Source organism: Paraeggerthella hongkongensis (assembly GCF_003726035.1).
GTDB lineage: Bacteria > Actinomycetota > Coriobacteriia > Coriobacteriales > Eggerthellaceae > Paraeggerthella > Paraeggerthella hongkongensis.
The window spans coordinates 57,490-115,160 of the sequence record NZ_QICD01000004.1 but is presented as its reverse complement, the minus strand read 5'-3'; the positions used below and the strand labels follow the sequence as shown (position 1 = coordinate 115,160).

The window sequence follows — 57,671 nt, the reverse complement described above, 5'->3', positions numbered from 1 at the left end:
TCCAATACTCGCGGTACTGCGGCAGGTCGAGCGTTGCCTGGCCCTCCTGCAGCTTCGTTTCCTGCAAAGCCACGATGTCGGCGTCAATCTCGGACACGATGTCCTCGAAGCCCTTCTTCTGCACGGCGCGCAAGCCGTTCACGTTCCACGATATAAAGCGCATGGGAATCCTTCCCTCGAATTGATCGCGTCCAGTATAGCGGAAGCGAAACTCAGACTCGATTCCGCATGCGATCACGCAGCGCGGCAGCCTATAATGAAGCCACGATCCAGCCGAATCCTTAGGGGAGCCATATGCGCGATTCCACCCACCTTGCCCCATCAGCCGAATCCACCACGCTCCGAACGCTCAGAGGCATGCTTGCCGCAACGCTGATCGCGCTTGCGCTGACTGCGCTCGCCTTCCCCTCCGTCGCGCTCGCACACGAGACCGGAGGCTCGACATGCATTGTCACCGACGAGCAGCGCGCGGCCTACGAAGCCGACGGGACCCTGGAGGCGCGCATCGCATTCCAGAAAGCCCTCGGCAACGACCAACCTTCGCCGGAACTGATCCAGCAGGCCATTGCTCGGCAAGACGCGGAAAACGGCATGGCGAGCCGATCGGTCCCGGGAAGCTGGGAAAGCGGCATGGCCACGCAAGGGCGCGCGCATGTGCTGGCGCTGCGCGTGTCGTTTCCCGATTACGAAACCTTCAGCGAAGGCGACACGCTTGAGGCGCTGCAAGCGCTCGTTGGACCTCGCGACGTCGGCGGCTCCCCGTCCCCGTTGCAGGGAGCATCGCCCTTCCCTTATGAAAGCCTGAACGCCTACTACATGCGAGCCTCGTACGAAACGTTGATCATAACGGGCGAAGCGCTTGATTATCGGGCAAAGCACGAACGCGACTACTACACCGGAGACATCGGCGAGCTATTCAGAGAAGCATTGGCCGCCCTGGACGAAACCGAGGACCTGGCGCGCTTCGATGCCAACAAGGATGGGCGCCTGGACGCCGTGTACGTGCACTTCGCCGGCCCCGATACCGGCTGGGGCAGCACCTGGTGGAGCAACGAGCAGAACCTGAGCTCGCCCGATGCCGTATACGAAAACGGCACGGTGGGACTATGGAACGCGGTCATGCTGGCAAACCCGGCCAACAGGGACGGCGCCGGGCAAACCATCATCCACGAAACCGGCCACGTGCTAGGGCTTCCTGACTACTACCAATACGTCAGCCAACAGGGCGGATCGACGGAGCGCACAGGCATCCTCACCTTCGATATGATGATGGACAATCAAGGAGATCACAACGGGTTCTCGAAATGGCTCCTCGGGTGGCTGGACGGCAGCGATGTGACGAGGATCATCGCAAACGATCGGGAAACCGTCGTCAAGCGCGGGCGGGACGTCGTAACGCAGGACCCCGCAGGCGCGGTGGTCGAGCAGGAGCTGCACGCCTTCACCGCCGATAGCGCCGCGGATACCGGCGGCATCATCGTGTTGTCGAACCAGGATGAAGGCATGTTCTCGTCCTACTACGTGCTGCAGTACGATCGCTACGCCGGCAACCAAAGCGTGCAGTACGCCGACAGCGAGGGAACGCACGCGCTCCCATCGGGATTCCGGATGTTCCGCGTGCAAGCTGTCCTCACAAGCGACGGACTGGACTACGCAACCACGAATAGCAACGGAACCGTCCACAATCAGCTGATCGAGCTGGTCGACCCCGACATGAACGCCGTGCACTCCCAAACGCAAGACACCGTCCCCGCGGCCACGGAGAACATCGGCTACGGCTGCATGCTGTACAAAGGCGACAGCGTGACCCCGCAAGGCTACCCGTCAACCAACTTCTTCGAGAATGCGAACATCGGCTTCACCGGACTGAGCGTCTCCGTACAGGAAAGCGCAACCGACCGCGGACGGGTGCGAATCTCGCACTCCAACGCCGGCAAGCCGGTCGTGCCGACCGGTCTCGCCCTGAAGCCCCTGTTCGACACGGTACCTAACGTGGGAATGCTTGAGTTCGAAGCTTCAAGCGCCCTCGCATTCCCCGAAACCGCGCACCAAGTTCCCCAGCTCATCGTCGACGGCAAGCATCACGAGCTGTTCAACACCACCGTCGAGGGAACGCGCCTGCGCGTGCCGTGCATGCTTGACGCCGTCGACATTGCGGCGTCGTCCTCATGCGAGATCGTGTTCCCCGCCGGCATGTTCGTGCTGTCTCGAACAGCTACGGAAACCATGCTCTCCCCCGAGGTCCGCCTCACGCTGAGCCCGAATGCGAACATGACGAGCGTGGATAGGGCCGGGCTGTTCACGGGCACGGAATACGAGGACGTGACGACGTTTTTGAGCAACGTGATCGTCTGCGCCGAAGGCGAACGACGATTCTTCCAGGCAGCCGAAGGCACGTTGCGGCTGCATACCCTCGATGCGGACAATCCCGGGCGCGTGGCCAGCATCGACGTCGATGCGCCGAACACGCTGAGCACGACCGCCATCCAATCGCTCGCAGCGATTCCGCTTGAAAACGGCGCCGTGTTTTTGGCGATGGCGGCAAACGAAACGAGCACGGGAAGCTGCTACTGGGTTGACCCGCAAGACGGTCGCGTGCTTGCTTCCTGCGCGCTAGAAAGCGGCGGCACCCGGCGCTACATCGCCGACGGCAACACGGTGATCGCAACCGATTCCTATCACGGCGAAACCGAAGACGGCCGACGCGGTGGCACGCTGCTGACCTCGCTTGCGCCAAAAGACGGCGGCGCGGTGAGCATGCGCTACGGTTGGACGGCCGCTGAAGCAACGGCGACCGCAAACCCAACGACCCTGGCTTGCGGCTTCTTCGACAGCGTTACGGAAAAAACCACTGAAGTCAGGCTTGTGGATGCTGCCAGCATAGCGAGCGCGCTGGCAGAGAGCACCCGAAACCCCTTCGATGCCGCTTTGGGCGGAGAGGTCTGCACGCGGGCGGCCGCAAGAACGACCATCCCCGTGCAAGAGAGCCGTATAGTGCTTGATGCGGCAGAACGGGCCGGCATATGCACGCTGTTGCTAGGCTCGTCGCTCGGCGATGATTCCGCGGGCGCCGACAATCTCGTCATGCGCTTCGACGCTTCCGGCACAGAACAAGCGCGCGCTCCCATCGCGCCGCCAAGCGGCGACGAAACGGCGTACACGCGCATGATCGCGGGCGAGCACGGCGCTGTTGCGCTGCTGGCTCGAGCGCCGCTTCCCTCATGCTCCATAACAAAGAGCAGCGCGCAATTCCTGGATGACGGCTTGCGGCCGCTTTCGCAGCTGACCACCGCATCCAGCACGGACGGAGCATGGCTGGCCGACGGCCGTTGGATCGACATCGGCCGCAGCATTTCCGCCTCATCCGGGCCGAAAGGCTCGCCCATCCAGGAAACCGACGACGCCGAAAGCGACGGCAGGCCGCGCGTGTACTATACGATCACCGCGCACATGGACGCCCCCAAGCCCGTCGACCCCGACGTGCCGCCGGCTCCCGATACGCCCAGCAACCCGGATTCCCCCAAACAGGATGCAAGCGGCGGGCAGCCGTCCGTGCAAGCGAAGGCCCTTGCAGGCACCGGGGACGCAACAGCGACGGCCGCCGCAACGACCGCAGCGATAGCCTTTGCAGCCTTGAGCGGGATCGCGTTGCTGCGCCTACGGCGCAAACAGGCAAAGTAGCCGGACGAAAAGAAAAAAGCCCGTGCATGGGCGAACAACGCTTGGCGCATGCACGGGCCGACGACGCTACGCGGTACTCCCGCATTCGCAGCAGTCGCGCGGGCGCTTCATTTGTGATACGGCTCGCCGCGCGAGATCTTCTGCGCACGGTACAGCTGCTCAAGCAGCACCACGCGCGCCAAGTTGTGCGGCAAGGTGATGGGACCGAACGAAAGCGTCTCGTTCGCCCGTGCGCGAACGGCGTCGCTCACGCCGTCCGAGCCTCCGATGACGAACGCGAAGTCGCTCGTTCCGCTTAGCGCGAGCGAATCAAGGCGCTTCGACAAGCTTTCGCTCGACCGCTCCTTGCCCTCGATAGCCAACAGCAACACATGGGCGCCGGCGGGCAAAGCCGCCACAATGGCCGCGCCCTCTCGATCACGGGCAGCCTCCACGCCTCCCGCTCGAGCAGGGTCGATGTCGGCAACCTCCTTCACGACGGTTTTGGCATACGGTTGCAAACGCTTCAGGTATTCGGCACAGGCATCGGCCCAAAACCGCTCCTTGAGCTTGCCCACCGCCACAATCGTGAACCTCATCGACGCTCCTTTGCTTCCTCGGCCTTCGCGAACCGCGGCACGACGCATGCCCGCGCGCTCCGTCGAACCATGATACCGGATCCCCGTCGGATCGCTTTGGCAACAACCGCGGTCAACGGATCCGACGAATGCCGGATCCGTTGACGCCGCTCGCCTGCAACGTGCTAGTTTGACACGGGGCTGGAATCCGCTTGCTCCGCGTTTTCGACAATGCTCATGCCCTTGGGAATGAGCGTCCATACGACGGCCGCTACCACCAGCGTAACGACTCCGCCGATGATGGCAGTGATGACGATGGATTCGTTGAACGCGGCAACGCCCAGATCGAACAGCTGGTCGATGCCGGTTTCCTTGGCGATCTCCGCGGCAACGGCAAAGGATTGCTTGCAGTAGTCGATGGTTTCGCCATCCAAGCCCATAGCCCTCAGCTTGGCCACGTTCAAGCCCTCGCGGTAGATGATGGACGCCACGCTTCCCAAGATGGCAACGCCCAGCACGTTGCCCATGTCGTACGACACCTCCTGCAAACTGCCCGCGCTCGATGCCTTCTCGGCGGGCGTTTCCTGCATCATGAGCGTCGCGCCAAGCGCCAGCGAGCCCGAGCCAAGGCCAACCAGGCAGGTAGAGGCGATGACGGGCACCAGTTCCAAATCGTCGCGGAAGAACACCAGCATGATCATGCCGAGCGCCGCAATCACCAAGCCGCCCGCAACTACGTTGCGCGGGCCGATCTTCTGCGCGAGCACCGGGGCCAACGTGCAGCCGATCAGGCTGGCAATGGCCATAGGCACCAGCTTGACGCCGGCCTCAAGCGGATTGTCGCCGTTCACCAGCTGGAACCACTGGGCCAGCAAGTACAGCAGCACGGCCATGGCGAAGGTAGAGAACAGCGTAGCCACGACGCCTGCCGAAAACGGCTTGCTGCGAAACAGGGAGAAATCGACAAGGGGGTTTTTCGACTTCACGCAACGCAGCACGAACAGCCCCGTGAAAACCACGCCGATGACGAGCGTAACGATGCCAGCCTGGTCGAACTCAAGCTCGGCTGCCACGTGCTTGATTCCCCACAAAAGCGCCACCATGCCCACCATGAACACGACCGAGCCCACAAGATCGAAACTGCCAGGATTCTTCAGCCTGACTTCGGGAAGAATGAAGACGCCCGCCACGAACGCCACGCCCATCAGCGGCACGTTCATGAGAAACGCCGCGTGCCACGAAAAGCTGTCCAGCAGAAAACCGCCCACCAGCGGGCCGAACGCCATGCCCAGCGCGCTGACGGCCGACCATACCGCGATGGCCGCGGCGCGCTCCTTCGCATCCGTGAAGATGCTGCGGATCATGGCGATGGTAACGGGCATGATGGCCGCGCCTCCTATGCCCAGCAGAGCGCGCAGGGCGATAAGATGCTCAGGCGCGTCCACCAGCAACGCGCCGCCTGAAACGGCGCCGAAGATGAGAAAACCCGCAAGAAGCATGCGCTTTCGACCGAAGCGGTCCGAAAGCGAGCTGGTCGCCACGATAAGACCCGCTAGCACCAGCGAATAGGAATCGGCTATCCACAGCAACTGATCAGAAGTTGGCTTCAGGTCTTTCGTGAGATCGGGAAGCGCGATATTGAGAACGGTGAGGTCGATGGTGACCACGAACTGCCCCAACAAGATGACGGCAAGAGACGCCCATAGCAGGCCTTTCGATATGAAAGGCGGTTTCATGATGACGTTGTTGTCCATACGTGTGCAACCTTTCGCATTCATTATTGTACATTTGTACATTAACAAGATAGCAAAAGGGACTATTTATGTACATTAGTACATTAAAATTTCTTGAGGATTATTTCCCGTCGCCTTCGCCGATCAGGGAAACGATGGCCGCGCGAATGACTTCGGGATTGTGAGGCGTGTCGTAGATGGCCGCCTCGACCACGAGGCCCGTAAGAAAACTCGAGAGCATTTGCAGCCGTTCGGCGTCCATGAAAGGCGCGTAGTCCTGAGCGCATTCCGCAAGCGCACGCCTCCACAACCCTCCCACTTCGGGGTCGCTGATGGCGGCAGCGTAGAACTTGGCGTCGGTATTCACCTGCTGCTTGTCCTCTAAATAAGCGATGGCGAAATCGCACAGCATGTCGGCGCCGGCCTTCCGACCGCTCATCTGCGCGAGCATTTCCTGATTGCGCTGCGCGATCTGTTCGGCAAGCAGCGAAAGTCCGGCACGGAGCAAATCGTCGATGCTTTTGAAATATTGGGTGGTCGAGCCGAGCGGAACGCCCGCCCGTTCGGCAACGCGGCGGTGCGTGAGATGACGCGTGCCTTCCTGGGCGATCAGCTCGGCCGCAGCTTCGACGATCTGGCGCTTGCGGCGTTCGGGGTCGCGCGGCGCACGTTCCTTTTTCTGTCTTGCAGCCTGTTTGGCACAGCCTTCTTCACCCATTGCGCGCTCCCTCAAACCAATGTTCAAATGTACATTAGTCTAGCACGGATGTCCTCCCCAGCAATACCGGCAAAATCGGCAATACGGGGATGCGGCAAAATCCCCCGAAAACCCTCGTTCGTGCTGAAAAATTGCGTTTGCGAATGATCTTTCTTGAGGATAATTAAAACCGCATCGCTTTGACCTGGTATTATATATAATGATCAACTTACTTCTATTAAAATAGGCTCCCAAAATCGTTCGCAAACGCAATTTTTCAGCACGAACGAGGGTTTCCGCTGTTAAGCCAAAATTGACATAGCCCAGATGGGGGGCGTCCCGAGAAAACCGCACCGGCGGGCCGAGAGCGCGCTTCGTCCGCCGGGAGGCCCCTCATTTCGGCTGATCGCGCCCGGCCGTTTGAAAAGATAGCGTACATTAGTACGTGTCAATCCTGGTTTAACAGCGAATGCCCATCTGCGGGTCGATCATCGTCGGGTGACGAAGCCTTCACAGCTAGCTTGACGGACTTCGTAGGGCAGTTCTCCACACAGTCAAGACAAAACGTGCAGTGCTCGAGCGTGCCAGCGTAAGCGCGCGCAACGTCGATGCCCTCGGGGCACACCGTCGAACACGTGCGGCACCCCTCGCGCGAAAGGCACGTTTCGCAGTCGGCAACCGGGCGCACCCCGAACCCCAACTTAGCGCGCAGCTTGCCCATGAGCCCGAACACGAAACCCAGCGGGCATACGGACGAGCACCAACGCTTGAACAAAAACAGCTCGGCCAGCAACATAAGCGGGAATACGATCAGCTCCCAGCCCGGCTGCAACAGCACGAACACGCGATTGAGCGCCCACAGCGTACCGAACACAAGCCCGATCGGGCACAAGAGGCAAAACACCGGGAACCCGACGGCAAACGACACAACCAACAGCACGGCCAGCACAATGCCCTGCGTTTTAAGACCAACCCCCGAAGCCTCCGCACACGACGCGCAGCCTCCGTACGCAGGTGCGATGGCATCGTCGTTCGGCGCGCACGACTCGAGCGCGCGATCGTTCGCCGCCTTCCCGCTGCGGCCCAGAATGCCGCGAGGAGTACGGCCCCCGAACACGTTCTTCAACAGCTGCGAAGGACACAGCCACGAGCAAAACGCCCGGCCGATCAGAAACACGATCGCCAGCACGGCCAGCACGCCGGGCACAAGCCCCCAGGGGATCGAACCCGACGCGGCGGCGATCTGCGCAAAGCCGACCGGGCAAAGCGCGCACAGCGTGCCCGCAGCCGCCACGCCTCCTACATGGGCGAACGCAACGGCAAGCACCAGCACGCCCGATGCCACCGCAATACGAACCATCTTCACGCGCGTCTTCATCGAAGCCCTCCCGCCTCGCGTGTTTTGTCCGGCCCGTCGGGGTGAACGCCCTTCGTGTGCGCGGCAAGCTCCGCACCGCGCGCCACGGCAACGGTTTTACCCGCTTCCAGCGTGGCCGTATCCACCGCGCCCGTCATCCGAGCCGCTTCGCTGGCACGCGAAACCACCACGATGCCCTTGTCCGCAACGCCCGCGTTGTACGCGCGCAACGAAGCCGACGGACACACCTTCTCGCACTTGCCGCAGCCGTCGCAATAATCGGCGTGCACAAGCGGACGGTCGTTTCCGTCCAGCTCGATCGCGCCTTCGACCGGGCATTCGTCAACGCACACCGTGCATCCGGCCCAGTCCCACGCCACGCACGCGTCCTTCACCACCACGGCAACGCCCAAATCCCGCTCGCGCGGACCGCCGAAGGAAAGCGCGCCCGTCGGACACGCTTCCGTGCACTTCATGCAGAAATCGCAGTACCCGTTCTCGAACGCAAGCATCGGCGTGCCGTAGGCCACCAAGCTTTGAGACAGCGGGACCGGGGTCACGATCTCATACGGACATGCCTGCAGACATCGCTGGCAGCGATCGCACGCAGCCACCAGGCCCGAAGGCGACTGCGCGCCAGGCGGGCGCACGAACGCCTCGTCGGCCTGTCGAGTCAAGGTGCCGTATCCTCCCAGCCCCACAAGGCCCGCGCCCACGACGCCAGCCGCCAAGAACCCTCGTCGGGTAATTTGCTCCGTCATCCCTCTCGCCTCCGCGCGCTCTACTCGACAACCTCCGCCACCGCATCAACGTCGCCCTCTAAATACGCCTGCGTAAACGCAGCCAAATCCCCGTAAAACCCGCCGCCGTCAGCCTTCTTCGCATCGACGGCAAACCGGTCTATCCAGTTCAGCAGGTGATCGCGCAAGAACGACAGCTGGGCGGACAGGGCAGCTTCAACCGCAGCGGCGTCATCCGCCCGCAAGGCTTCCACAGCCACGTCGCACAAGCGCGCCATAAACGCCAACTCCACGGCCAGATGGTCTTCGGGCTCCGGGAAGTCGGGGTTTTTCGCAAAGCGCATGGCATGGTACAAAGTCCTCACCTGGGCGTACGCATCCTGCATCATAAGGCCCGACGAGCTGGTGTACACGGATTCGTACGGGAAGGCCTTCTGAGCAGTACGCGGGCCCATGCCGAAAAACACCCGATTGAACGACACGGCAAACCGCTCGAGATCATCCTCACCGCAGTTCGAAAGATCGGACTGCAAAAGAGCGAACCCTTCCGCAAGCGCCTTGTCGTCCGAAAGCAGAGCCGGAGCCGCAGCGAAATCGCTCGCGAATGCAGCATCTAGTTCCTTCTCGTAGCAGCGCGACAGCAAGGCGTACACGCTTCCGCGATTCTCGCAAAACTCGATCAAGTTTTCGGTTAGCTCGCAGGTCAAATTCTCGCTCATGATGCTTCTCCTTCTAGGGCAACCCGGCATGACACCGGGAGATTCGACACCCGTTCGTTGGTCGTCCTTCGTACCGGAACGCGGCATGGGGGGGAGGGGACCTCGATCCGGCACGAGGGACGATCGACAATCCAAGGCGGGGCGCCGGAACGACCCCGAACGGGTCGTTCCGGCCACCTCGGGGGCTTCATCAGTAAATGAACGACTCCACGCTGGTGCCCAGGTCGTACATGATGACGCGCAGCGCTACGGCCCCCACGCCCGAGCAGGCGAAGGCCGCGAACAGCCACCAGGCCAGCTTCTTCGGGTCGGTGGCGCCCGAGCCCTTGTCGCCCTTCGTGGCCTTCATGCAGGCCAAGCCCGTCAAAACCGCCGGAATCACCAAGCCGATCACCACGACCGCGCCCCAGAACAGCAGTGCCAGATCACCCGAGATCAACCGCTCGATCGAACGCGACGGAGCCTGGTAAGGCGCCACGGCAATCCAGATCACGTACGCCAGCGACGTGATGACCATGATGGCCACGCCCGCCAGCGCCAAGCGCAGCGCGAACCCGCCTTCCTGGGCGGCGTTGCCGCGCAGCAGCACCAGCCCGCACATGAGCAGCATGCCCATGCCCAAGCCTGCGCCCAGGTACATGAGGGGCAGCGTGATGCTATCCCATGCGGGACGCGCCGCGATCAGGTACGACATGCCGGCAACCACCGGAAGCGCCAGTCCCAGCACGCCGCCGACCACGCCAAGCGCCTTGCTCGCGCCCGGATAGTCCTTCTTCGCCAGAATCAGGTAAGCGAAGGAAACGATGCCCATGATGGCGACGATGAACAGCTCTTTGGACAAGCCCGAACCCAGGTTGCCCAGCAAATGCGTCGCGCGCTCGGGATGTCCCATGTGCAGCACCGACACGCAGCCGCCAACCGCAAGGCAGACGAACGCGATCAAGGCTCCCAGGAAGCGCACGTCCTTGAACTTGCCCTTGAGCTCGCCCACGCCCAAGAACACGAACGCGCCCGACGTAACGCCCAAACATACGCTGAAGATCAAAAGGGGCCACTGGATCTCCATGCTTACTCACCGCCCTTCCAAGAGAACTTGTCCAAGCCGTAATCCACGCCCGGATGATTCCCTACGTCGGTCAGCTTGTGGGTCTTCTTCGACGCGCGCATCTTCGACGGCGCCGACTCGGGATCGTCCAAGTCACCGAACAAGCGAGCCTGGCCGGGGCAATGCTTGACGCACGCGGGCTTTTCGCCCTTGTCGATAAGGTGCGCGCACATGGTGCACTTCTCGATAACGCCCTTGTCGCGCCCTTCGTCGTACGCGCGCACGCCGTACGGGCACGCCATGACGCAGTACTGGCAGCCGATACACTTGCTGTGGTCCACCAGCACCACGCCGTCTTCGCGCTTGTAGCTTGCGCCGGTAGGGCACACGCTGACGCATTCGGGGTTGTCGCAATGCTGGCAAGACACGGGCAGGTAGTACATCTCCAGGTCAGGATACGCGCCGGACGGGCCCACCGTCAGCACCTTGTTGTAAAACGTTCCCAACCCGACGTTGTTCTCTTGCTTGCACACGACGGCGCAGGAGTGGCAGCCGATGCAGCTGTCCAAGTCGATGTCGATAATATGGCGCGTCATGTTACTTCGCACCCCCCTTCGTCACCTGCGCGACACCGTTTTGCTGGTCGTCGGCAGCCAGCTGGTCGGCAGTCAGCGGCAGGAATATCTTGAGGTCTTCGGAATTCATGCAGATGTTCGCGGGCGCACCGTCTTCAGCCTTGTACACCTTGCACAGGCCGCCGTAGTTGTCCGTGCCCACAGCCGGATCGTAAGGGCCGTTGTTCTCGAACAGCACGTTGCAGTTGCAGTCGTACGCGCCGTGCAGGTCGTCGGTGGCTTCGCGCTCAGGGAACCACCAGTCGTGCTCGACGTGGATAGTCCCGGGCTTGATGGCCTCGGTCAGGTTCGCGCGCTGCTTGATCTTGTCTACGTACGTTTCGATGTATACCCAATCGTCCTGCTCAATGCCGTGCTCGGCGGCCGTCGCGGGGTTAATGTCCATCGTCGGGAACATATGAACCTCGCGCAACCACGGGCTGTTGCGATACTCGGTATGGAAGAACGCATGGCTGCGCCCGCCGGTGATCAGGGTGTAGGGGTACTCGTCCAGCAAGTCGGGTCGAGCCAGCGGCGTGATAGGCGGCTCGATGTACAGCGGCAGCGGGCCGTTGCCGTACAGCAGCAGGTCCTCCGACCACATTTCCATCTTGCCGTTGTCGGACTGCGGATGCGGCGGAATGACCTTGCCGTCCGGCGTCTTCGTGCCGGGGAAGCGGTACACCGACCCCATCTTGTTGCCGCGGTACATGGTGTTGAAGCCGGGGCGGAAGTCGCTCGTCTTGCGCATGAAGCCCGTCGCGTACTTCGGCGCGCCCTTCACATCGGTCATCTGAACGCCAGTCACGCTGATGCGCTCGCGGAAGTCCTCGAAGCTCGAGCAGCTCAACTGCGGGGGCAACGTCTCGGGGCCCTTCACCATGTAATCGAAGAACTCGTACTTGTCCTTCCAGTACATGTCCACGTCCATGTACTTGGCGAACTCGAAGCAAATGTCCATGTCGTCCTTGCATTCGCCCAGCGGCTTATGAAACGGCTGGCGAATAAGGTACGTGTGGCTCGTAGGGTACCCGTGGCCGGAGTGCGCCCACTCCACGCGGTCGACCTCGTTGGGATGCGCAGCCGGCAAGATGATATCGGCCAACTCGCCCGACGGCGTCATGTAGATGTCCACGTTCACGAAGAAGTCCAGGTTCTTGAAGCCCTCGACAATTTCATGGCCGCCTTCAATAGAAAGGATGGGCTCGGACGTCTGCTGCCAATATCCATGGATCTGGAACGGATCGCCCTTGGCCATGGCCTTCGTGGTAGCCGCGCCGAAACCGCCCTGCTGGCCGTAAATGACCTGGCCGCCGGAGTTCTGCGTGGTCTCTTTCAGCTCGCCCGTGGCGTCGTCGGCCACAAGAATCTGCTGGTAGCCGGTGTTCTGGCACACAGACAGCTTCTTGATGTTCCTCGCCGTTTCCAGACGACGCTTGCCCATGCGGCCTTCCTTGTTGGGAACCACGTCGAACATGAACGAGTCGTAACCGGTGGCGGGTTCGCGGCCGATGTTCTGGCCGCCCTTCGTGTCGAAGTTGCCGGCCAGCGCCATCATGATGGTGAACGCCTGCGAGATGCCCGACGTGTTGATGGAGAATTCCACCTTCTGGCCGCGGCAGAAACATGCCGCAGGGCTGGCGTCGATGTAGATCTTGATGGCTTCCCGAATCTTGTCTTCGGGCAGTTCGCAGAACTCGGCGGCGCGCTCGACGGTCCACGGCGTGACATGCTCCACCAGGATGTCCCAGCTGGTGCGGTAGGTCTTCCCGTTGATCTCGCGGCTGCCGGAAAGAGCCGGCTTCGCATCGGGCACGATGTTGCCTTCGGCATCCAGCCACTGGAACGCCTTCGGACCGCCCAGGTTCTGCTTGTTCTGCCAGTCGCCGCTCCAGAAGATCAGCTGGTCGTGCGCCTCGTCCCACGCGGGATACAGCTCGTCGGAGCCGCCTTCCTTGATCATCGATTCGCGCAGCTGGTAGCCCGTGCCCGCCTCGTCGATGAAAAACGGAGCATTGGTGTACGTACGCGCGAAATCAGTGGCGCACTTGTCCGAGTGAATGATCTCGTTGATGAACGCCAACACGAGGGCCATGTCGGACCCGGGGCGGATGGGCAGCCACAGGTCGGCCTTGCTGGCCGTGCACGTGTAGCGCGGATCCACGCAAACGACCTTCGCGCCGCGCTCCTGCGCGCGCTTGACGGTCAGCCAGTCGTAATACCCGCGGCTGCGTTCCTGGCGGCACCAGATAAGGATGCACTTGGTGTTGTTGCCGTCCCAACCGGTGTACTGCGTCTCGTCGCCGTACAAACGCTGGCTGGTGAAGTACGACCCCACCCAGCACAGGTTGCCTACGCCGAACGTGGCCGTGGAGCCCAGTTCAAGCCACAGTTTGTTAATAGCCTGGAACTGCAGCATGTCGCGGCCGGTGCCGTACTGGTGGGCGATGGTGTGCCACCCGTATTCCTCGCCGATCTTGGTGAACCGGTCGGCTGCTTCCTGGTACGCCTCTTCCCAGGTGATGCGCTTCCACTGGCCGGAGCCCTTCTCGCCCACGCGCTTCTGCGGGTAGCGCACGCGCAGCGGGTTGTACAGCTCTTGCGGAATCGCGAAAGCGCGCGAGCACAGCGTACCCTCGCTGAACAGGTCGGGGTTGCCTTCGATCTTCACAACACGACCGTCTTTGACGTGCCCGAACAGCGCGCAACGGCCATAGCACTGACGGCAGGCGCTGGGGATCTTCTTCACGTCGTCGGATCGCGCCGCGTCCGACGCGCTTTGCGCGCTGTCCGCGAGGGCGGTGCCGCTTTGCGACCCAAGCAAAAGCGTGGATGCAGTGGCGACTGCCGAAGCTTTCACGAAGCCGCGGCGGCTCATTTTTAATGCCATTCCTCCTCCTTTTCCCGTTTCTCCCTGTTTCGATGAGGCTCCGAGAAGCATCAGGTCATAAAGGAAGCTTTGCGCGACTGTCTCGAAAACCCTCAAGACGGCGCTTCGCGCTCAGGCGAATACCCCAACCCTCTTTGCCGGTTCCCATCCGCGCGCAGCCCCCGCAACCGCTGCCGCACGATTCCCTTCGGCAGCCCCTCGGTCCTCACCATTTACTTGCATACCTAATTATATTAGGTGATATTATTAGTGCAACAATTTATGTGCTTCTTTTTTGAGGATAATGTTTCACCTGGAACAGCCGAGCTGGCGACAATGCCCCCGCCCCCGGTAATACCGGTAAAATCGGCAATATGGGGATGCGGCAAAATCGCCGAAATCGGCAAAATCGTCCGGAAACCTTGGTTCGTGCTGAAAAATTGCGTTTGCGAATGATCTTTTTTGAGAATAATTAAAACCGCATCGCTTTGACCTGGCCTTATATATAATAATCAACTTACTTTTATTAAAATAGGCTCCCAAAATCGTTCGCAAACGCAATTTTTCAGCACGAACGAGGGTTTCCGGGCAAATTCCGCATCGCGAGCGGGCATGGCGACATTCGTCCAGCGCGCCGCGCCCGCTCGCGTACATTACAACCTAAAGCGCGCGTTGTCCTTGACGGACGCGCGGCGCTATGGTTTCGTATATCATGACCTCGCAAGACAAGCCTCTGTCGCCTTTCGCTCAAAGAAGGATCCCCATGGCAAACGAGCACAATCAACTCATCGGCTTCAAAGTGTACGACGCCCAACGCTCCATCTATAAGTCTTTGGAAACGGCACTCGCTCCACTTGGTATCACGCCCGGACAGTTCAACCTGCTCAACCAACTCGACCGAGCCGGAGAGCTTTCCCAGAAAGCGCTCGCCGAGCGAACCCGCAAAGAGCAGGCGACCATCACGCGCTACCTCGACCTGCTTGAGCGCAAGGGTCTTGTTGTTCGCACGCGCGACAAAAACGACCGGCGCGCTCATGCAGTCAGCATCACCGACGAAGCGCGCTCGCTGCTGAAAGCAGCCGAACCAGTCACGTTCGACCGAGCAAAGCGCCTGGTCGAAGGCGTTGATCAAGAAGATCTTGACACCTTCGTTGCCGTATTGGCCAAGCTCAAGGAAAACGCCGAATCCGTTTCTGGCAAGTAGCGGCAACCCATGAGACGAAGGGACGGGGTCAATGACTCATTTTCTGGCCTGCGGCCGAAAATGAGTCATTGACCCCGTCCCTTCGTCTCATGTCCCGTTGCTTCGGGTTGCCGATTGTCGGTTTTTCGCGGGTTCGATTGCACCGGCTGGACCCTATTCCTATACTGGACCATATTTTCAACCCACCTTTTCAAGGACGCGCACATGAACCAGTATCAAAACGCCCCGCGCGGCTTTCACGTTGAACACCGCCGCGCCAACCCCCTTAAAGTCATCGGCATCATGCTGGCCTGCGCCTTGGCCCTGCTGCTAGTGGTATACGTCAGCGTTGCCTTGTATTTTTCCGGACGCTTCATGCCGAACACAACGGCAGGAGGCATGAGCCTGTCTCTTATGTCCTCGTCAGAAGCCGAGCAATCCCTAAAAAACAAGCTGGACGACTATGCGCTTTCTGTCAGCGGACAAGGCCTCGACCTCAAGTTGACCGCCTCCGAAGCCGGTCTGGCGATCAATACGTCGGCGGTCATCAACGACATGCTCTCGGACGTGAATCCCTGGCTCTGGCCGTTTCAGATTGGAGCGCCGCACGACGAGTCCGCCAAACTGGTAGCAGGGTCCAGCGGCACCGCCCTTGAAGATGCCGTGAAAGCCGCCGTCGAACAGGTCAACGCAAACGCCACGCCGCCGAAAAACGCGACGCTTGTGTTCAACAAGGCAACGAAGACCTTCACTATTGAACCGGAATCGGTGGGTACGGCCCTCGATGCAGATGCCGTGGTCAAAGTGGCGGAAGATGCTCTTTCCGCGCTCAATCGCCGCGCCGCCATCACGGCGGACCAGTTGCAGCAGCCAACCATCCTGAAAACAGACGAGCGCCTGAAATCGGCCATCGAAACCGCCAACGTAATGATCGCCGCGAACATCCCTCTAACCATGGACGACTACCCCCTTGCAACGGTCGACGCCGACCTAATTGCTCAGTGGATCACCGTGGATGACGAAGCTCAGGCTACACTAGACGAAGCCGCACTTGGCAGCTGGGTTGATCAGCTGGTTCAGGCAAACAACACCGTCGGCAGCGCGCGCACGTACACGCGAGCAGACGGCAAGCAGATCACCGTGAAGGGCGGCGTGTACGGTTGGGAGATCGACCGCGATGCGCTGCTGGCCGCCGTGAAAGAAGGCGTGGGCGCGGGCAGCACGCAGGCGATCGCCGTCCCCACGGTCACGCACGGAGAAACATTCAAGGATCCTGGCGTGCAGGACTGGGGCAAACGATACTTGGACATCGACCTGTCCGAGCAGCACGCGCGCTTCTATGACGAATCCGGTGCGCTGGTTTGGGAATCCGACGTGATCACGGGCATCCCCGACGGCAGGCACGACACCCCCGACGGCGTGTATTGGATGAACCGCAAAGAAAGCCCCTCGACCCTGAAGGGCTATGACGGCGACACGCAAATATACGAAACCCCTGTGGAATACTGGATGCCGTTCGTAGGCGGAGCCATCGGCTTGCACGACGCCCCCTGGCAAACCTCAGGCTTCGGCGGCACGAAATACGCCGACGGCCTGGGCAGTCACGGATGCGTCAACCTACCGCCCGACAAGGCAGGAGAGCTGTACGGCATTGTCAAAGGCGGCGACGCCGTGGTTTGCCACTGGTAAAATCCAAAGCCGCCCGCCACGCACCCAACCGGCGGGCGGCGAGCTGTTTGCGCCCCTCAGCTCGGCAGCAGCGCGCAGTCCCAAAGCCTGCCCTCGACACGCGGCGCGATCGCGTTCTGTCAAAACAAGCGAGTTTTGCGGCGATTTTCCGCTCTCGAAGGAACCTTCCCCCAAGTACGTTTTGCATTGCGCCAGCTCAGAAGGCTGTCAGTGCTTTTTATCCTGGTTTGAGGACCAGCAAAACTCGTCCGTTTTGACAGGGTGGCCCAAAGGCATTCCAAGAACGCCCAAAAGGCTCGGGCTAGCCGCGCGGCACAAAATTTCAGGTCGCGAGCCTTTCTTTTCGTTCACAACCAAACTGTTACCTGCTACAATGTGCCCACAATTTCATAGCGTACCCCGTTGATACGTCCTGAATCTCACGAGACAGGGCGCGGAAGGGGCCTCTGGAGAATCCCGGTTATCGGGTGCCGAAGGGGCAAGACGGATGCAGAGCGCGCATGGACACGAACCGAGCGCCGCGCCGTTGAAACTCTCAGGCAAAAGGACAGAGCTAAGCTACGAGTTCGTCGCGTTAGGCGGCGCTCGCTTTCCTTGGTTTCCCCTTGCATATCCTCCTGTTCGGCCTCGCTCCGTATCGTTGCGAGGTTACAGAAGTTGCACGTATGTACATGCATAAAGGAGGAAACTGGTGGAAGGGTTTTTCAGCACGATCAACGATATGTTGGTCGCAATCGATGACTTCATATGGGGCGTTCCCCTCATGGTGCTCATCCTGTTCGGCGGCATTCTGCTGACGGTGCGCCTGCGTGGCGTGCAGTTCAGCCAGCTGCCGCGCGCATTGCGCTACATGGTGAAGAACGAGAAGGACGGCGCCGGCGAAGTGACCAGCTTCGGCGCGCTCTGCACCGCGCTTTCGGCCACCATCGGCACGGGCAACATCGTGGGCGTGGCGACGGCCATCGTGGCCGGCGGCCCGGGAGCCATGTTCTGGATGTGGCTCGCGGCGTTGTTCGGCATGGCGACGAAGTACTCGGAGGGCCTGCTTGCCGTCAAGTACCGCAGCGTCGACAAGAAGACGGGGCACGTGCTGGGCGGCCCGTTCTACTACATCGAGCGCGGCATGGGTCGGAACTGGCGCTGGCTCGCTAAGATGTTCGCCTTCTTCGGCATGTGCGTGGGCTTGTTCGGCATTGGTACGTTCACGCAGGTGAACTCCATCTCCACGGCCATTACCGGCTTCTTCGATCCCGAAAAAGCCGCCACGGTCAGCATCCTGGGCATGGATTACTCCATCTTCACCGTCATCGGCTCCCTTGTGCTGGCCGTACTGGTGGGCCTGGTGGTCATCGGCGGCCTCAAGCGCATCGCCAAGGTTTCCGAACGCGTCATCCCCGCCATGGTGGTGCTGTACGTCGGGTTCTCGCTGCTGCTGATCTTCACGAACCTCGACAAAGTACCCGGCGCGTTCGTCACTATTTTCGAAAGCGCCTTCGGTCTGCAGGCTGCTGCCGGCGGTGCGCTGGGCGCTATCATCATCGCCATGCAGAAGGGCATCGCGCGCGGCATCTTCTCGAACGAGGCGGGTCTTGGTTCCGCCCCCATCGCCGCCGCTGCCGCGCAAACGAAAGAGCCTGTTCGCCAGGGCCTCGTGTCCATGACGGGTACGTTCCTGGACACCATCGTAGTGTGCTCCATGACGGGCCTTGCGCTGGTCATGACGGGCGCGTATCAAATCCCCGGCCTTGAAGGCGCTGCCGTGACCACGGCGGCATTCCAGGCGGGCTTGCCGTTCATTCCCGGCGAGATCGTTTCGTTCGTGCTGATGGCGTGCCTGGTGCTGTTCGGCTTCACCACCATCCTGGGATGGGACTACTACGGCGAGCGTTGCCTGGAGTACTTCAGCAACGGCAACATGAAAGCCGTGAAGGCGTACCGCTGGCTGTACATCTTCTGCGTGTTCATCGGCCCCTACATGACGGTGGCCGCCGTATGGACCATCGCCGACATCTTCAACGGCTTGATGGCTCTGCCGAACATGATCGCCCTCATCGCGCTGTCCGGCGTGGTGGCGAAGGAAACGAAGGATTACTTCGCGCGGCTGAAAGCCGCAGGCGACGAAGACGGCATGGAGCCGCATCTGACCGGCGACAACTGGGACATCCCGCCCCTGGACGCTCTGACCGATCGCCTGGGCGCGAAGAACTAGCTCGCTAGAATTTTCCGTACTGCATGTAAAAGACCCGCTCGAGCGGGTCTTTTACATGCAAGGCGCCCCGCGGCGCTAGCGCCTTGCCGGCTTTTCGGGACTGTCAAGCAAACCGAACAATTCAGCTTTACTGTGAATGCCCAGCTTCCGGTAAATATGGTTGACATGAGCTTTCACCGTACCCTGGGACACGTACAGCGCTTCTTCGATCTCCGCGACGGTGGCGCGCTGGGCCAACAGCTGCAGCACCTCTTCTTCGCGAGGACTCAAGCTGTACACGCGAGAAAGGTCCGACACGCGCATAGCCGTGCGACCTTCGGCGGGTCCGCTTTCCATCTGGTCGTCGTTCAGGGCGACGCCCCATTTCGCCGAAAGCCCCCGCTCGGTGAAGAAGATCACCAAAAACGCGACCACAACGGCCACCACGATCCCGTTGTACACCATGCTCGTGTCGGTGCTGCCCAGATACGCCGAAGCGCCCGCAAACGTCAGCCACCCCAAAAGCTCAACAAGGTAGCGAATGCCGCGCTCGATGCCGTTGATCCACACCGCATTCACGCCAAAACGGTACGTGATGTTGCTCATGACGATCATGATGTACATGGACAGCATTGTGTACCCGGCATCGTAACACAGCGCCATAATTTGAGCGCTCCCGGCAAACGAGGGCATAACAAACAAAAACCCTACAATGAACAGCGGAAACGCCAATTGATAAATGGTGTCGAAGTTGAACCAGCGCGAAGCGGACAGCACGCCGAAGAACACAAGCCCCGTCACGAATAGCGCGCCCACGACATTGCCGGGAACCAGCGGCTGCATGGGCAGCGCGCCGAAAGCCGCTGCGAACGTGCAGGTGGCCATAAGGAAGATAGGCTTCCAAGGTATAGTTTTCACATCGCCTTCACGCACGGCGCGCGGAAGATCGCGATCGGGCAGCCTCCGCATGCTCGAACGGACGCACGCCAGGCAAATCGGCGGCAAGACCACGGCAAAAAACGCCAGGTACGGAACGGACATCCCCAGAAACAGCCACTTCACCACCTCCCCTACGAAAATGGCGATAGCGTGGTACAACGCCACGCGAAGCGGATTGAGCGACCCGTAGAATTCCGCCCACATAAGAATCAGGGATCCCAAACCGCCACCGGCAAGCAGCAATCCGACCACCTTCAAAGGCTCGAACGGCACGAAGAAGCAGGCGATCACGACAAGAGCCGACCCGCCCGTCATGCTGGCGCCCGTTGCGATCACGGCAGGCCTGTTCGCCCAGAGGGGCGCCACGCGCCGAGCAGCGAAAGCAAGCGCCAACGACACCACGCCAATAGCTGCTTCGAACAAAAAGTAGTCGAACACGGTAATGGTGGGAAACGCCTCGTAACGGAAAAGCGTCGCAATCCACGCGCGGTACAGGCCAACCCCGAAGAACACGAACGGGATGATCGCCACGCGCCCGAATATGGCTTTCCACCGCTGGGCGAACCCCTGCTTCTCAACGCTTTCCACGGTTTCCTCCCCAAACAAGTGGAACGTCGGTGTAATGCAACACCAACCGGTGAAACGTCCAGGAGCTTCGGCACCCCTGCGCCCGGGCACCGAGGCGATGCAGCTCCAACTCCCTAGCCGCGGTTCATCATAGCCAAAAGAGCCTGATGGCGAAAGAGGGTTATAGCAAGGGTTACGTATTTAACCTACGCGGACAATTGCACGGCGCGGCGCATCGCGGCATTTTGGAGAGGCATTGCGGGACAGCTGCGAACGTCCGCCAAGCTGAGGCGAGCGCGTGCGGCCAACACTCGGCAGCATCCGACGAACCCGCATGCAAAAGGAGCAGCCCGCGAAGCAGCGGGACGGGATTTGTAGGGAGGACTATACACATGGAACGATTCTCGCGTAGGCAGTTCATTGCAGGCGGCGCCGTAGCGGCGCTCGGCGGCACCCTGGCACTCGCCGGGTGCGCGCCCAGCGGCACAGCAGGCTCCAAGAATGCATCGGGCGGCGACAGCGCAACCAGCACGGCAATCGGGTCGGGCATGGGCAAGCATGGCGAGTTCAACGTAGAGGTGTCGGTAACCGACGGAACCATCGACCGCATCACCGTGCTCGACTCACGCGAAACGCCGGGCATGGGCGACGTCGCCATGCAGAAGCTCACCAAGCTGATCATCGACAATCAAACGCTCAACGTTGACGCCGTGTCAGGAGCCACGCTGTCCAGCATGGCGTTCACCGGCGCTGTGGCAAGCGCCCTGGACGACCTGGGGCAGAAGTCGAGCGAATGGCAGAAACGAGACAAGGCCGAATACGCGAACGAGACGACGCTTCCCGAATCCACCGACGTGGTGGTCATCGGAGCAGGCGGCGCAGGATTCGCAGCGGCTATTTCCGCAGCGAACGCCGGCAAGAAGGTCGTTTTGATGGAAAAGATGGGCGTGCTGGGCGGCGACACCGCGCTTTCAGGCGGCGAAATGGCTGTTCCGGGCAACTGGATCCAAGTGAAGGAAGGCATCGTCGACAGCCCCGAAGCCCTGGCGAAGGACATGCTTGAAGGCGGCGACAACGCAGGCGATCCGGCGTTGGTGCAGGTGATCGCTGACGGCGCGCTGGAAAGCTCGCAATGGCTCACCTTCGAAGGCGGCGTGTCGTGGAAGCACGACCTCATGCAGTTCGGCGGGCACAACACGAAGCGCTCCATCATCCCCATCACGCACTCGGGGTCCGAGATGACTACCAAGCTGACCAAGCGCGTGAACGAGATCGACGACATTACGCTGGTCGACTGCACGCGTGCCGTTGAACTGGTAAAAGACGGCAACGCTATCAGCGGCGTCAAGGTGCAGAACACCGTGACCGGCGAAGAGAACACGATCGCCTGCAAAGCCGTGGTCATGGCAAGCGGCGGGTTCGGCTCTAACGTCGATATGCGCGTGAAGTACAACCCGGCCATGGATGACAAGATCCTCTCCACCGACTCCGTAGGCGTAACGGGCGACGGCATCACCATGGGCGAGGCAGCCGGAGCAAACCTGATCGACATGGAGTACATCCAGACGTATCCCGTATGCGATCCCTCAACCGGCGCGCTGCTGTACGTCGGCGACGTGCGTCTGGAATACCAGGCGATCATGGTGAACAAGGAAGGCGATCGCTTCGTGGAAGAACTCGATCGCCGCGACGTCATTTCCAACGCCATCACGAAGCAAAGCGACGGCAAGGGCTACCTGCTGTTCAACCAGAAGGGCGCCGACGAAACGGGGCTGCTGGTCACGCACGCAGACGAGTACGAGAACATCCTGGCTCGCAACGTCATCGCAAAGGGAGACACGCTCGACGACGTGTGCAGCCAGATGGGCGTTGACGCTGCCGAACTGCAGAAGACCATCGACACCTGGAACCAGTACTGCAAGGATGGCAAGGATCCCGAATTCAACTACCGCGGCAAGATGAACCCCATCGAAGAGGGGCCGTACTACCTGATGGCCTGCAAGCCCGCGGTCCATTACACGATGGGCGGCTTGCACATCAACACCGACGCGCAAGTGCTCGACCAAACGGGCGCGCCCATTCCGGGCTTCTATGCAGCAGGCGAGGTGGCGGGTCACAAAATGGGCACGAACCGCCTGGGTTCCTGTTCGATGACCGACATCTACACGTTCGGACGCATTGCCGGAGCGAACGCAGCAGCCCACTCGGCCTAGTACCGTCGGGTCCATCCGGCTTGGCTGCAGTTCTCCCGCAGCAGCCAAGCATTATTCCCTCCCTTGGTTCGGGCCCGCAGCACGCGGGCCCGAACTGGTACAATGAGCGGCATACCGCAGATATCCGCGCTCGAAACGCAAGAGGGGGATTGCATGGACCAGCATCTGATATTCGCAATCAGCAGAGAATACGGCAGCGGAGGGCGCGAGATAGGCGAGCACCTTGCAAACGAGCTGGGCATCGCCTACTACGACAAGCTCCTGCTCAAGCGCATAGCCGAAGAATGCGGCCTCGACGGGAACGTTATCGCGGACTTCGACGAAAAACCCTTGCGGCCGCTGCTGCTGAACCCGAACAACTTTTTTTGCGGAACGGACATCGAACACCCCGTTGCGGCGCGCATTTACAAAGCAGAAGTGGGCATTCTCAAATCCATAGCGGACGAGGGACCATGCGTTATCGTAGGCCGCTGCGCCGATTACGTGCTTTCAAAGCACCCGGGCTTGGTCAGCCTATTCGTCAGCGCCCCGATGGACGCACGAGTCAAGCGAGTCATGCGCCGCAACAACCTGTCGGAACAAGAAGCTCGTGCGCGCATCGCCAAAGTAGACAAAGCGCGCGCCAGCTACTACCGCTACTTCACTGACGAGCAATGGGGTCAAGCCTCCAATTACGACTTGTGCCTCAACTCCGGACAGCTTGATGCACAAGGAGCCGTTTCGGTGATTCGTGCGTTCGTCGAAGCGCAACAACCCCGGTAGACCAGGGAACTCCAGCGGGGACGGAGCCAGCAATTTGCGCGCTCCGCCCCCGTTTCGCACTTAGCCGAGACGCACGCCGTTCGGTACGTCGCATTCGGGAACGGCAAGAACCGGAAGGATGCCGTCTTCGTATCCAATATCGTAGATCATGCCCTCGGACACTTCGCCGCCATCGTTTCGGCCATGGAGGCTCCTTCGCTACGCTTGCGCCTGCTTGATCACATCGGCAACCTTGCGAGCCGCTGCGGTAATGGTCAAATCGTTCACGTCAACCGTGATTTCGGCGTACTGCTCGTACAGCGGCTTGCGCTCGTCGAACAACTCGCGTAGGCTCATGCCGATGCCGCCCTTGAGAACCACGCCGCGTTCCTGTAAATCGTGCAAGCGATTCACCAGCTCGTCGTAGGAAATCTGCAGATACACAACCGTACCTATTTCGGTTAGATGCCGCATAGCCTCATCCGAATAAACCGCGGAACCGCCTGTGGAGATAATGCTCTTGGACGCTTCGATGTCGCGCAGGATCTCGTTTTCAACCTCGATAAACCCTTCGGGTCCGCATGCATCAATAAGCTTCTGAAGCGTTTTATCGCACTGGTTCTGGATGACCAGGTCTGCGTCTATAAAGTGATAGTTCATGATCTTAGCCAACACAATGCCCAGCGTCGACTTACCCGCACCGGGCATGCCGATCAGAACGATATTGTCTTTTTCCGCCATACTGGCTCCTCCCTAGCTGACAACTTCATCCGCATTGTAGCACGGCCTTTCTAGCGCGCGCCGCCACCTCCGCCGAAGCCGCCGCCTCCGCCGCCCGAGAACCCTCCTCCGAATCCGCCGCCGCTTGAGAAGTCCCCGCTTGCAGCAGACAAGGCGGCTTGAGCTGACGACAAGGTGTTAGCCATGGACGACTGGAACAGATCGCCCACCGCAGGCATGGCAACGCCGGTCGACGTATGCCCGCCCGTGTACCAGAACCACCACGGCATGTAGGAGACGCCCAAAGATCCATCGTACTCGAACAATTGCGGCATAGTGGTCTGCAGCTGCTTGATAGCCTGGTCGGCAACGCCGAACAAGTACGCATACACCATGAACTCGCCCCACACCTTAACGTCGGTAGGCGGACGCTCGTCAAGCGACGAGAAATCGCGCAACCAGTTGCGCAGCGCCTTGCAACGCGCGATCAGATTGTTTCCGCGCACGCTTCGCCGCGGCATGTAGTTGGCGATAATGCCCAGGGCAATAGCTACGGGAAGCATGAAGATGAGAGGTATGAAGTTCTCCATCATCAGCCAGATCGCCACGCCGCCAACAGCCAACACTACGGCAAGGGCAATCAAATACCCCTGGTAGCGCTTACCCTTTGCTTCGAAGAAATCCTGGCTGTTCGTTGCGGCGGACAACGTTCCTTGCCACGACTGCATGGCATCGAGCAGCTCTTGAGGATGGTCTTTGCCATACGTCTCGATCGTGCCGAACCACAGCGAGTCTCGGCCTTCGGCAACCCTGCCGAACAGAAGGTCGAGCGCCGCACGGTCGATAGGATCGGCTACCGTATCAGCAGCGGGCAGTTTGGTTATATAGTAGTCGCTCTTCGTTTTGGACGATCCGAACAAACCCGGCTCGTCATAACTGCCAGCATCGATGCGCACGGCCCCGATATGAGCCAGATGCATGAGCGTTGCCGAGAAATCATCTTGGCTTTCACGATCCCAACGCCACAGGCGGCCGATCACCGCAGGGTGCACGGCGGGATCGGGAACGTCGCGCCAATACTCGTCCTTGAAGTCAGGTTCATGCTCGCGCCCGTACCGACGATACGACCACAAGCCCCAAAGCAGCAGCAAAACGCTTATCACGCCGCAGCCGACGATAAACGCAAGCGACATAGTGCGCCGAACGTTTGCCTGGTCAGACCACGACTGTTCTTCTTTCAACACCGTATCAAGACGCATGGCGCCACCGTGCGCAGCGGCATCTTTCGCCGAAAGGTTCGTGAGCCACTTCACGGGAAACACAACGCGCGCTTCGGCAAACTGCCCGGCCGACACATGGGGGACCTTGTACGTAACGGATCCATCCGCATTGACCAACACCGATCCGTCAAGCGGACCGTGGCCCCAAGCGCGCACGTTATCCCCCGCTTTCACCTCGGTCCCCTGAGGCACCGGCAGCGCAAGGGTCATCGTCACGTTGTCGGACGCTTCGGCCCATTGGGACCCTATGTACTTCCAGTACACCTCTCCCACGTCTCCGTAGGCCTGCGCGCCGTTGACCACCGTGTAGTCAAGCTCTATCATCGCCTGCGTATCGGATTGGTTGAAGAACGCGTACACGGTGTTCTTCGGCTCGTCGAACGAGTACGCATCCGTGCCAGGCCCGCCCGATTCGCGCCAACCCAGCACGAACGGCACGTCTTTGAGCGTTGTCCATGAGCCCGAAATGGATCCGTCAGCGCCAAGTTGGCCCATGCGCATGCCGTTGATCTTGATGGACGCATTCGACGGAAGACCGTTGCCGAGCTCCCACCACACAGCAGTGAAATCGCCGCTGAAGTCGAATGCGCGCTGTTCAACCACATGCAAGGACCCATCGGTTTCAACCTGCGCCTGAATATCAACCTTAGGCATGGTGTACGACTTCGCGTCGGCATAATCTGGCGAGCACACCAGAACGCCCACAGCTAAGACGATCAAGCAGGCGAATGCAAGCACGAATCGCCTACGCTGCATAGCGAAGGAAATGTGGAGTTGCGTACCGCTCATGTTTTGCACAATCATGCTCCTTGCAACTTGGAGGTGGTCACGGTATCATAGCAAACCGCACCTATTATATTGTGGAGAGCTGACCGAGAGGCCGAAGGTGCTCGCCTGCTAAGCGAGTACACCCCAAAAGGGTGTCTGGGGTTCGAATCCCCAGCTCTCCGCCACCGATTTCAAAAGCCCGACAGTTTTCCAACTGCCGGGCTTCATTATATCGTCCAACCGGTTTCCCTATGGCAACGGATAGGTACCAGTGCACCGCTCCTCAGGCAAAACCGACCCACGATGCTTAGTCCAAGCAAAGCCGCGCAACAAGCAACGCAGCGTGCGCCAAAACGCTTACGCCAAATGGCTTTTCTTGAGAATATCGCCAATATAGGTGTCCTCGGTCTTTTTGACGAACGAATCGACAATTCGCTGCTCCACAAAGGGAAGATCCATGTCGACAAGCTTCTTGCAATCCGACAGATAGTACAGAGAGCTCGCAAGGGCGCGCACATCATATGCAGACGCGAACGTCTCAGGCACGCCGCGCTCCACGTCGAGCAATTGGTACACTGCCTCCATGGCGGTGCGCACGGAATACTCGGTCGTGAAAACCGTGTCGCGCTCGGTTTCAGCGAAATTGCCGATGAACGCAAGATTCTTCGAGCCTTGGGGGACCACCAAAGGACGATCTCCCGGCTTGCGCAGCATGAAGTAGGACGTGATGAACGGCATGTACACGGGTATCACCGTGCAATCATCATGCGCCATGGCCTCGATTTGAGATTCGGGAACGCCCAAATGGTACAGCAGCTCTTGCGCGATCTCTTGGCCGCTGCACGCCTCGATGGGCTTCTTGACGTAGTTGCCGGGAACGCCCGACAGCAGGCCGTATATCCACATGACCGTCTGGTCGGGACGCTGCTCCTTGAAATGAGGCTGACGATGTATCGTGAAACTCATGAGCCAGTTGGAGTCCTTCACGGTAACGATGCCGCCGGTCACAACCTTTCCGGTCCTGAGGCCTCGGTTCGTCAACCGCTCTATATAGGGGTCGATCTTGCTGTTCTGCCAGGTAGCCGTTGCGGAAACGAACCAGCTTTCCTTGGGTAAGTTCTCGCAGAACGCATCGGGGTTACCGAACTCGGGCGATTGCTCGGCCAATCGCTTCCACAACGTCCAACTGCCGCCCAGCTCATGGGTAATGGGAGCCGGATCAAAGTGGCTGCCTTGCGTGGAGCTTTCCGTTATGGACCCGTTCGTGATCAGCACCAGATCGTTTTCCGTCAGCCCTATGCGATCGATGCGGCCGCTCCGGTCCACCACCAACTCGCGGGCAACCTTCGCGTCGTCGGAAACATCAACGCGAACATCAACAACCCGCGCATTGCACTCAAACTGCACTCCGTTCTTCTTCAAGTACGAAACCAGCGGCTTGACCAGCGATTCGTATTGATTGAAGCGCGTGAACTTAAGAGCGGTGAAATCAGGAAGCCCCTTGATATGGTGAATGAAGCGCATGATATAGCGACGCATTTCTATAGCGGAGTGCCAACGCTCGAACGCGAACATCGTGCACCAGTACAGCCAGAAGTTCGATTTGAAGAACTCTTCGGTAAAAACGTCTTCTATGCGCTTGCCTTCAAGCGAATCCTCAGAAGCCATCCATAGCTCGATCAGCTCTTTTTTCGCCTTCTTGGAAAGCGTGAAGTCGCCATCATCTTCAACCCGGCACCCGCGATCGTGAATGATGCGGCAGTTGGAGGAGTTCGGATCGTCGTGATCAAGCCAGTAGAATTCATCGAGAACTGACGCATTCTCCACCTCAAGCGAGGGAACGGAGCGAAACAAATCCCATAAGCACTCGAAGTGGTTCTCCATCTCGCGCCCACCGCGCGTCACAAATCCATCAAGCGGAGCCGCCTTGCCATCTAAAGACCCTCCCGGAACAGCCGTTTCTTCAAACACGTGGATACGCTCGCCCTGCATGTGACCGTCGCGCAGCAAAAACACCGCAGCTGCCAAACCGGCAAGGCCGCCGCCTACCAAATACGCCGATTTGTCATCGACTCCCTTGGGTTTTCTAGGCCGAGCAAACGCTTCGTAGTTACCGTTGGTGTACCTCATGCAAATCCTTCCTCTCCAATCGCCGGCGCTGGCAAGCGTCGAAACCATACGTTGCACGAATGCCATCGTATGACTGGTCTTGGTCGAGACAAGGGCCAGTGCAGAAAGGAAGGCAGATCGAAAAGGAGCAGTTACGAATAGGTTGGAAAAGCAAGCGGACCCGCTGTTGCGCAGGTCCGCTCGAACACCGACGAGTGAAGCCGATCAGCCTTTGCCGCCTCTGAAGCGCGACCCTATCCGTTTCGCCTTCATCGGCTTTTTACGGTACGCCGGATGATGCTTGAGGAAAACAGCGCGGCATATCTGCGTCACGCCAAGCGCAACCAAAGCAGTAAGCAAAAAACTAAATGCCAGATCAAACACGCCCACGTTGCGCTCGAACCACGCATACAGGCTGAATAATCCAAAGAACGAGGAAAGAGCTCCGGTGATAACCGTGAACAGCTTAATGAGGATTTCCTTTGCACGGGTTGGCGAGTAGCGATACGTGGCAACCAGATAGACCACTAACGCGACCACCGCCAAAACAACCAACAGCACAGCGATGCGCGATAAGCGGGCGATCATGACGGAACTCCTCTCTCGGCACAGCAAGCGTCTTGCTTGCACGAACTCCTTGATTTCGCATCATACCAGACTCGCAAGAGGCCGCGCGAAGGCTCATCGATTCTAACGAGCGCTCGGCGGCTTCACATGCGTTTCAAGCAGCCGAACGATTTCGTCTTTTCCAATTGGCTTGACCGCATAGCCATCCATCCCCGCCTCGGAAGCACGTTTTCTGTCTTCGACGTACGCATTGGCCGTCATGGCGATAATCGGCGGATGCGAACGATGAACGCAAGAGCTCTCTTCCACGATAGTGCGAGCGGCCTCCAAACCGTCCATGCGCGGCATTTGTATATCCATGAACACCAGGTCGTAATAGTTTTCCGGCACCGACCTCAATGTCTCGACCGCTTCAAGACCGTCCCAAGCGCGATCAACTGAAGCGCCTGTGCTCTTGATGAACTCCTCGGCTATCTCTCCCACGATGTCGTTATCCTCAACAAGCAGAACCCGCACGCTCGCCCAATCAGCCGAACAGTCGCAATCAGGAAGCTCTACGTCGTCTGGCGCCGTCGAAAGATCTTCGTCGTCCGCCGAAGCTTCCTCCTGCATCTCAAAAGGAAGATCCACCGTGAACTTCGAGCCCCTGCCTTGAGCGCTCTCCACTTTGATGGACCCGTTCATAACATCGATCAGGTTCTTCACGATAGACATTCCCAAACCCGTTCCCTCCACCGCAAGACGCGATGGGCGCTCCTCCCGCTCGAACGGGTCGAACATACGCTCAACGAAATCCGATGACATCCCTATGCCGTCGTCCTCGATTACAAAGCGAACTACACAGGTTTTTTGAGCATCCTGCTCGCTCAGCCTCAGCTCTTCCGCCACTTCGCCGAACGGCATGCGGGCCGCCGAAAACCACACGTGACCACCCGGCTCCGTGTACTTCACCGCATTGCCCAGCAAGTTGACCAAAATCTGACTCACGCGCATCTCGTCGCCAACCACCATCGTGCGTCCAAGCGAGCAATTAACCGCCTCGAACGAAAGTTGTTTCGTATCGGCCTGTGGACGAACAATGGAAACCATCATCTCCACCAAACTGCACACATTGAACGGCGCGTGCGTTAGATCGATTTGCCCGCTTTCTATTTTGCTCATATCCAGCACGTCGTTAACCAGGTTCAAAAGGTGATGCGAAGAGAGTTTTATCTTGCTGATAGATTCCCCCACGCGCTCGCGGTCATCCTCGTGCTCGCTGGCTATGTTCGCCAGCCCGATGATCGCGGTCAGCGGCGTGCGAATGTCGTGGGATACGTTCGATAGGAACCTCGACTTCGCCTCGTTGGCTTCCTGCGCAGCTTCAAGCGCACAACGCAGGCTTTCCTGAAGCGCGCGTTGCTGATTGTTTTTCCTCATGATCACAACGATGAACAGGATGAGCGCAACAATGAACACGCTCAAGAGAACCGTTGCCGTATCTATAGCCTCTTTCCGGGCATCGGCTATCTGAGCGTACGTCCTGTCAAACGATTCGGAGGCAACGTCAATGATCTCGGTGTTGATCGTTAGCATGTGGTTGATGCGCGGGTCGATATTATCGGAAAGAAAGCGAGCTACATCATGATCGCTCGCATCGCCCAAGCTCATGTCGATGAGCTCTTGCTGTTGAAGACGGAACTCTTCGTACCGATTTGCGAGCTCGACGGCAAGCTCGGGAGCAGCAACGAACCGATCGGAAACCTGCTCGAGCTCTTTGATCATCTGCTGATCGATTTCCTCGAACTCGACCCGAACGCTTTCCACGGTTTCAGGAGTGCGCGCGAAACCCAGGCGATCGTCGAGCGTTCTCATAGACATCAAATACGTCTCAGCCCGACCAGCGGCCAGCGTCACCGCGTAGGGGTGGTCTTTCAACCGCTCGGTTCGCTGATCTACCTCATTCATGTTCATAGACAGAACAACGTAGAAACCAACCAGAAACGCCACTAGAATCAACGCGACAACGGCAAAGACGCCCGAGGAATCCAGAAGGCGGTCAAACGTTTTCGATTGTCGATCTTCGCGCTTGCCCATAAACCGCTCCGTCTGACAAACCAGGGAAGGGAAGCAGGACGTATCAAACCGGGTCACTGTACCAGCCCCCGTCAATCGTCAAAACTCAGCAGCACGATCCCGGTATAGAACAAAACCCCTCGTCCCAAACATGAAACGAGGGGCTGTACCTTGCTAGAATTGAACTTGGGGAGCCACTTCCGCACCCGATGCGGCATCGAAGCTCTGGCGTTCCTTGAAACCCATCATACCGGCAATAAGCACGGCGGGAAACGTCTGGATAGCGGTGTTGAACTTCATGACCGTGTCGTTATAGCTTTGGCGCATGTAGCTGATCTTGTCTTCCGTGTTGGAAAGCTCTGCCTGCAGCTGCTGAAAGTTCACGTTCGCCTTCAGGTCGGGATACGCCTCCGCAACGGCGAACAGGCTTTTCAGAGCACCGGTCAAAATACCATCGGCCTGCATTTTCCCTTCAGGAGTACCGGCGTTCATGACGGCCGCGCGGGCCTGCGTGACTTCGTCGAGCGTACCGCGCTCATGCGAAGCATAACCCTTGACGGTCTCAACAAGATTGGGGATAAGATCCAAACGACGCTGCAGCTGAACGTCGATCTGTGCCCAGGCGTTGTCCACCATGTTGCGCAGCTTGACCAGGTTGTTGTACAACCCGATAACAGCCAAAGCAAGCACAACGACAATGACAAGCACGACGATCCATACGATGTCCATAGCTCTCCTTTGTTAATGCGTACGGCTCATTCTACCATCGCCGGGAACGAGACTATCGTACGCCACTATTCTGTAACCGTTCCCTTACGGTAAGACTCGTCGATCAACCGCCGCCGTCTCGTACCAAGCAGGCCGGGAACTATCTCACCGGCACGGAAGCCGCACGCGAAGGACCGAAGGTTGTCGAGCGAGCCCACCAACCCCGACTTCGAGCCTGCGCCGCCACGCGTGTTGCGGCATCAATCGACTTGCACATCGCGAACACGGCTGATCCGCTTCCGGACATGAGCGACGCATCCACATCCTCATGAGAGCTTGCCCATGTTCGAATATCCGCAAGAGCCGGAAGCATGCCCTCGGAGACCGGGACCAAGTTATTGATCAAAGGGACATCTTGCGCGCGCGTAGCACGTAATGCAATAGCACGTTGATCGGCTGAAACGAACGAAGGACTCTTGTCGAAGGCGCGATAAGCAGCAGCCGTCGAAACGCCCCCTTCAGGCTTGATCAACACCACCGGCCCGTTCATAGGCGTCAGCTTATGGTCGAGCACATCCCCTACGCCGGTCAAGCACGCGCAGCCGCCGTGCAGGAAAAACGCCACATCGGCACCGAGGGACCGAGCGGTTTCCTCAATCAAAGCATCGTCGGCTGGAACACCCCACAAGAGTGCCGCCCCCACTAAAGCGGCGGCAGCATCGGAAGACCCGCCCCCAAGACCGGCTTCTGCGGGAATGTGCTTCTCGATGCTTACCATGATCGTTTCATCCTGCTGCCGTCCAAGCGCGGCGGCGAAACGGCGAACAGCCTTGCTCACGATATTGTCCGAAGGGGCAACGTCGAGCGGCGCGAGCCCCTCGCATGAGCGTGAAACCAGATCAACTGCCAATCCCGCACCCGGCGCCGCCGGGGCGGTTTTCATGCGCAAGACGTCATGCAGCAGCAGCGCATGCATGACCGTAGTGACCTCGTGGTATCCGTCCGAGCGTTGTTCGCCTATGTCGAGGTACAGGTTCACCTTCGCAGGAGCAACCAGCTTAACGGAGCCGAAAGCATTGAACGCGGCGACATCCACCCCCTGAGCGATGCGCGCAACCTCGAACATATCAACAGCATGCGGGTCGTTTGCACGAGAGGAGAGCCCCTCCGCACCTGAAGAAACGGGCCTGGATTCCGGAAGCTCGGTCGTATTCGTCATAAAGGTTTCGTTCGCCTCTTTCTTTTGCTTGCGAAGAAGTCGCGTAGTATCTGGGCGCATTCATCGGCAAGAACGCCGGAAGTCGCCTCGAAAGTATGATTAAGCCGTTCGTCAGCGTTAACGGAGTACAAAGTGCCCGTCGCGCCAGCTTTCGGATCAGGTGCGCCAAAAACGCACCGATCAATGCGCGCTTGGTGCATGAGCCCAGCGCACATAATACAGGGTTCGAGCGTCACGTACACCGTGCAACCCGTCAGACGCCATGCGTCTAAATACTCAGCAGCCTGCTTCATAGCCAAAAACTCCGCATGCCCAGCTGGATCTTTCGTCGTTTCCCTCATATTGCAAGCTCGAGAAACAACCAGCGGATCAGCTAGCGCCCTCCGAGTAGCAGGGTCGATAGGCTGGTATACGACAACGGCACCGATAGGAACTTCGCCCAACTGTTCGGCACGGCGCGCTTCAGCAAGAGCCATGCGCATGTAGTCTTCATCAGTCATGTCGCATATTATATGGTATCCTACCAATCGTTCAGGGATTCAACGCGATTTCCGCATGGTCAGAATGACGGAACGGCTCAAATATCTGTTTCACGTGAAACAAGAGGGCCCAAACACGTTCGCCAGACTAGTCGCGCAAAGCCCTGGGGTCAAAAATGCGGAGGCGTGGCCGAGTGGTTGAAGGCGGCAGTCTTGAAAACTGTTAACGTTCACGCGTTCGTGGGTTCAAATCCTACCGCCTCCGCCAGAAACTCTTCCAGATCCTTGCCGGATCGTCTATCGCGAAGGCTCGCTTCCCATCAACCGCGCCAGCGAAACCCTTAGATCGGGCACGCATAGGTACACGTTCGCCATGGCCTTCGTCGTTCGGAGAAGAAGGCCCCGTGCAACAAGAACCTCGAAATCCGTACGCGCGGTCGAATAGGCTATCCCGTTCGCAGCCTTATGCTCGGAAATGGAGAACTCCGTTTCCGGGGAGAGCACGGCACGGCGAAGTATGACTTTCTGTCGATGATTGAGATCTTCGACAGAAGCTATCCAGTCCAAGATAAGATCATCGGACTCTTTAAGGCTGGCAAGCGACTCTTCCATAAGCTGGAGCATATGCAGCATTATGGACATGAACGAATCGTAGTAAGCGGTCCAATCCGTTTCGCACCCATCCGCCACGATGGATTCCTCCAACGAATAGCGCGCGCTCCCAGAGAAGAAACTGCCGGCTTTCCAATCTTCCAGGATCTTCGTTTTCGGAAGAAACCGAAAAGCCGGAAGCCCTTTCTTGAGCAAATAGAACCTGCTTGCTATGCATCCCATAAGGTTGTTGCAGAAGGGAAGCGGGGACAGCCTCCAAAAATGACAATTGACCAGCATGGAAACCATAAGGGGATCTTGAACGGGCTCGGTATTCAAATCGTTTCCCGTGGCCACGATGACGTCCACTACATGATCGTCGCGAAAAGAAACGGCATGCTGGTCTAGGAGAGGGACCGTCTCGGGGCCGGAAAGCTCCCTGTCTGACAGGCCTTCCGTGAGCTCCTGGTAAAAACGAAGCAGGACCGACCGGTCGAAAGGAAACTCTTCGTAGGAATCCAAGTTCCTCATGATCCCATGGAAATTGACCGCAAGACGCTCCGCCCGCGTCATGCACGGGCGCTCCCCGGAAAAAGCCGCCCGAATGCTCTCGTAATCAGTCTCGAAACCATCCTGCTTGAGATTGGCCACGGCTTCCTCGATGTAATACTGCGTGACGAAACGAGAACCAGACCGCTCCCTGATCAGCACATCGAGAAACGAGCCCTTTTGCGTTTTGCGGGTTATCTGTCGCAAATAGTACCGAAGGGAGGCCGGCATCGTATGCCAGTTTTTCCGTACGCCCTCCGGCACGAACTCGACGATGGGGCCGTAAAACGCCTGCCCCTTGCGAACGGCTGCGAGAACGTCCCAAACTTCGTCCGCAGTAAAACCGCGAGGGACGAACCGAGCATCGAGTTCCCGTCTAAGCAGGGGCGCTCGCTCCGTCCTCCAGAGAAGAAGTTGAAACTCAGGGCTTTTCAGCAGCTCCAGAGACACGGGAACCTCCTTCGTCTTCGGGCCGGCGCAGGAAAACCGCTCCCGCGCCGGTTCCCTTTCCTAAGACCAGGGATCAAGCCCGGGTAGTTGCGACGCGATAACCTCGCCGAACGCAAGCGAGGGGCCGAGAGTGCCGCCGCCTCCTGTGTAGAATGCGCCGCCGCAACCCACACCCGAACAGTTTCCATGAGCGAACAAACGCTCGACCTCGTTGCCTTCGGCATCCAAAGCACGCGCGGCGGGAGTGGTTTTCACGCCGCCCATCGTGCCCAAAACAACGGGAACCACTTCCGCTGCCCAAAAAGGACCCTGTTCCAAGGGAGCCAGCGTACGAGCCGCGCCCTCGAAGTTGGAGTCTCCTCCCGTATAGTTCTGGCCGTAATAGTCTTGTCCGCGGCCAAAATCAGGATCGGCTCCGTTTCGGGCATGTTCATTGTACCGGGAAACCTCTTCTTTGAGGCCGTCGGCGTCTATTCCGCAGTCTTGGGCAAGCTCGTCAAGCGAAGCATACTGCTTGAAGGCAGCACCGGGCTCCCCGGGCTTACCCCCATTCAACCCATACGCGTCAACGGCAGCTTGGTCGGCTATCGCGAACGCAGGAAGATTCTTCCAGCCGCGCGGCTCCGCGCCGTTCTCAAGGGCGCAGAACGATCTTCCCACAGAATCATAGTTCGAGCATTCGTTCGTGAATCGCCGCCCATGCTTGTTGACGTAGATTACGCCGCGCTTGCAATCATCGCGAATCGCCGTCGAAAGCTTGCTGGCACCCAGAGAGCGGGCCTCTTCATACTCTACTTTGTAACCCGGCGACAACCATGCCTCGTTCATCAAGCTGAAATCGCAGCCAGCTTTCATGGCCATCTTGTGCCCGTCGCCGGTGCCGTCCGGCGTACCCCAGCTGTATCGAGCGGGAACGCGCAGATAGGTCTTCATCATGGACTCATTCCAATCGAACCCGCCTGAGGACAGAACCACGGCCCGCTTTGCACGGATTCGGATGTCTTTTTTCCCATCGTTGGCAAGCACGCCGATCACTTCCAAGCCACCGGCTTCGGTTTCGCGCGTGATCAGCTGGCGAGCAGGGGTTTTCGCCATGATCTCCACTCCCGCATCTTGCGCATGCGAAACCAGCGCGCCGCCGAGCACTCCCGCTATAGCCTGTCCCTTCTCAACCTTCGGGCACAGGGATCGTCCGATGGTTTTGCCTCCGGGCAAATCGGAACGATAGTCGATCCCGGACGCCCAGTACACCCACTCGACACCTGCAAGACGCGTTACGTTCTCCAAAGCGACGTTCACGTTGTCCACGAACGCTTCGGCATGCTCGGGAAGATACGTCTCCGCGGATCCCGCCTCTATATAGGCAAGGGCGTCGGCTTTCGAATCTTTGTCCCCGTTCTGCTCCATCAATTTGTTTGCAGGAGCCCAAACAACCGAAGAAGAGTACAGCGTAGAGCCACCTGGCTTGGCGCCCTTCTCCAGGACGATCGCGCTCAACCCGTCTTCACGAGCGCGCAGCGCGGTGTACAAACCCGTGCCTGCGCCGATGACGACCACATCGGCTTCCTTGTCCCAAGATTCCGCAGAAGCGGTGCTCGCTCCCTGAGAGCAGCCGGAAAGCAAGCCGCTCGCCAAAGCTCCGACGGTTACCACTCCACCCGCGAACAAAGCTTCTCGACGTGTGAATTTTTTCCCATTGCGAACTTCGAGGTTTTGTCCCATATCTCCCATGACCGATCCTTTCCGAAGCAAGGCTATGCCCATTGTCATACATGAAGGATCTGCAGATCTCCCCTACCGGTTTCGCCAGTATACGAAACCGGTAGGAAGAGCGTCAAGATGGCAATATTCGTTAGTGAATACTGGGCGTTTTGCCTGTTCAAACTAATGGAAGATAAAAAATGACAACAGGTGGCGATTTTCGATACCAACAAAAAACGACGATGAGCATTCTGGAAGACGTCTTCTTCGACGGCCCCATGCCAAAATACCCGGGGCGGCCACGTGCCATGAAACAAAGAAGCCGGCCGACCGTTTGGCCTACCGGCTTCTTTGCGCGGATCGTTTCGAACGCGTCTACGAAACTTCGAACAGCAACGTGGCCGCAAGGGGAGAAACCATGCCGTCGGCGGTCTTCGCACGGACGGTCATACGGTAGTCGCCCGCTTCATCGAACGAGGTGGAGAACTGCCAATTCACCCATTTGTCCGCCGTGGCGCCTTCCGTGGCGCACGACGTCCACGTACGGCCCCCGTCGAAGGAAAATTCCACCGCTTCGATGGGGCTGCCCAGATCGTCGGCTACGCCTTCGAACGTTATCTCATGACCAACGGGGAACACGCAGCCGTCGGCGTAGTTCAGCAGGTTGATCTTGTTGCGATAGCAAGGATCGACGCGCTGCACTTCGGGCTCGGAATCTTGGCGCGTCAGCTCGATATCGGTGATGTTGCGCGTGAAATAGCTGGCAACCGTCTCGGGCATCCACAACTGCAGGCTGCTGCCTTCGGCAGAAGACAATTCCTCGCCGTTGACCTGGTACACCAGCATCGCATTGTGATCGATTGCGTAACGCAGGGGCAACGGCTGGCCGTATCCGTCGGCGCCATATGCCGTCACCGTGTTCACGCCGTCTTCCAGATCGGCCATCTCGACGACCGAGGCAAGGGGCACGCCCATGATTCTTGCCTGCCCGAACGGCGAGCCGGTTGCGCAGGAGCAGCCCATCAAGGTCTCCTTGCCTTTTTCCTCGGCGAGATCCTGAACGTTGATGGAAAAGCTCTTCTTCACGTTGCCGCCCACGTTCACGTAGAAATTGGCAACGCCGTCCTTGGATGAAACCAGTTCGTCGGAAGGCTTCGAGCACATCGAAGTCAAAGCCGTGCCGAAGACGTTGAACAGCTCATCGTTCGGGGTAACCCCCTCCTGGTTGAACGCAAACAAACCCTGTACGTTTGCCACCTGCGTGTATTGGTCTGCTTCGGGATCGAAAACATGGGACGACAACGCGCCGCCGCTGACCTCATGCGTAGCGCCGGTTGCATCCGGGCCCTTCTTGTCGGAACCATCTACCTGTGCGCCGAACGCGGCGGTCGCTCCGAACATGAGCAATGCAGAGCCAACCACGCCCGAGGCGATTTTGATCGGTGTTCTATGAGACATGGCTTCCTCCTTACTTCTCTGCCTTATCGGATGCAGCTTCAACCTTCGGAGGAACAAGCGAGGTGCTCGTCAACACCGTGGTGTCTTCCGGATTCGGCATTTTGTCTTTCGCATTGAACATGACGGTTTGCGTTTCATAGCTCGTAAGGCCGCTTTCCGTAGTCGCGCGGACGGTCAGGCAATACGCACCCTCGATTTGGGGCGTGTACGTGTACTTCCACCACACCATCTTGTTGCGATCCATGTCGGCGATGTCGTACTTCGTCCAGGTCTCTCCATTGTCCATGGAGAATTCGACGCTCGTCACCTTCTCGTCGTAAGCATCGACGTACCCGTTGAAGGTGTACGGCTGGCCGTTCTGCACCAGCAAGCCATCGGGAACGCCCAGAATGGTCGCATTCGGCTTGTTCATCATATCGCCGGCTTCGTTCTGCCAAGCATTGGGATTTCCAGCCCACTTGTCGGTGTAATCGATATCTTCGTTCGTCACACGGTACGTGCCGACCTGCTTCGAGTTGATCTGCGCATCCACGCCCTCGACCCAGTTCGTGCACGGGTAGCCGCGCGTGGCGTCCAGGTACTCTCCGCCGATCTTGTACACCAGCAAAGCCTCGTTGGAATCAACCTTGTTCATCGGGAAGGCGCGCTTCGAACTGCCATCCGCACGCAAGGCGCGAACACCCGTGGTGTCGTCCTTGTACCCGCCTGCGCGTTCGATAAGCCAGCTCACGGGAATGCCGGTCACTTCGGTGTTCGTTACTCCGCCACCGCCGACCGGATTCCAGTTGCAAACCATTTTGGAGGTTTTGGTCACAACGGCCCCTGCAGCCTCAGCCTCTTTGATGAGGTCGGGAAGCTTTGCCGTGTATTCGGAATTGACGTTGCCGTCCACCGTGATAGTCCACTCATCGAACAAGGACTGGGGCATCTCGAGGTTCAAGCCGTTCACGCCTGCGCCGTGGCGCATATTGTCATAGTAGGCATGCATCCAGTCGTACGAGAACACGCCGCTCTGATACTGGGTCATCTCCTGGTCGATCGCGAATTCGCCTTCGACGTTCTCCACCTTGTTGATGCCCCACAGGCGATCGTATTTCGTGAGATCCCACATCTCCAGGCCAGCGCCGTTTTCGGTGGCGTTATGGCAGGACATGCAGTTGCCGCCGTATTCGTTCGCGAACTTCTCCTTGCCAAGCGCGCCAAAATGGATGCCGTGCATGAGCGTTCCGAACTCGTACTGCTTGGCAAGGTAGCCCGGCGCGTACGAGTGGCAGAACAAGCACTGCTGCAGCGTTGTCTTGTTGTCGAGCTCGTCGTTCCAAGCAACGGGATGCTCGTAGGGAAGGTGCTTCAAAAGCGAGTTCATATCCGCATGGCAGGACTCGCAGCCACGGTTGTCGGAATCCAGCCAATACGTGTTGTACGAGTTGCTCCCAGCCTGGATCTGCCATGCGTCGGGGTTCACTTCGTATTCCGTTGGCGTGCGCTGGACCATCTGCCCGTTGGGAAGCGTCCTGATTTCAGGCGCCACCTCGGACGCTATGGAATCCCAACGATCCCATAGCCCGTCAAGGTACTCTTTGCCGGGGTACTGGTCCTCGTTGATATCTTCGTTCGTTATGCCCTCGCGGCCTTCGATGACCGCTTTCTGCTCATCCGTGAGAGGGGACTGCGGCTTCGCGGCCCCCTCGTTCGCCTTGTTCGCAGCCTGCTCCGACTGCTGAGGCGCGCAGCCGGCGACCAAGCTCAAGCCGCATACCAAACATATCGTCGTTGTTACAATCGTCTTCTTGAGATGCATAAGGCCCCCTTTCCTCTTGGTTCATCTACGGTTTCTTATCGCATGCGCAATTCGCGCCTCACCGAATCAGCCACCCCTTTCCCCTTTCCCCAGGCGAGCGGAATCGCGAGCCCCTATAGTAGATTCCCGATGAAAATCCCACTATCACCCAGAAGTCCGAATCACGTTTTGCCTGATGACCGCCTATCGGCCAAAGTGGCCGATAGGGGTTCGAGAAAAGGCTGGCTATATTTAGCTTGGCAATGCGATGCGCTCCGCATGCCGACATGAGATAATGAGAAGCGGCTATATCAGGGGAAACGCTCGTGCAGACGGCTATATCTAGAGGGGTTCAGAAAAAAGGGTATGAATATACGGAAGAACTGCAGGAAGGGGATGCCCTGTCCTGGAATCATGCTTGCTTCGCTTGGTTTGGGTTTGAACCTGGTATGGTGCACCCTCATGGGCCATACGCTTGGATTTTTCTCATCAGCGTCGGGCATCGACTCCTGGGCGAATCCTCGACTGTTCTTTTTAGCAGGCATCCTTGCGTTTTCCCTTGCCTATATCGCCATCCCGCGGGCGCTCAAACACGCCGACGCAACGCTGCGCTTCATACTTCCGCTTGCTGCGGCTTTCGGAACCGGATGCTTCGGAATGTCGTACCATCAAACGTTCTTCGACCCGGTGTTCATGGCTATAGGTGGGCTTTTCGTATCAGGTGCCTGCTATTTCTGGCTTGTGGCGCGCTACAACCTCATGCTGGCGCGAACTCAGGGATTCATCACGATAGTCCTTTGCATCTCGGGCGGGCTCATCATAAAGCTGCCCCTTCTGCTTTGCCTGAGCGCCCTGGTCGGCCCGGAAACGCAAATGCTCATCGCCATGGCGGTCCCCATAGCTTCAGCGCTCGCATTCGAAGCCTCGTGCGCTAAGGTGCGAAAATTCAGCCAAGCTGAAGAGGCGGCGAACGGTAGTGCAGGAAGCGATTCCCGCACGGTGTTCGGAATCCCCATCAAGCAGCATGAATCCGGGAAAGCGCCCGAGGCGGATCGTCGCAGCGTTTTCGTCCTGCTAGGGGTTTCCGCTGTCGTTTTGGCAGTTATACGGTCGGTGAGCTTTTTGGGGATGTGGGGCGACACGAACGCCACCATCTCCACGGACATCCCTTGGCTCAGCGGTTTTTTGATCCCGGCTGCATGCGTGATGGCTTTTGCCTACTTTGCACTCATTGCATTAGCCGGATATTCGCTTTCGACGCGATTCCAACCAGCCTTGCTGCTCATTCTTTTCGGGCTTTTAGTCGTAGCCGTACAAGCAAGCCCTGATGGAGCAACGCTCACCATGCTCACCAGCGTTATCCAAATAGATGAGCTATTTGCTCATTTATTATTTTGGGTCATCGCCATTACAGCGCTCGACGTGCTGGACATTCCATCGTATCGTGTAATAGGGCTGGCAGGAGCTTTGTATGCCGGCGTTTCAATAGCATGGGTAATCCTCTTGAGCAAAGCGCCCATCATCATCACCTTGATAACCATGCTCGCAACCTACGCTTTGGTTATCGTTTCCCTCTATGTCATTTCAACGCTTCGTCGTGATAAGCAAAGCTTCGATGAAAAAAGAAGCCTATCTAACAGCGAGAAAAACCCATCGAATCAGAAAGAGGAAGCGGATCTCACTCAAACTGTCACCGATACCTGTATGGATATGGCTAAGAAATATGGCTTGTCTCCTCGCGAAACTGAAGTATTCATACTGCTCGCGCAGGGAAGGACTCGCTCCTTTATCCAGGAAGAACTTGTTTTGTCCGGCAGCACCGTGAAAACCCATGTAACTCATATCTACACGAAGATGAACGTTCACGATAGGCAGGAAATGATCGATTTGATTTGGAACTAGGGATTATCCCAGTGTTTCACGTGAAACATCTTAAACTCCCAGATATTTGGACATGAACGGCGCATCAGATGCAAACCAATCTAGCACCCGTCCTTTATAGATCAGGTAGCGATATGCTCTAAAATGGAAAAGCCGATGTTTCACGTGAAACATCGGCTTTTCCTGAATAATACTGTGCTCTTTAACGATTCGTCATGGGAACGTAATCGCGCTTTCCTTTGCGAACGGATTTATAAGCCGGTCGAATAATACGTTTGCCTGAAACAATTTCCTCGAAACGGTGCGCAGCCCATCCTGACATACGAGCACACGCGAACAGGGGAGTAAACAGGTCTTCGGGAATGCCCATCATCGAATACACGAAGCCTGAATACATATCGACGTTGGCGCACATATCCTTGCGCGTGCCCTTTTCTTTCAAGATAACCTCAGGGGCAAGACGCTCGATATTCTCAAGCAGCTGGAATTCCGCCTCGTATTCCGTTCCCCGCGCAAGCTTTTCCGCAAACCTCTTGCAGATCACCGCACGTGGATCCGACTTCGTGTATACGGCATGACCCATACCGTATACCAAGCCCGTCTTGTCGTACGCTTCCTTGTTGACGATCTTCGCCAGATAATCTGCAACCTGGCCTTCATCAGACCAATCTGAAACGTGATCTTTGATTTCCTTCTGCATAGCCAGCACCTGATGGTTTGCGCCGCCGTGCTTACGGCCTTTCAGCGACCCGATCGCGCCTGCGTAGGTGGAATATGCATCTGTATCCGACGAGGTCAAAACACGCGTCGTGAACGTAGAGTTGTTGCCTCCACCATGCTCAGCGTGCAGGCACAGCATAATATCGAGCATCCGCGCTTCTTCGGGCGTAAATGCACGATCCGGGCGCAGCATAGACAGAATAGTCTCTGCGGTAGACTGCCCCGGCAGGAACCGGTGCATGATCATCGACTCATTGTTGTAACGCGCGCGCTTCGCGTAATACGTAAGGACCATGATGCGAGGCAGACGCGATATAAGCGAGATAGCCGTATGTATCTCATGATGAGCACTGCGGTCTTCAGCATCGGGATCGTATGCATACAGCAAAAGAATGGTACGCGCAAGAACGTTCATGATGTCAGGGGGAGTGTCGCGCATGATCATCGATGCAGTGAACCCATCGGGAAGCTCGCGCTCGGCATCCAGAACAGAAACGAAGCGATCCAGCTGATCCTGCGTAGGCAGTTCTCCCATTAAAAGAAGATAGGCAACTTCTTCATAGTTGAAACGACGATCAATAGCATCGGTATCAAGCAAATCGTAGATATCGTAACCGCGATATCGAAGCATCCCGTCATCAGCTATCTTTTCGTTATCCGAAATTACATAGCCATGAACGTTCGCAATATTAGTCAATCCCGCTACGACACCCGTGCCATCGGCATTGCGCAAGCCGCGCTTAACGTCGTATAGATCGTAGTTGTCGACATCGATCGAGTTAATGGTTTTGAAACTTTCGTATAGCGCGAGTTTTCTCTCGTCTCCCATAGCGCATCCTTCCTGCCGCAGTAACGGCTTTTCGATAAAGCGGATACGGCCAATCTGAAACGACGGCCTTGCGTACCTGTAGAGTGGAGAATGAAATCTTTACCATGATAAAGCGCAACAACCTCCCGTACAACGAGTCAAAGGGAGTTATCGGTGAAAACCATGGTGAAGGAGTATTATACGAGACCTTCGGTATATATAAAAATGCCCGTCGTAGGACGGGCATTCAATAATCTTAAAAGAGATGGTGGCTATTTTGCAGCACCGATGCGGCAGATCGTGGTGCCGCAATCCGGGCACTTGCCCTTCGTGATAGGCTTGCCGTTCTTCGTCGTGCTCTCAACGGGATCCTTCATGATCTTCTTTGCCTTGCACTTCACGCAATATGCCTCAATAGCCATGGCTGAAAAACACCTCTCTGTTCTTTACTCTCACGAACCGCAAAGCGGCCCGTCTCTTAAATCAAGGTTGTGAACTTGCATCCCAAGATGCGCAATTGCCCATTATAGGTCACCTGGAACATGCTTGAAGAGTATATCCGCAGGTGACTATATATTCTTCAACAACTCCATAACAAAGTCTGCATTCGACGACAGTGTTTCCTCATCGATATTTTCCAAAACGTCATCGCTTTGGGCGAAGTAAGCAGGCTTAGACCCCGCCATACCCACCAAATGCATCGCCTGATGGCCGTGCTTGATAGCGAACGAGGCAGCACTATCCTGCCACAGAATACGTCCGCTCGACACGCTGACTCCGGTTGCCTGAGAAGCCTTCTTTACGTACCGCTTCATACGAGAAGAAGTTTTTACGGTTTTGAACTGGCCTTCCTGCTCAATCATGCTTAAATCGCCTGCGCCTAAAGCTTCAAGATCAATAATGATCGCACCGCGTAAATCCTGCTGATGCTCTGCCAAGAAAGACTTCATACCGCTGTTTTGAGCAAGCTCGGATCCCAGCGAAACGAACCATACTTCCGTATTGATATCAGGGTTGCGGAACTGGTATATCTGCTGAAGCTCGTCAGAAATCTCGATCTCGGACGCAGCGGCTTGCGCCGATTCTTCCGCAAGGCTTTCGGAATCGAAATCCGCGTTCTCCACGCGACGAGCCGAGAACGCCCCGCCGTTCCACGGGCGAGAAGCGTTGCCCCTGTAGTCGTCGAATTCATCGTCCTCGACATCAAGATCCTCGTCATGGAATCCTTCGGATTCAAAACGATCGTCCTGACCGACAAAAGCGTTCTCATCAAAAGCATCGAACGACTCGTCAAGATAATCGCCCTCGTACGCATCCATACGCGTAGTTGCAGAAGGGTCGATATCGCCCGCGGACTCATCTTCCTCGCGGAAGCTTTCCCATCCGCCACGCTCGGCACCTACAGTGCGAGCATCGAACGTATCATCTACGTTTAACCACTCCCGAGCGCTCGGCGCTTCTTCCTTATCTTTGCGACGAAAACGGTCGAACAAGCGACGGACGCGCGATTTCGGCATTTCCACGTACCCAGGTCCCGCAAAAGCACCCGTTTCGGTAAAGTTAGCGTCGTACGCCGAGTCGTCAGCATCGTCGACGTAAATGTCGTCAGGGTCCACGTTATCAAGCAGTTCATCGCCAACAGGAGCGAAGGCGCCGGTGGCTCCAGCAGGCGCGAACGATCCCGCAGCATTTACGTTAGAGCTTTTCGCATCGGACGCATTGGCGCGTGCAATAGCCCCCGACAAAGACGGAAGCATAGCGCGAAGGGAAGCGCCTTTTTCGGATGGGGAACCTTCGGCAGACGTCGAATCCAATCCGTCGTTTCCGTCGGAAGAACCCAAGCTGATGGAAGGAAGCATGGTCAGCAGGCTCTTCGCAGCGGTTTTGCCAGCGCTTTCAACGTCCGCCAAAGGAGCACGCTGTTTCGGCAGCTCGGTGATAGGAGCAGGATTCGCCGCAGAAACGCCGATATCGGGCAGAACGATGGGTTTGCGCGCCGCCTCGTCGAACGGGGTATCCTGAACAAGCCCGAACACCGTTTCTTCCTCTTCAGAAACGCCGTCGGTCACGTTTACACGGTTATCCGTACGGTGCTCGTCTTGACGCGTTGCCAAAGCCTCTTCCTGGACCTTGCGAGGATCCAAAAACGACGGCATGGAGAGTTCGGGCATGGAAGGCAGATCACCCGGTCGAAGGCCGCTGACATCGATAGGGGCCATCGCAGTGGTGGACAGCGGATCGTTCTCTGAGTTCTGTGAAGCAGAAGTCGCAGATCCATCGAAAGAATCCGACGAATGCACGTTCTCAGCGCCATGCTCGGCGGCGGAAACAGCGTTGTCGACCGCTTCTCCGTCTTTCAAAGCACTGTCAGGAGCTTCGGCATGGTCGGTGGAAACGTTCCACTGGGGAGCCTTGATCTCGCGAATGCCATCACGGCTTGCGTCCATCTGCTGTTCGAAGCGGCGCTCAACAGCCATATTCGCCTCAGTAAAATGACCAGCGCTTTCGCTTACTGCCGCGTCGAGCGCACTCGCATAACGAGAACGCTGTACGGGCTTTTCAACGGTTCGGGGCTTTTTTGCCTTTTCCTGTGCCTTCGTGAACCAATCGGGAACCCCACCCGTCAATGCGGTGGAATACGGGGTCGGCTCGACCGACGAAACCACGTTCAGGGCAGCATCGCCCACTGCAACGATTCCTTCAGCATCCTGAGCGGCGGCTTCAGCCTTAGCGAGCGCTTCCTGCATGGTATCGGGAGGAATAGTGGAAAACGCTTCCAAAACCTCTCCGCGCACCTCGTGATAATCGTCGTCGGAAGGACGAGGCAGGGGAGGCTCTTTGATCTGGACAAGATTCTGCGCTATATCAGCGGCAGCGGCGCCCGCCACAGGTTTTCCGGTTAAAGCCGCAACAGCCGCTTTTGCAGCTGCCAAACGAGCTTCGGGCGTCTGAGGGGCCATCGCGGGAGGCTTCAAGTTCTCAGCCTCGTATACCAGCTCGACTCCCTCGGGGACCAATCCGGCAGCTCGGGCCGCATCTTCACCATGAATGGCAGCTTCCCCACGTTCGACCAGCTCAGCTTCGCTTACGCGGCCGCGACCCACACGGCGCGCCACTTCAAGCAGCACCGCCGTACCCGCAGCGTTGCTGTTCGCGCCCTCATTGTAAGCAGCGAATTTATGAAGAGCGCCGGTCGCCAAAGGAATGCAGGCAAGAACCAGCAGGATGACAACGATCACATTAAGAACCGTGGAAACCATTCCACCATCGTTCAAGAACACCACGTTACGCAGCAGCAAAATAACGGGCAGCAAGGCCATAGCCCCAAACGTCGTCCATTGAATGGCAGGAAGCGCCTGGGTAAGCGGACCGTTCAGCTCGGCGCGAACCTTGCCGCTGTCATAACGAGCCACCAGCACGACTTTACGTCGACGAGATCCGCCCGCTTCAGCAGAATAACCCGGATCGTACTTCGCAACCACGTTTTGACTGACGCCGCGCGCTAAAACCTTAGACAGAACCGGTCGATCGAATGCCTCCGCTGCGAACAAAAGCGCTGCTATCAATGTAACGACTACCGAGGCGATGCCCAGAACAGGCACGAACAAAGCCGCAACCGTGACAACCAGCGAGCAACCGCAGCAAATCATGCGGGGAATATCGGCGTCCGGAGAACCGTTAAAATCCTCGATCACTGCGGAAAGGCCAGCTTCTTTCTGCATTTGCTCGGTTATGTACAGCGCCGCCTGCTGCTCCTCTTCGGTTCCCGCTGGGCGCGGGCCGATTTCCTGGGACAGATACGCAACGTGATCTACTATTTCCGGCATTAGCTTTGCCTTTCGTTCCCTGGTGTTTCTACAAGGCACATATAACGCAAGTATACGCTATTTGCTTTCCGCGCCCAAATAATCGCGAATAAAAGCATCGGCCGTCCCCGCTTGTAAACGAGCTGTTGAGTACGACCCTTCCATGCTGGACACAACTTGTTCGTATGCTTCATACACAAGCGTTTCGGGTTTTTCAGGAATTGCCTTCGCAAGAGCGACCGCCTCTGCGTCGGCAACGTTGTACGCCTCGTTCTGGGCAGACGCTTCTTCTTTATTCTTAGCTAGGAACGCGTCATCCGAAGCTATCGCATAGCCAAGGGACTCTATTCTTTTTTCCACATAAGAGAACAATGCGCTCATATCGGCCTCACCGTAAGCACGTTGCACCTCGGAAAGAGCGCTATAGGCGGTATTGAACGCAGCAAGAGCCTCGTTGGTCTTATCTTTTGAAGCCTGGACATTCTCAGCTGTCGTATTTTTCACCAGTTTAGCTGCGTCGCGCGCGAGGCTATCGGCCCTCAGAACCTCGTTCCAAGCATTTCGAAGGTTGATAGCGGCAGTTTCAGCCTTGGAAGACTCTTTGAGCAGCTCCGCACCCGACTCAATAAGCGACCGACGAGCGGCAATAGCAGCCACAGTCTGATTAGCCGCTTCCTTGTCACGCGATTCGTTCAGATTCAGAGATGAAGCGCGGGCTTTTTCGTCAGCTTGATTCAATTGAAGAGACGCGCTTTCAAGCTGCGAGTACACGTCTTTGCGCCGTTGAGCCATTCCCTCGTCAAAAGGATGCGAGATCACATCGTCAAGCTCCACGATCACCTCGTCAGCCTGATTCACCAAATCAAGCGCCTCGTCCAATTGCGCGACGTTGCTCTGATGACTCTTGAGATCGTTGTACAGATACATCCCACCAAGCGACAGCAACACCACCATCGTAAGCGATATGACAACAGCGGCCACCACTTTACTCAATTTGCGGCGAGCTTTGCGCAGGGCTATTTCCTCTTCAGGAGATCGAACAGGTTTAGAAGGAATCGATGCTTTCCTCGATGCCGCAGAGGCTGACGAAGACGACCTCGAACGCCTTGCCTTATCCGAGGAAGCAACCTGAGCGCCCCCCATCGTTGGAGCTGCAAAATCAAATGCGTCGAAGCGCGAAGAAACCTCTTTGTCGTCCACCGACACAAAGTCACCCGTCGAAAGAGGAAGTCCTTTTTCTTTAGTGGGGGTTCCCGAGGGTTTTTTTCTACGAGCGGGCAACGTAAACAAGGACACATGACCGAACGGGCCGCGCTTTTCCTTCTCTGCGCGACCACCGTCAAGAGCCTCTCGAGCGGCATCGAGCACGCTGAACGAAATCTCGTTCGACGTGCCCTTCGTATGCCTCTTAATATGTGCAGCTCGCGTTAGCTTGTCGTCTCTCCTGGCCATACAACCCCGTCGCAGCCTAGATCACGCACGACCGCGCCGCACATCGTCCGCTATTTCGCACGCGGACATGATTTTAATAGTTCGGCTTGGTAGGGAATTCAAAAAAGCCTTGCCATAGCTCTTAGTGAGCAATCGCTTATCAGCAAGAATGAGCACGCCTTCGTCTTCGGCCTTGCGAATAAGCCTTCCTGCCGCTTGCTTCGTTTCAAGGACAGCAGCGGGAAGCACGTATCGACGCCATGCTTGATCATCGCGTGCCGCACGCTCACACGACAGGGGATCAGTAGGTTTGGAGAACGGCAACTTGGGAATAATCACGCCCTTCAACGTAGCCCCAGGAGCATCGAACCCCTCCCAAAAGCTTTTGAGGGCAAACAGCGATAAATGCTCGTCGGCAAGGAAATCATCACGAAGCCCCTTTACCGACACGCCCCATTTCTGGCAAACAACGCGAAGATCGTCTTCTTTAAGCTGCGGACTCACTTCGTCGAAGCACTTCTCCATTTCTCGACGATTTGTGAACAGCGTCAGCATGGACCCCTGCTGCGCACGATGAACGTCCACCAGAAGGCGCTGCAGCGAAGAGAGGTAGGCTGCGTCGCTCGGCTCGGGCATATCGTCAACAACGTACACCGTCATGTGGCCGTCGTAGTCGTAGCTTGAATCAAGCTTGCAGGTTCTAGATTGAGAGAATTCGGTTTCGTTCAATCCGAGAGAATTCTCAAATGCGGTGAATCTCCCATCAACCGACAGCGTAGCCGAAGCAAATACTACGGAATGAGTCTTTGCGAACAATGTCTCGTTCATAATCGCGCCCATGTTGACCATCAGCGCTTCGAGTTTTTCAGCAACGCGATCTTTTTTGCGATTGATCGTAGCGGAGTACGCGCAAGATTCGGGTGCCTTGGTCAATATGATGTCAACAGAATCGATCTGTTCCTTCAGTTCGATAGCCATCGACGCGATCTCGCGCTGAATTTCAGCCGCCCCATCAACCTCTTCCAAGTACGCAACCAGATTCTGACACGCTGCCACCAACTTCTCCGCAGCGTCCGCCATAGTCCGCCCCAACAATGCAACCTGACCGAATGTTGCGCTGTTGCGAATATCTCCATTGATCCAGAGCTCTACCGTTTCGTATCCTCGGCCTCGCTTGTTTTGATCGAAGAACAGCAGATCTTTCATATGGGAAGCAAATTCCTGTGCGGCTTCGGCATACGTTTTCCCGGCAGCTCGAGCTTTGCTGGTCAACGCATAGAACAGAGAGCTTCCTTCTTCGCTTCCCGAAACCACCACGCGGCGCTCGGCTCGGACGAACACGTTACGGGAAGCTTCGTCAGCACCGGCGCGATGAGCAAGACGCGTAATATCCTCAGCGGCCAGAGAGACCGAAAAAGCCCTGCGCGCTTCCGATTCGGCCCCGTGAGCCTCGTCCACCACCCAGTATCGAATAGAAGGGAGCAATCCGCCATCAGCTACTAAATCGCAAAAGAGAAGACTGTGATTGGTCACAACGATGTCGGCAGCCTCGGCGCGACGGCGAGAGCCGTGCACAAAGCAGGACGTTCCGAAGTAAGGGCATTTACGGCGAAGGCAATCATGACTCGTCGTGGTTACCGCTCGACGGGGCAGTACTCGATAATCGATTTTCAACCCATCCATGTCATCGTACGAGGTCTGTTCCACGTAAGAAAGAAGAGCGGCCAGCGCCGGAGCCTGAGTTTGCTCTTTGCCATTCACAAGCCTCATCTGAGGGCCGTCAGAAACAATGCGGTCTATGCGCCGCAGGCACGGGTAATGAGAAAATCCCTTCAATGGGGCATACGTCAACAGCGGTCGCTCAGGATTGACTGCATGGAGTTCTTCAGCGAGCGCAGGAAGCTCATGGTACACCAACTGATCAAGCAGCGCGTTGGTTTTTGTCGCAACGCCTACCGTAATGTTGTTCGCCTGCGCCGTAAGCGCAGCCGGCACCAGATAAGCCATCGACTTCCCAACGCCCGTACCTGCTTCGACGATAAGATTCTCAGAACTAGCGAACGCATCGCGCACCGCTTCGGCCATAATGCGCTGCTCTTTGCGCGGCTCGAAGTCGCCGTACAAAGCTCCCACAAGTCCCTTCTCGGAAAATGCTTGGTCGATAGCTTCTTGAGAAGGAAACACAAGCTCTCGTTGGGGATTAGAAGCTATATCGTCTGCATCCATCTTGGGGGCATGCTCTTTTTTGCCCAGTCGATCTCTTCTCAAAGCACGAAGGGAGAAGTGGTGCTTTGTATCAACCGGTGATGTTTCACGTGAAACATCACCCGCTTCAACGGCAGCATTCGACGATGTTTCACGTGAAACATCGTTCCAAAAACTGGAAAAGACCTCGTTGTACGCTTCACTCGATTGAAGATCGGCAATACGATCGAACACAACTTGCGTAGACCACTGATCGGGAGTTGCCATGCGAGCGATCTCTTTCACCAGCGTGGGAGGCATAGATGCCACGCCGGCAAGAAGGATGCGATAGATGGCGCATGTGGCTGCTACATCGGCGTCGGCACGATGCGTGGAAAGCGGTGCGCCGAAAGCGCGCACGAGGTCCAGAAGCCGATGAGACTTCAAACGTGGTAAAGCTATGCGAGCAAGATCGAGAGAATCGATCCAAGTGTTCTCTAAAAGTGGATACCCGCTGGGGTGGCGTGTCGTGAACGTGCGATCGAAATCGACGTTATGAGCAACCACGCTCGCATCGCCGACAAACGCCGCCAAAGCCGCAAGCGCTTCCTCAGGAGACGGAGCATCGGCAACGTCACCGTCGTGAATATCGGTCAACCGAGCAACTTCCTCCGGAATAGGCTTTCCCGGATTCACGAACGTGATGAACCAATCCACAATCTCACCTTGCTCGAAGCGAGCAGCAGCAATTTGGGTCAACTCATCGTGGTTGTACGAGAAACCCGTGGTTTCCGTATCGAGCACAACCACGTTGCGGTCAAGCTCGCCGAAATCAAGGGAGTCCGCCCATGAAGGAAGCGATGCATAGCGGTCGCATACGGACTGAAGTGTTCCATCGCTTATGAAACTTTGCAGGGTATCCTGCTTGAGCATACTTTGATTATCCATAGCTATCAGCCTATCATCTATCATAGGATCGCACAAACCTAAAACACGGTGATTACACGCCCGACACACCCTGAGATACACCATGGTAGAGGAGAAAAGATGCAGGCGGAACGCTATTTCGGAACATACGCTCGATTCGAGACAAAATCCAAGAAGGATGCGGCGGCTCTTCTTGGCGCCGACAACCTGGTTGGCGATGTGTTCGAACTAGAGTTCATCGTGCAAGACAAGAAGAGCGTTGCCTGGCTGAAAAACCGTTTCGGCGGGCTTATCGGGTACCTTGACGACGAAACTTCTCGCACGCTCAGCATTCTTGTTGCCCGCGGATGGAACCTCAAGGCAATCCTGTCGTTCATAGCGTTCACCGACGCACCCGATCCGGGTCATTACTGGGGGCAAGTCGCGCTCGTCTGCTATGAGAAAGAACTTGAGCATCCTATGAGTTCCTTTATACAAGGAATTTCAGCGCGCTTGGCGGATGGAGTTCGTCCCGATGTCTCGTTCGGCGATCAAGCGGTTCAGCAGATCGTCGAAAGCGAGGGATCGTGGCAACCGAAAGACACCGTGCCTCTTCCTGAAAAAAAGCCTGGAACCGTCATTATGAAAAGCCGCCGCAAAATGAGCGAGAAACTGATCGAACAAGGGCGTAAGGGAAACAAGGGATGTTATGCGATAAGCTGGATATTCCTTCTTGCAATCGTTGCCTTGGCGTTGTTCGGATTGAAGTCCTGCGGAATACTGTAAACGCTAGCAAAAAAATGGAGCGAGGTTCATGACCGCGCTCCATTTTATCCCATCGTTGAAAATTTAGACGCGAAGTGCGTACTGCACCAACTTCGTGCACAGGTCAGGGAAGGAAATTCCCGCCGCCCTGCCAGCATCCGGCAAAAGCGAGGTGCCGGTCATGCCGGGAATCGTATTGGTTTCCAGAATCCAGCACGACCCATCTTCTTCTAAAATGAAATCGGAGCGCGAAACCCCGTCGCATCCAAGGGCCTTATGCGCTTTGATAGCCAACTCCTGCACCATGTTCGTTGTTTCGTCAGAAAGTGGAGCAGGGCAGATATGCTGCGACCCACCGGGAGCGTATTTCGACTCGAAATCATAAAAGTCGCTTTTAGGAACAATTTCGATAATGGGAAGAGCCTGTAGATCGTTCCCTCCGATAACCGCAACAGTCAGCTCGGTGCCTTTGATGTATCGTTCGATAAGAACCTCGTCGTCTATCTCAAGTGCCTTTTCCACCGCATCCAGAATAGCCTGTTCTCCCTCGACGATGAACACGCCGAGCGCGCTGCCTTCCGTACCAGGCTTCACCACGCAGTGATCCCCAAGAAGAGCGATAACCCGATGAGCGTCAACGGAATCGCCTGCGCGAACAGCCACCGAAGGAGGCGTAGGAATATCATGCTGCTGATAGTATAATTTCGCTTTCGCCTTATCCATAGCCAAGGCACTCGACCACACCCCTGAACCAATATAAGGGAGCCCGATCACTTCCAAAAAGCCCTGCACCGTGCCATCTTCGCCAAGTTTTCCGTGCAAGCATAGGAACGCAACATCGAAAGGTTCGTCGATCAGACGCTTCAAATCCTCTTTCTCAGCAGGATCAAGGACGGTCACGTTAAATCCCGCTTCCTTCAGAGCTTGAGAAGCCCCTTCTCCAGAAGCCAACGATATCTCTCGCTCCCCGCTTTTTCCCCCGGCAAGCAACGCCACGCGACACTCGCGCGGATCGAAGCATTCAGACATGCGTCCTTCTTTCACCCTATGGATACGAACGTCAGCAGTATAGCAAAACGAACAACACCGAGCTAAAACCATGACGCGAGAAGAGCAATGTTTCACGTGAAACATGTATAATGACCGGCATGAATACTTCAATTAAAGCTTATACACTTGACGGTCTTGCTCAGATCGCGAAAGATCTGGGACAGCCGGCATTCCGCGCAAAGCAACTCTACGAATGGCTCTATACACACAACGTGCAGTCGTTTGATGAAATGTCGAATCTCCCTGCATCGTTCAGATCGTCTCTTGCAGAGAAGTTCTCGATAGATGCTCCTTCAGTAGTTGATCGTCAAATATCGAGCGACGGCACTAGAAAGTACCTTATATCGTACGAAGACAGCGTGTGCGTCGAAACGGTTGCCATACCCTCAAGAAGCGGAGATCGTTTGACGGTATGCTTCTCTACGCAAGCTGGGTGCGGCATGGCGTGCGCTTTTTGCGCGACGGGAAGGGAAGGGTTCACCAGGAACCTCCTTCCAGGTGAAATAGTGGACCAAGTACTCTTAATCCAGAAGGATATGGGAACGCGGGTTACAAACGCTGTCGGCATGGGCCAGGGCGAACCGTTCCTCAACTACGACAATACGCTCGCCGCACTGCGCATACTCAACGATCCGAAGGCAGTCGGGATCGGTGCGCGCCATATCAGCATTTCAACCTGCGGCATACTTCCCGGTATAGAAAAGTTCACCGCAGAACCCGAACAGTTCACACTTGCAATATCGCTCCACTCCGCCGCACAAGGGACCCGCGATCTACTTATGCCAAAAGTCGATCGTTACAAGCTTAAAAATCTCAAACAGGCGCTGCAGTCGTATGTCGAAAAAACCAACCGTCGCGTGACGTTGGAATACATCATGATAGAAGGCGTGAACGACTCGAACGCAGAGCTTTCCAAACTGAGGGAGTTCTGCTCCGGTCTTCACTGCCATGTTAACCTGATTCCCATCAATGCTGTACCTGGCTCCGTTTTTCAACCGAGCGATCGGGAAACCATTGAAACCTGGCTCCGTGAAATTCAGAAGCATGGCACCGAAGCTACCTTGCGCGATTCTCGCGGCTCCGATATCGACGGAGCGTGCGGACAGTTGAAAAACACGTATCGTAAAAACCAGGGGTAGATAACCTATTGAAAGCACTATGACGTCAGAAGGGCTCTTCTAAGCCCTTCTGACGTCATATATTGGTGTTTCTGGAGTACAAACTCGTCTAAATCATTACGAGGTCTTAGAAAGAAGCTCCTCGAACAATCTTTCAAGATCCTGTTCGTCTTTGAATTCGATCTCTATCTTATTCTTCCCTTTGACCGATTTAACCCTTACGTTCGTATGCAGAGCATCTTTCAAAGCGCGAGCGACGGTTTTGTAAGTTTTGGGCAGCGGAGCTTTCGGTTGAGTAGATTCGTTCTTCTTGCCCGACATCAAGCGCGCGATTGCTTCAGCTTCCCGCACCGTCAACTTATCCGCAATAATCTTATCGGTGAGCTTTTGACGGCCTTCTTTGGTCGGAATGGATAGAATTGCACGGGCATGGCCTGCTGTAATCTTCTCCTCAAATAAAAGCTGCTGCGCTTCTTCAGGAAGTTCAAGCAACCTCAACGCGTTCGCAACGGTCGAACGACCCTTCGACATAGCTTGCGCAACTTCAGACTGAGTGAAGTTACAACGCTCCATCAAGCGACGATACCCGTACGCCTCCTCGATAGGGTTTAAGTCGGAGCGCTGAATATTCTCAACGAGCGCAAGCTCTAAAGATCGATCATCGTCCGCTTCTTTGATTCGAATAGGAACTTTCTTCAAACCAGCAAGCTTACACGCTTGCCAACGGCGCTCTCCAGCTATGATTTGATACGTTTGCTGACCAAGCGGTCGTACCAAGATAGGCTGCAACAACCCGTCTTTCTCAATGGAAGCAGCAAGCTCTTCCAATTCCTCCCGTTTGAAATTCGTGCGAGGCTGATCGGGGTTCGGGCTAATGGACTCAATAGCAACTTCGTCCGTATTACGCTGAACCACACTTTTAATGGTTACTTGACTTCCTTCCTCGACGATAGATTCGCCTTCAGCAGGAAAAGAGGTGATTCTCACGCTTGCATCGTCAAGAGGACGCACCGGGTCGCTCGGTGCCGAGCGAGGAGGACGAGGTGCTTCCTCTTGCTCGTTTTCCACCAGCACCCGCTTCGGGGCTGCCTCGATAGGAGCCGCCTCTTCGAAAGCACCTCCCAGCAGCGAGTTCAGACCTCGTCCCAAACCACTTTTCGTCGACTTAGCCACGCTGAATCACTTCCTTTGCAAGCTCCACATACGACTGAGCACCTTTTCCCGACGGGTCGTACTGCGTAATAGGCTGTCCGAAGCTTGGTGCCTCAGACAGCTTAACGGTACGAGGGATCAATGTCGTAAAGACGGTTTTTCCAAAATAACCGCGCACCTCGCTTACCACTTGCCGCGAGAGCGTAGTACGTCCATCGTACATAGTCAAAAGCACGCCGAAGATATCCAGGGTGGGATTAAGGCGAGTTTTGACACGTTTCATCGAATCAAGAAGTTTTGTCACACCTTCCAGTGCATAGAACTCGCATTGGATGGGAATAAGCAGCTTATCAGCAGCTACCAACGCGTTCACGGTAAGAAGACCGAGGGAAGGCGGACAATCTATGAAAACGTAGTCGTACTTTCCGCGCAGGCTTCCAACGGAGTCCTTTAAACGGTTCTCTCTTGCCATCTCGGAGACAAGCTCGACTTCAGCGCCAGCAAGGTTAATGGTAGCCGGGATAACGTCAAGACCTTCGCACACATCGGGGATAATCACGTTTTCGATAGGCACATCGTTAAGCAGGACATCGTAAATACAATTAGAAACCTGACTCTTCTCAATGCCTAAACCGCTTGAAGAATTCCCTTGAGGGTCTAAATCAACGAGCAAAACCTGTTTGCCGAGCTCTCCTAAAGCAGCCGAAAGGTTTATCGCCGTCGTAGATTTACCAACGCCGCCTTTCTGGTTGATAATGGCCATAACCTTGGTTTGACCAACCACATGTTTTACCGGAGCCTTATCCTTGAACGACTTGATAGGCTTCGGCGGAGCAGGTTCCTCCACTTTAGCGGGAACCTCTCTCTCAACCACTTCTATATGATCGATCGACAAATCATCCTCAACAAGTATGGTTTCGTCACGCTTGACAGTCTCGGCTGGCTTTTTGTCTCGTTTAAGACTATCGAATAGTCCCACAGGGACCCCCTTTCTTAACCGCAACGACAGTATACCTTGTTTGCATCTTATATAAAGTGAGCCCCTTTAAACGGAGCATTTCTAAAACCGCTCTACTCTGTCTATGTTTCACGTGAAACACCCTTAGAGAGGACGTTTTTGGGCAAAACTTGTTTTACGGGGAAGTTTTATCCTTGGCTTCGCCGTTTTCTCGAAACATATGATCCTACGACACCGATCTTCCAATTCAAGCGTTCGATCAGATACAAGGGTCATCCCTAGCGTTTCCTGCAACGATAACGCGTGCTCAAATTCATCATCTTCCATACGAGCTTTATAGCAGATCAAGCGCCCGCCTCTTCGTAGAAGAGGTGAAGCGAACTCCATAAGCACGGAAACTCGAGATAATGCACGAGCAGTGACTACAGCGAATTCACCCGGATGCTCTCGCGCGAGGTCCTCTATTCGCCCCGTGTAGGTTTCTACCGAGCTAAGACCAAGTTGAGTAATAATATCGTCAAGTATAGCGGTTTTCTTGCCTACAGAATCGGCAAGGAGCGTCTTTCTCCCGCTTTCTATTGCCAACGGTATCCCTGGGTACCCTGCACCCGACCCTATATCCACATACCAACCTTCAGGAGCATCGTTCAACTCCGGCAGACCTATGAGAGAATCCTGCACATGCAGAAGCATGCCTTCGTCCCATGTTGAAATTCGCGTGATGTTCGTTGTTTTATTCGCCTCTATAACAAGCTCGAGGTGTCGCTTCAGTAGATCTTCGTGCATGCATGCTCCTTTATAAGATGTTCTCTGTAGTATAAAGGAATGTTTCACGTGAAACTTTCAAACATGAAAAAGCCCGCATCCGAAGATACGGGCTTTCGATCGAAATAAGGAACGTACCGCTATCGAGGAAGAATCACCAC

42 protein-coding genes, 2 tRNA genes and 1 riboswitch (2 of these 45 only partly in view) are annotated in these 57,671 nt (G+C 57.0%); of the genes, 11 read left to right on the top strand and 33 right to left on the bottom strand.

All coding sequences use genetic code 11. The annotated features are described in order from the left end of the window. Window positions 1–163: the 5' end (the start) of an exodeoxyribonuclease III gene (locus tag DMP08_RS03845; RefSeq protein ID WP_123191653.1), read on the bottom strand. It extends 698 nt beyond the left edge of the window; 163 of the gene's 861 nt are visible here — the first part of the coding sequence; its start codon is at window positions 161–163; the stop codon falls past the left edge of the window. Between the two features lie 131 nt (window positions 164–294). On the opposite strand from DMP08_RS03845, the gene DMP08_RS03840 reads away from it, so the two are divergent. Beyond that, window positions 295–3,681, top strand: coding sequence for a metallopeptidase domain-containing protein (locus DMP08_RS03840; protein WP_148042322.1), 3,387 nt, complete (start codon window positions 295–297; stop codon window positions 3,679–3,681). Between the two features lie 107 nt (window positions 3,682–3,788). Here the strand turns inward: DMP08_RS03840 and rlmH are convergent, their stop codons facing one another. The 9 genes from rlmH to DMP08_RS03795 form a co-directional block, all read right to left on the bottom strand. Next, window positions 3,789–4,259 (bottom strand): 23S rRNA (pseudouridine(1915)-N(3))-methyltransferase RlmH, encoded by a 471-nt coding sequence (rlmH, locus tag DMP08_RS03835; protein ID WP_123191651.1) that lies wholly within the window; start codon window positions 4,257–4,259, stop codon window positions 3,789–3,791. Window positions 4,260–4,423: 164 nt separating this feature from the next. Further along, window positions 4,424–5,992, bottom strand: coding sequence for an MFS transporter (locus tag DMP08_RS03830; protein ID WP_123191650.1), 1,569 nt, complete (start codon window positions 5,990–5,992; stop codon window positions 4,424–4,426). Between the two features lie 100 nt (window positions 5,993–6,092). Beyond that, window positions 6,093–6,689 (bottom strand): TetR/AcrR family transcriptional regulator, encoded by a 597-nt coding sequence (locus tag DMP08_RS03825; RefSeq protein ID WP_123191649.1) that lies wholly within the window; start codon window positions 6,687–6,689, stop codon window positions 6,093–6,095. 427 nt (window positions 6,690–7,116) lie between these two features. Next, on the bottom strand, window positions 7,117–8,028 hold the full coding sequence (locus DMP08_RS03820) for a 4Fe-4S binding protein (protein ID WP_244596785.1): 912 nt from the start codon (window positions 8,026–8,028) through the stop codon (window positions 7,117–7,119). Window positions 8,029–8,042: 14 nt separating this feature from the next. Next, window positions 8,043–8,786: a 4Fe-4S dicluster domain-containing protein gene (locus DMP08_RS03815; RefSeq protein ID WP_123191647.1), complete on the bottom strand. Its 744-nt coding sequence runs from the start codon at window positions 8,784–8,786 to the stop codon at window positions 8,043–8,045. 20 nt (window positions 8,787–8,806) lie between these two features. After that, complete coding sequence (locus DMP08_RS03810; protein WP_123191646.1) at window positions 8,807–9,484, bottom strand: TorD/DmsD family molecular chaperone; 678 nt, start codon at window positions 9,482–9,484, stop codon at window positions 8,807–8,809. Between the two features lie 190 nt (window positions 9,485–9,674). After that, window positions 9,675–10,550, bottom strand: a complete 876-nt coding sequence (locus tag DMP08_RS03805) for a dimethyl sulfoxide reductase anchor subunit family protein (protein WP_123191645.1) — start codon at window positions 10,548–10,550, stop codon at window positions 9,675–9,677. A gap of 2 nt (window positions 10,551–10,552) precedes the next feature. Further along, window positions 10,553–11,125 (bottom strand): 4Fe-4S dicluster domain-containing protein, encoded by a 573-nt coding sequence (locus DMP08_RS03800; RefSeq protein WP_123191644.1) that lies wholly within the window; start codon window positions 11,123–11,125, stop codon window positions 10,553–10,555. A 1-nt stretch (window position 11,126) separates the two neighbouring features. Further along, a complete protein-coding gene (locus tag DMP08_RS03795) occupies window positions 11,127–14,033 on the bottom strand; it encodes a molybdopterin-containing oxidoreductase family protein (RefSeq protein WP_123191643.1) in 2,907 nt (968 codons plus the stop codon). A 742-nt stretch (window positions 14,034–14,775) separates the two neighbouring features. Between DMP08_RS03795 and DMP08_RS03790 the strand changes: the two genes are divergently transcribed. The 3 genes from DMP08_RS03790 (at window position 14,776) to DMP08_RS03780 (ending at window position 19,093) form a co-directional block, all read left to right on the top strand. Beyond that, window positions 14,776–15,216: a MarR family winged helix-turn-helix transcriptional regulator gene (locus tag DMP08_RS03790; RefSeq protein ID WP_123191642.1), complete on the top strand. Its 441-nt coding sequence runs from the start codon at window positions 14,776–14,778 to the stop codon at window positions 15,214–15,216. A 204-nt stretch (window positions 15,217–15,420) separates the two neighbouring features. Further along, window positions 15,421–16,884: a L,D-transpeptidase family protein gene (locus DMP08_RS03785; RefSeq protein ID WP_123191641.1), complete on the top strand. Its 1,464-nt coding sequence runs from the start codon at window positions 15,421–15,423 to the stop codon at window positions 16,882–16,884. 436 nt (window positions 16,885–17,320) lie between these two features. Continuing rightward, window positions 17,321–17,445: riboswitch (glycine riboswitch) on the top strand. 130 nt (window positions 17,446–17,575) lie between these two features. Continuing rightward, window positions 17,576–19,093, top strand: coding sequence for an amino acid carrier protein (locus tag DMP08_RS03780; protein ID WP_280176544.1), 1,518 nt, complete (start codon window positions 17,576–17,578; stop codon window positions 19,091–19,093). Window positions 19,094–19,168: 75 nt separating this feature from the next. Here the strand turns inward: DMP08_RS03780 and DMP08_RS03775 are convergent, their stop codons facing one another. Then, a complete protein-coding gene (locus DMP08_RS03775) occupies window positions 19,169–20,599 on the bottom strand; it encodes a helix-turn-helix transcriptional regulator (RefSeq protein ID WP_123191639.1) in 1,431 nt (476 codons plus the stop codon). Window positions 20,600–20,970: 371 nt separating this feature from the next. Here DMP08_RS03775 and DMP08_RS03770 point away from each other — a divergent pair, with 371 nt between their 5' ends. Together DMP08_RS03770 and DMP08_RS03765 are read left to right on the top strand one after the other, a co-directional pair. Then, the gene (locus DMP08_RS03770) at window positions 20,971–22,791 is read left to right on the top strand and encodes a flavocytochrome c (RefSeq protein ID WP_123191638.1); all 1,821 of its coding nucleotides are present in this window, start codon (window positions 20,971–20,973) and stop codon (window positions 22,789–22,791) included. Between the two features lie 153 nt (window positions 22,792–22,944). Then, window positions 22,945–23,553 (top strand): cytidylate kinase-like family protein, encoded by a 609-nt coding sequence (locus DMP08_RS03765; RefSeq protein WP_123191637.1) that lies wholly within the window; start codon window positions 22,945–22,947, stop codon window positions 23,551–23,553. Window positions 23,554–23,751: 198 nt separating this feature from the next. Here DMP08_RS03765 and DMP08_RS03755 read toward each other — a convergent pair whose 3' ends face one another. Continuing rightward, a complete protein-coding gene (locus tag DMP08_RS03755; protein WP_123191636.1) occupies window positions 23,752–24,273 on the bottom strand; it encodes a shikimate kinase in 522 nt (173 codons plus the stop codon). A 50-nt stretch (window positions 24,274–24,323) separates the two neighbouring features. Then, complete coding sequence (locus tag DMP08_RS03750) at window positions 24,324–26,336, bottom strand: DUF2207 domain-containing protein (protein WP_244596778.1); 2,013 nt, start codon at window positions 26,334–26,336, stop codon at window positions 24,324–24,326. A 58-nt stretch (window positions 26,337–26,394) separates the two neighbouring features. Between DMP08_RS03750 and DMP08_RS03745 the strand changes: the two genes are divergently transcribed. Then, window positions 26,395–26,485: transfer RNA gene (locus DMP08_RS03745), tRNA-Ser, on the top strand. A gap of 172 nt (window positions 26,486–26,657) precedes the next feature. Here DMP08_RS03745 and DMP08_RS03740 read toward each other — a convergent pair. The 6 genes from DMP08_RS03740 to DMP08_RS03715 form a co-directional block, all read right to left on the bottom strand. Then, on the bottom strand, window positions 26,658–28,430 hold the full coding sequence (locus tag DMP08_RS03740) for an oleate hydratase (protein WP_123191635.1): 1,773 nt from the start codon (window positions 28,428–28,430) through the stop codon (window positions 26,658–26,660). Window positions 28,431–28,634: 204 nt separating this feature from the next. Then, entirely contained in the window at window positions 28,635–28,997 is a 363-nt protein-coding gene (locus DMP08_RS03735) for a guanylate cyclase (RefSeq protein ID WP_123191634.1), read from the bottom strand. A gap of 102 nt (window positions 28,998–29,099) precedes the next feature. After that, window positions 29,100–31,052 carry a hybrid sensor histidine kinase/response regulator gene (locus tag DMP08_RS03730; protein WP_123191633.1) on the bottom strand — a complete coding sequence of 651 codons (1,953 nt, stop codon included), beginning with the start codon at window positions 31,050–31,052 and terminating at the stop codon, window positions 29,100–29,102. A 153-nt stretch (window positions 31,053–31,205) separates the two neighbouring features. Beyond that, the gene (locus DMP08_RS03725; protein ID WP_114566373.1) at window positions 31,206–31,760 is read right to left on the bottom strand and encodes a LemA family protein; all 555 of its coding nucleotides are present in this window, start codon (window positions 31,758–31,760) and stop codon (window positions 31,206–31,208) included. Between the two features lie 139 nt (window positions 31,761–31,899). Next, window positions 31,900–32,958: a 4-(cytidine 5'-diphospho)-2-C-methyl-D-erythritol kinase gene (gene ispE, locus DMP08_RS03720; RefSeq protein WP_123191632.1), complete on the bottom strand. Its 1,059-nt coding sequence runs from the start codon at window positions 32,956–32,958 to the stop codon at window positions 31,900–31,902. After that, window positions 32,955–33,458, bottom strand: a complete 504-nt coding sequence (locus DMP08_RS03715; protein ID WP_123191631.1) for a nucleoside deaminase — start codon at window positions 33,456–33,458, stop codon at window positions 32,955–32,957. Before DMP08_RS03715 ends, ispE begins: the two co-directional genes overlap by 4 nt. Before the next feature lie 159 nt (window positions 33,459–33,617). Between DMP08_RS03715 and DMP08_RS03710 the strand changes: the two genes are divergently transcribed. Beyond that, window positions 33,618–33,705, top strand: a tRNA-Ser gene (locus DMP08_RS03710). Between the two features lie 29 nt (window positions 33,706–33,734). On the opposite strand, the gene DMP08_RS03705 is transcribed toward DMP08_RS03710, so the two are convergent. The 4 genes from DMP08_RS03705 to DMP08_RS03690 form a co-directional block, all read right to left on the bottom strand. Continuing rightward, on the bottom strand, window positions 33,735–35,027 hold the full coding sequence (locus DMP08_RS03705; protein ID WP_123191630.1) for a Fic family protein: 1,293 nt from the start codon (window positions 35,025–35,027) through the stop codon (window positions 33,735–33,737). Window positions 35,028–35,087: 60 nt separating this feature from the next. Next, a complete protein-coding gene (locus DMP08_RS03700) occupies window positions 35,088–36,758 on the bottom strand; it encodes an FAD-dependent oxidoreductase (RefSeq protein ID WP_244596777.1) in 1,671 nt (556 codons plus the stop codon). Window positions 36,759–37,103: 345 nt separating this feature from the next. Beyond that, the gene (locus DMP08_RS03695) at window positions 37,104–38,186 is read right to left on the bottom strand and encodes a molybdopterin-dependent oxidoreductase (RefSeq protein WP_123191629.1); all 1,083 of its coding nucleotides are present in this window, start codon (window positions 38,184–38,186) and stop codon (window positions 37,104–37,106) included. 10 nt (window positions 38,187–38,196) lie between these two features. Further along, window positions 38,197–39,987, bottom strand: coding sequence for a molybdopterin-dependent oxidoreductase (locus DMP08_RS03690; RefSeq protein WP_123191628.1), 1,791 nt, complete (start codon window positions 39,985–39,987; stop codon window positions 38,197–38,199). A 441-nt stretch (window positions 39,988–40,428) separates the two neighbouring features. Between DMP08_RS03690 and DMP08_RS03685 the strand changes: the two genes are divergently transcribed. Further along, a complete protein-coding gene (locus tag DMP08_RS03685) occupies window positions 40,429–41,868 on the top strand; it encodes a helix-turn-helix domain-containing protein (RefSeq protein WP_244596776.1) in 1,440 nt (479 codons plus the stop codon). A 181-nt stretch (window positions 41,869–42,049) separates the two neighbouring features. Here DMP08_RS03685 and DMP08_RS03680 read toward each other — a convergent pair whose 3' ends face one another. From DMP08_RS03680 to DMP08_RS03665, 5 genes are all read right to left on the bottom strand, one after another. Beyond that, entirely contained in the window at window positions 42,050–43,396 is a 1,347-nt protein-coding gene (locus DMP08_RS03680) for a citrate/2-methylcitrate synthase (protein WP_123191627.1), read from the bottom strand. 251 nt (window positions 43,397–43,647) lie between these two features. After that, a complete protein-coding gene (locus DMP08_RS12490) occupies window positions 43,648–43,797 on the bottom strand; it encodes a DUF5679 domain-containing protein (protein ID WP_169999052.1) in 150 nt (49 codons plus the stop codon). 147 nt (window positions 43,798–43,944) lie between these two features. After that, the gene (locus DMP08_RS03675) at window positions 43,945–47,202 is read right to left on the bottom strand and encodes an aminopeptidase (protein ID WP_244596775.1); all 3,258 of its coding nucleotides are present in this window, start codon (window positions 47,200–47,202) and stop codon (window positions 43,945–43,947) included. A 57-nt stretch (window positions 47,203–47,259) separates the two neighbouring features. Further along, a complete protein-coding gene (locus DMP08_RS03670) occupies window positions 47,260–48,633 on the bottom strand; it encodes a hypothetical protein (protein WP_123191626.1) in 1,374 nt (457 codons plus the stop codon). Window positions 48,634–48,654: 21 nt separating this feature from the next. Then, complete coding sequence (locus DMP08_RS03665; protein ID WP_123191625.1) at window positions 48,655–51,729, bottom strand: helicase C-terminal domain-containing protein; 3,075 nt, start codon at window positions 51,727–51,729, stop codon at window positions 48,655–48,657. A gap of 63 nt (window positions 51,730–51,792) precedes the next feature. On the opposite strand from DMP08_RS03665, the gene DMP08_RS03660 reads away from it, so the two are divergent. Then, complete coding sequence (locus DMP08_RS03660) at window positions 51,793–52,488, top strand: hypothetical protein (protein WP_244596774.1); 696 nt, start codon at window positions 51,793–51,795, stop codon at window positions 52,486–52,488. 63 nt (window positions 52,489–52,551) lie between these two features. On the opposite strand, the gene DMP08_RS03655 is transcribed toward DMP08_RS03660, so the two are convergent. Beyond that, the gene (locus tag DMP08_RS03655) at window positions 52,552–53,496 is read right to left on the bottom strand and encodes a D-alanine--D-alanine ligase family protein (protein ID WP_123191623.1); all 945 of its coding nucleotides are present in this window, start codon (window positions 53,494–53,496) and stop codon (window positions 52,552–52,554) included. Window positions 53,497–53,606: 110 nt separating this feature from the next. On the opposite strand from DMP08_RS03655, the gene rlmN reads away from it, so the two are divergent. Beyond that, entirely contained in the window at window positions 53,607–54,656 is a 1,050-nt protein-coding gene (gene rlmN / locus DMP08_RS03650) for a dual-specificity RNA methyltransferase RlmN (RefSeq protein ID WP_475733533.1), read from the top strand. Window positions 54,657–54,752: 96 nt separating this feature from the next. On the opposite strand, the gene DMP08_RS03645 is transcribed toward rlmN, so the two are convergent. The 4 genes from DMP08_RS03645 to DMP08_RS03630 form a co-directional block, all read right to left on the bottom strand. Further along, window positions 54,753–55,808, bottom strand: coding sequence for a ParB/RepB/Spo0J family partition protein (locus DMP08_RS03645; protein WP_244596773.1), 1,056 nt, complete (start codon window positions 55,806–55,808; stop codon window positions 54,753–54,755). Next, entirely contained in the window at window positions 55,801–56,766 is a 966-nt protein-coding gene (locus DMP08_RS03640) for a ParA family protein (RefSeq protein ID WP_337959664.1), read from the bottom strand. Before DMP08_RS03640 ends, DMP08_RS03645 begins: the two co-directional genes overlap by 8 nt. 123 nt (window positions 56,767–56,889) lie before the next feature. Continuing rightward, the gene (gene rsmG / locus DMP08_RS03635) at window positions 56,890–57,531 is read right to left on the bottom strand and encodes a 16S rRNA (guanine(527)-N(7))-methyltransferase RsmG (protein WP_123191622.1); all 642 of its coding nucleotides are present in this window, start codon (window positions 57,529–57,531) and stop codon (window positions 56,890–56,892) included. Window positions 57,532–57,650: 119 nt separating this feature from the next. After that, a protein-coding gene (locus DMP08_RS03630) for a Jag family protein (protein ID WP_123191621.1) crosses the window boundary here: on the bottom strand, window positions 57,651–57,671 show its 3' portion. Its footprint extends 516 nt past the window's final position; 21 of the gene's 537 nt are visible here — the last part of the coding sequence; its start codon lies beyond the right edge, outside the window — the gene reads right to left on this strand; it ends in the stop codon at window positions 57,651–57,653.

Bases quoted from the DNA above. Each gene is read 5' to 3' on its own strand.
- DMP08_RS03840 (WP_148042322.1), top strand. From the start codon at position 295: ATGCGCGATTCCACCCACCTTGCCCCATCAGCCGAATCCACCACGCTC.
- rlmH (WP_123191651.1), bottom strand. From the start codon at position 4,259: ATGAGGTTCACGATTGTGGCGGTGGGCAAGCTCAAGGAGCGGTTTTGG.
- DMP08_RS03830 (WP_123191650.1), bottom strand. From the start codon at position 5,992: ATGGACAACAACGTCATCATGAAACCGCCTTTCATATCGAAAGGCCTG.
- DMP08_RS03825 (WP_123191649.1), bottom strand. From the start codon at position 6,689: ATGGGTGAAGAAGGCTGTGCCAAACAGGCTGCAAGACAGAAAAAGGAA.
- DMP08_RS03820 (WP_244596785.1), bottom strand. From the start codon at position 8,028: ATGGTTCGTATTGCGGTGGCATCGGGCGTGCTGGTGCTTGCCGTTGCG.
- DMP08_RS03815 (WP_123191647.1), bottom strand. From the start codon at position 8,786: ATGACGGAGCAAATTACCCGACGAGGGTTCTTGGCGGCTGGCGTCGTG.
- DMP08_RS03810 (WP_123191646.1), bottom strand. From the start codon at position 9,484: ATGAGCGAGAATTTGACCTGCGAGCTAACCGAAAACTTGATCGAGTTT.
- DMP08_RS03805 (WP_123191645.1), bottom strand. From the start codon at position 10,550: ATGGAGATCCAGTGGCCCCTTTTGATCTTCAGCGTATGTTTGGGCGTT.
- DMP08_RS03800 (WP_123191644.1), bottom strand. From the start codon at position 11,125: ATGACGCGCCATATTATCGACATCGACTTGGACAGCTGCATCGGCTGC.
- DMP08_RS03795 (WP_123191643.1), bottom strand. From the start codon at position 14,033: ATGGCATTAAAAATGAGCCGCCGCGGCTTCGTGAAAGCTTCGGCAGTC.
- DMP08_RS03790 (WP_123191642.1), top strand. From the start codon at position 14,776: ATGGCAAACGAGCACAATCAACTCATCGGCTTCAAAGTGTACGACGCC.
- DMP08_RS03785 (WP_123191641.1), top strand. From the start codon at position 15,421: ATGAACCAGTATCAAAACGCCCCGCGCGGCTTTCACGTTGAACACCGC.
- DMP08_RS03770 (WP_123191638.1), top strand. From the start codon at position 20,971: ATGGAACGATTCTCGCGTAGGCAGTTCATTGCAGGCGGCGCCGTAGCG.
- DMP08_RS03765 (WP_123191637.1), top strand. From the start codon at position 22,945: ATGGACCAGCATCTGATATTCGCAATCAGCAGAGAATACGGCAGCGGA.
- DMP08_RS03755 (WP_123191636.1), bottom strand. From the start codon at position 24,273: ATGGCGGAAAAAGACAATATCGTTCTGATCGGCATGCCCGGTGCGGGT.
- DMP08_RS03750 (WP_244596778.1), bottom strand. From the start codon at position 26,336: ATGATTGTGCAAAACATGAGCGGTACGCAACTCCACATTTCCTTCGCT.
- DMP08_RS03740 (WP_123191635.1), bottom strand. From the start codon at position 28,430: ATGAGGTACACCAACGGTAACTACGAAGCGTTTGCTCGGCCTAGAAAA.
- DMP08_RS03735 (WP_123191634.1), bottom strand. From the start codon at position 28,997: ATGATCGCCCGCTTATCGCGCATCGCTGTGCTGTTGGTTGTTTTGGCG.
- DMP08_RS03730 (WP_123191633.1), bottom strand. From the start codon at position 31,052: ATGGGCAAGCGCGAAGATCGACAATCGAAAACGTTTGACCGCCTTCTG.
- DMP08_RS03725 (WP_114566373.1), bottom strand. From the start codon at position 31,760: ATGGACATCGTATGGATCGTCGTGCTTGTCATTGTCGTTGTGCTTGCT.
- ispE (WP_123191632.1), bottom strand. From the start codon at position 32,958: ATGACGAATACGACCGAGCTTCCGGAATCCAGGCCCGTTTCTTCAGGT.
- DMP08_RS03715 (WP_123191631.1), bottom strand. From the start codon at position 33,458: ATGACTGATGAAGACTACATGCGCATGGCTCTTGCTGAAGCGCGCCGT.
- DMP08_RS03700 (WP_244596777.1), bottom strand. From the start codon at position 36,758: ATGGGAGATATGGGACAAAACCTCGAAGTTCGCAATGGGAAAAAATTC.
- DMP08_RS03695 (WP_123191629.1), bottom strand. From the start codon at position 38,186: ATGTCTCATAGAACACCGATCAAAATCGCCTCGGGCGTGGTTGGCTCT.
- DMP08_RS03690 (WP_123191628.1), bottom strand. From the start codon at position 39,987: ATGCATCTCAAGAAGACGATTGTAACAACGACGATATGTTTGGTATGC.
- DMP08_RS03685 (WP_244596776.1), top strand. From the start codon at position 40,429: ATGGGCCATACGCTTGGATTTTTCTCATCAGCGTCGGGCATCGACTCC.
- DMP08_RS03680 (WP_123191627.1), bottom strand. From the start codon at position 43,396: ATGGGAGACGAGAGAAAACTCGCGCTATACGAAAGTTTCAAAACCATT.
- DMP08_RS12490 (WP_169999052.1), bottom strand. From the start codon at position 43,797: ATGGCTATTGAGGCATATTGCGTGAAGTGCAAGGCAAAGAAGATCATG.
- DMP08_RS03675 (WP_244596775.1), bottom strand. From the start codon at position 47,202: ATGCCGGAAATAGTAGATCACGTTGCGTATCTGTCCCAGGAAATCGGC.
- DMP08_RS03670 (WP_123191626.1), bottom strand. From the start codon at position 48,633: ATGGCCAGGAGAGACGACAAGCTAACGCGAGCTGCACATATTAAGAGG.
- DMP08_RS03665 (WP_123191625.1), bottom strand. From the start codon at position 51,729: ATGCTCAAGCAGGATACCCTGCAAAGTTTCATAAGCGATGGAACACTT.
- DMP08_RS03655 (WP_123191623.1), bottom strand. From the start codon at position 53,496: ATGTCTGAATGCTTCGATCCGCGCGAGTGTCGCGTGGCGTTGCTTGCC.
- rlmN (WP_475733533.1), top strand. From the start codon at position 53,607: ATGACCGGCATGAATACTTCAATTAAAGCTTATACACTTGACGGTCTT.
- rsmG (WP_123191622.1), bottom strand. From the start codon at position 57,531: ATGCACGAAGATCTACTGAAGCGACACCTCGAGCTTGTTATAGAGGCG.